Origin of the sequence: Variovorax paradoxus, from assembly GCF_040544635.1 — a bacterium.
GTDB lineage: Bacteria > Pseudomonadota > Gammaproteobacteria > Burkholderiales > Burkholderiaceae_C > Variovorax > Variovorax paradoxus_R.
Window position 1 is genome coordinate 1 of sequence record NZ_JBEPKJ010000014.1, and the last position, 57,671, is coordinate 57,671.

The 57,671-nt window shown below is 65.5% G+C and carries 45 protein-coding genes, 1 tRNA gene and 3 pseudogenes (1 of these 49 running past the window's edge); 40 read left to right on the forward strand and 9 right to left on the reverse strand.

All coding sequences use genetic code 11. The features are described from left to right. Nucleotides 1-317 precede the first annotated feature (317 nt). From ABIC94_RS21865 to ABIC94_RS21915, 11 genes are all read left to right on the forward strand, one after another. On the forward strand, nt 318-1,463 hold the full coding sequence (locus ABIC94_RS21865; protein ID WP_354375079.1) for an ABC transporter substrate-binding protein: 1,146 nt from the start codon (nt 318-320) through the stop codon (nt 1,461-1,463). A 36-nt stretch (nt 1,464-1,499) separates the two neighbouring features. Continuing rightward, the gene (locus ABIC94_RS21870; RefSeq protein WP_354375081.1) at nt 1,500-2,825 is read left to right on the forward strand and encodes an aromatic ring-hydroxylating dioxygenase subunit alpha; all 1,326 of its coding nucleotides are present in this window, start codon (nt 1,500-1,502) and stop codon (nt 2,823-2,825) included. Then, complete coding sequence (locus ABIC94_RS21875; RefSeq protein ID WP_354375082.1) at nt 2,822-3,289, forward strand: aromatic-ring-hydroxylating dioxygenase subunit beta; 468 nt, start codon at nt 2,822-2,824, stop codon at nt 3,287-3,289. The genes ABIC94_RS21870 and ABIC94_RS21875 overlap by 4 nt, the downstream gene beginning before the upstream one ends. Nucleotides 3,290-3,329: 40 nt before the next feature. Next, nucleotides 3,330-4,493: an ABC transporter substrate-binding protein gene (locus ABIC94_RS21880; RefSeq protein ID WP_354375083.1), complete on the forward strand. Its 1,164-nt coding sequence runs from the start codon at nt 3,330-3,332 to the stop codon at nt 4,491-4,493. A gap of 67 nt (nt 4,494-4,560) precedes the next feature. After that, a complete protein-coding gene (locus ABIC94_RS21885) occupies nt 4,561-5,616 on the forward strand; it encodes a branched-chain amino acid ABC transporter permease (RefSeq protein ID WP_354375084.1) in 1,056 nt (351 codons plus the stop codon). Then, on the forward strand, nt 5,613-7,400 hold the full coding sequence (locus ABIC94_RS21890; RefSeq protein ID WP_354375085.1) for a branched-chain amino acid ABC transporter ATP-binding protein/permease: 1,788 nt from the start codon (nt 5,613-5,615) through the stop codon (nt 7,398-7,400). The genes ABIC94_RS21885 and ABIC94_RS21890 overlap by 4 nt, the downstream gene beginning before the upstream one ends. Beyond that, nucleotides 7,397-8,128 (forward strand): ABC transporter ATP-binding protein, encoded by a 732-nt coding sequence (locus tag ABIC94_RS21895; RefSeq protein WP_354375086.1) that lies wholly within the window; start codon nt 7,397-7,399, stop codon nt 8,126-8,128. The genes ABIC94_RS21890 and ABIC94_RS21895 overlap by 4 nt, the downstream gene beginning before the upstream one ends. Next, nucleotides 8,118-9,734 (forward strand): ATP-dependent acyl-CoA ligase, encoded by a 1,617-nt coding sequence (locus ABIC94_RS21900; protein WP_354375087.1) that lies wholly within the window; start codon nt 8,118-8,120, stop codon nt 9,732-9,734. Before ABIC94_RS21895 ends, ABIC94_RS21900 begins: the two co-directional genes overlap by 11 nt. A 96-nt stretch (nt 9,735-9,830) precedes the next feature. Next, complete coding sequence (locus ABIC94_RS21905; RefSeq protein WP_354375088.1) at nt 9,831-10,607, forward strand: SDR family NAD(P)-dependent oxidoreductase; 777 nt, start codon at nt 9,831-9,833, stop codon at nt 10,605-10,607. Further along, nucleotides 10,607-11,134, forward strand: a complete 528-nt coding sequence (locus ABIC94_RS21910; RefSeq protein ID WP_354375090.1) for a MarR family winged helix-turn-helix transcriptional regulator — start codon at nt 10,607-10,609, stop codon at nt 11,132-11,134. Before ABIC94_RS21905 ends, ABIC94_RS21910 begins: the two co-directional genes overlap by 1 nt. After that, nucleotides 11,134-11,592, forward strand: a complete 459-nt coding sequence (locus ABIC94_RS21915; RefSeq protein ID WP_354375091.1) for an acyl-CoA thioesterase — start codon at nt 11,134-11,136, stop codon at nt 11,590-11,592. Before ABIC94_RS21910 ends, ABIC94_RS21915 begins: the two co-directional genes overlap by 1 nt. Before the next feature lie 10 nt (nt 11,593-11,602). On the opposite strand, the gene ABIC94_RS21920 is transcribed toward ABIC94_RS21915, so the two are convergent. Beyond that, entirely contained in the window at nt 11,603-11,992 is a 390-nt protein-coding gene (locus ABIC94_RS21920) for a hypothetical protein (RefSeq protein ID WP_354375092.1), read from the reverse strand. 661 nt (nt 11,993-12,653) lie between these two features. On the opposite strand from ABIC94_RS21920, the gene ABIC94_RS21925 reads away from it, so the two are divergent. Next, the gene (locus ABIC94_RS21925; RefSeq protein WP_354375093.1) at nt 12,654-12,872 is read left to right on the forward strand and encodes a short-chain dehydrogenase; all 219 of its coding nucleotides are present in this window, start codon (nt 12,654-12,656) and stop codon (nt 12,870-12,872) included. Nucleotides 12,873-12,908: 36 nt separating this feature from the next. Here ABIC94_RS21925 and ABIC94_RS21930 read toward each other — a convergent pair whose 3' ends face one another. Then, nucleotides 12,909-13,088 (reverse strand): hypothetical protein, encoded by a 180-nt coding sequence (locus ABIC94_RS21930; protein WP_354375094.1) that lies wholly within the window; start codon nt 13,086-13,088, stop codon nt 12,909-12,911. 270 nt (nt 13,089-13,358) lie between these two features. Between ABIC94_RS21930 and ABIC94_RS21935 the strand changes: the two genes are divergently transcribed. Both ABIC94_RS21935 and ABIC94_RS21940 read left to right on the forward strand, forming a co-directional pair. Beyond that, nucleotides 13,359-13,757, forward strand: a complete 399-nt coding sequence (locus ABIC94_RS21935) for a hypothetical protein (protein WP_354375095.1) — start codon at nt 13,359-13,361, stop codon at nt 13,755-13,757. A 40-nt stretch (nt 13,758-13,797) separates the two neighbouring features. Further along, entirely contained in the window at nt 13,798-13,935 is a 138-nt protein-coding gene (locus ABIC94_RS21940) for a hypothetical protein (protein ID WP_354375096.1), read from the forward strand. Between the two features lie 17 nt (nt 13,936-13,952). On the opposite strand, the gene ABIC94_RS21945 is transcribed toward ABIC94_RS21940, so the two are convergent. Together ABIC94_RS21945 and ABIC94_RS21950 are read right to left on the reverse strand one after the other, a co-directional pair. Continuing rightward, nucleotides 13,953-14,246 carry a hypothetical protein gene (locus tag ABIC94_RS21945; protein WP_354375097.1) on the reverse strand — a complete coding sequence of 98 codons (294 nt, stop codon included), beginning with the start codon at nt 14,244-14,246 and terminating at the stop codon, nt 13,953-13,955. Nucleotides 14,247-14,347: 101 nt separating this feature from the next. Beyond that, entirely contained in the window at nt 14,348-14,623 is a 276-nt protein-coding gene (locus ABIC94_RS21950; protein ID WP_354375098.1) for a hypothetical protein, read from the reverse strand. Nucleotides 14,624-14,930: 307 nt separating this feature from the next. On the opposite strand from ABIC94_RS21950, the gene ABIC94_RS21955 reads away from it, so the two are divergent. Next, nucleotides 14,931-15,368 (forward strand): hypothetical protein, encoded by a 438-nt coding sequence (locus tag ABIC94_RS21955; protein WP_354375099.1) that lies wholly within the window; start codon nt 14,931-14,933, stop codon nt 15,366-15,368. 157 nt (nt 15,369-15,525) lie between these two features. Here ABIC94_RS21955 and ABIC94_RS21960 read toward each other — a convergent pair. After that, nucleotides 15,526-15,601 (reverse strand) — tRNA-Lys (locus ABIC94_RS21960). A gap of 141 nt (nt 15,602-15,742) precedes the next feature. Here ABIC94_RS21960 and ABIC94_RS21965 point away from each other — a divergent pair. From ABIC94_RS21965 to ABIC94_RS22035, 15 genes are all read left to right on the forward strand, one after another. Further along, nucleotides 15,743-16,453 (forward strand): SDR family NAD(P)-dependent oxidoreductase, encoded by a 711-nt coding sequence (locus tag ABIC94_RS21965; protein ID WP_354375100.1) that lies wholly within the window; start codon nt 15,743-15,745, stop codon nt 16,451-16,453. 271 nt (nt 16,454-16,724) lie between these two features. Next, on the forward strand, nt 16,725-16,871 hold the full coding sequence (locus ABIC94_RS21970; protein WP_354375101.1) for a hypothetical protein: 147 nt from the start codon (nt 16,725-16,727) through the stop codon (nt 16,869-16,871). Nucleotides 16,872-16,908: 37 nt separating this feature from the next. Continuing rightward, nucleotides 16,909-17,493 (forward strand): A24 family peptidase, encoded by a 585-nt coding sequence (locus tag ABIC94_RS21975; protein WP_354375102.1) that lies wholly within the window; start codon nt 16,909-16,911, stop codon nt 17,491-17,493. Between the two features lie 36 nt (nt 17,494-17,529). Then, a complete protein-coding gene (gene cpaB / locus ABIC94_RS21980; protein WP_354375103.1) occupies nt 17,530-18,372 on the forward strand; it encodes a Flp pilus assembly protein CpaB in 843 nt (280 codons plus the stop codon). 26 nt (nt 18,373-18,398) lie between these two features. Continuing rightward, complete coding sequence (locus ABIC94_RS21985; protein WP_354375104.1) at nt 18,399-19,898, forward strand: type II and III secretion system protein family protein; 1,500 nt, start codon at nt 18,399-18,401, stop codon at nt 19,896-19,898. A gap of 11 nt (nt 19,899-19,909) precedes the next feature. After that, nucleotides 19,910-20,185 carry a hypothetical protein gene (locus tag ABIC94_RS21990; RefSeq protein WP_354375105.1) on the forward strand — a complete coding sequence of 92 codons (276 nt, stop codon included), beginning with the start codon at nt 19,910-19,912 and terminating at the stop codon, nt 20,183-20,185. Between the two features lie 163 nt (nt 20,186-20,348). Beyond that, nucleotides 20,349-20,558 carry a Flp family type IVb pilin gene (locus tag ABIC94_RS21995; protein ID WP_354375106.1) on the forward strand — a complete coding sequence of 70 codons (210 nt, stop codon included), beginning with the start codon at nt 20,349-20,351 and terminating at the stop codon, nt 20,556-20,558. A gap of 94 nt (nt 20,559-20,652) precedes the next feature. Continuing rightward, nucleotides 20,653-20,829, forward strand: coding sequence for a Flp family type IVb pilin (locus ABIC94_RS22000; protein ID WP_354375107.1), 177 nt, complete (start codon nt 20,653-20,655; stop codon nt 20,827-20,829). Between the two features lie 41 nt (nt 20,830-20,870). Continuing rightward, on the forward strand, nt 20,871-22,130 hold the full coding sequence (locus tag ABIC94_RS22005) for a pilus assembly protein TadG-related protein (protein ID WP_354375108.1): 1,260 nt from the start codon (nt 20,871-20,873) through the stop codon (nt 22,128-22,130). 5 nt (nt 22,131-22,135) lie between these two features. After that, nucleotides 22,136-22,597, forward strand: a complete 462-nt coding sequence (locus tag ABIC94_RS22010) for a TadE/TadG family type IV pilus assembly protein (RefSeq protein WP_354375109.1) — start codon at nt 22,136-22,138, stop codon at nt 22,595-22,597. Then, complete coding sequence (locus ABIC94_RS22015; protein WP_354375110.1) at nt 22,594-23,022, forward strand: TadE family protein; 429 nt, start codon at nt 22,594-22,596, stop codon at nt 23,020-23,022. Before ABIC94_RS22010 ends, ABIC94_RS22015 begins: the two co-directional genes overlap by 4 nt. 19 nt (nt 23,023-23,041) lie before the next feature. Next, entirely contained in the window at nt 23,042-24,193 is a 1,152-nt protein-coding gene (locus ABIC94_RS22020) for an AAA family ATPase (RefSeq protein WP_354375111.1), read from the forward strand. Nucleotides 24,194-24,263: 70 nt separating this feature from the next. Beyond that, nucleotides 24,264-25,637 (forward strand): CpaF family protein, encoded by a 1,374-nt coding sequence (locus ABIC94_RS22025; RefSeq protein ID WP_354375112.1) that lies wholly within the window; start codon nt 24,264-24,266, stop codon nt 25,635-25,637. Between the two features lie 9 nt (nt 25,638-25,646). Next, nucleotides 25,647-26,639 (forward strand): type II secretion system F family protein, encoded by a 993-nt coding sequence (locus ABIC94_RS22030; RefSeq protein WP_354375113.1) that lies wholly within the window; start codon nt 25,647-25,649, stop codon nt 26,637-26,639. Nucleotides 26,640-26,651: 12 nt separating this feature from the next. Further along, the gene (locus ABIC94_RS22035) at nt 26,652-27,557 is read left to right on the forward strand and encodes a type II secretion system F family protein (protein WP_354375114.1); all 906 of its coding nucleotides are present in this window, start codon (nt 26,652-26,654) and stop codon (nt 27,555-27,557) included. Between the two features lie 39 nt (nt 27,558-27,596). Here the strand turns inward: ABIC94_RS22035 and ABIC94_RS22040 are convergent, their stop codons facing one another. The 3 genes and pseudogenes from ABIC94_RS22040 to ABIC94_RS22050 form a co-directional block, all read right to left on the reverse strand. Continuing rightward, a complete protein-coding gene (locus ABIC94_RS22040) occupies nt 27,597-28,289 on the reverse strand; it encodes a response regulator transcription factor (RefSeq protein WP_354375115.1) in 693 nt (230 codons plus the stop codon). A 20-nt stretch (nt 28,290-28,309) separates the two neighbouring features. Next, nucleotides 28,310-29,998 (reverse strand): sensor histidine kinase, encoded by a 1,689-nt coding sequence (locus tag ABIC94_RS22045; protein WP_354375116.1) that lies wholly within the window; start codon nt 29,996-29,998, stop codon nt 28,310-28,312. A gap of 815 nt (nt 29,999-30,813) precedes the next feature. Then, nucleotides 30,814-31,489 (reverse strand): annotated as a pseudogene (locus tag ABIC94_RS22050) (transposase); the annotation flags it as partial. A 61-nt stretch (nt 31,490-31,550) separates the two neighbouring features. On the opposite strand from ABIC94_RS22050, the pseudogene ABIC94_RS22055 reads away from it, so the two are divergent. Next, nucleotides 31,551-31,962 (forward strand): annotated as a pseudogene (locus ABIC94_RS22055) (Bug family tripartite tricarboxylate transporter substrate binding protein); the annotation flags it as partial. A 110-nt stretch (nt 31,963-32,072) separates the two neighbouring features. Here the strand turns inward: ABIC94_RS22055 and ABIC94_RS22060 are convergent. Next, a complete protein-coding gene (locus tag ABIC94_RS22060; protein WP_354375117.1) occupies nt 32,073-32,972 on the reverse strand; it encodes a LysR family transcriptional regulator in 900 nt (299 codons plus the stop codon). A gap of 71 nt (nt 32,973-33,043) precedes the next feature. Here ABIC94_RS22060 and ABIC94_RS22065 point away from each other — a divergent pair, with 71 nt between their 5' ends. From ABIC94_RS22065 to ABIC94_RS22105, 9 genes and pseudogenes are all read left to right on the forward strand, one after another. Continuing rightward, on the forward strand, nt 33,044-33,418 hold the full coding sequence (locus ABIC94_RS22065) for a hypothetical protein (RefSeq protein ID WP_354375118.1): 375 nt from the start codon (nt 33,044-33,046) through the stop codon (nt 33,416-33,418). Between the two features lie 707 nt (nt 33,419-34,125). Next, the gene (locus ABIC94_RS22070; protein ID WP_354375119.1) at nt 34,126-35,016 is read left to right on the forward strand and encodes a LysR family transcriptional regulator; all 891 of its coding nucleotides are present in this window, start codon (nt 34,126-34,128) and stop codon (nt 35,014-35,016) included. A gap of 484 nt (nt 35,017-35,500) precedes the next feature. Then, nucleotides 35,501-36,061 carry a hypothetical protein gene (locus tag ABIC94_RS22075; protein WP_436318078.1) on the forward strand — a complete coding sequence of 187 codons (561 nt, stop codon included), beginning with the start codon at nt 35,501-35,503 and terminating at the stop codon, nt 36,059-36,061. A gap of 141 nt (nt 36,062-36,202) precedes the next feature. Further along, nucleotides 36,203-39,109, forward strand: coding sequence for a beta strand repeat-containing protein (locus tag ABIC94_RS22080; protein ID WP_354375122.1), 2,907 nt, complete (start codon nt 36,203-36,205; stop codon nt 39,107-39,109). A 203-nt stretch (nt 39,110-39,312) separates the two neighbouring features. Continuing rightward, nucleotides 39,313-46,587 carry a hypothetical protein gene (locus ABIC94_RS22085; RefSeq protein ID WP_354375123.1) on the forward strand — a complete coding sequence of 2,425 codons (7,275 nt, stop codon included), beginning with the start codon at nt 39,313-39,315 and terminating at the stop codon, nt 46,585-46,587. Nucleotides 46,588-46,589: 2 nt separating this feature from the next. After that, on the forward strand, nt 46,590-53,828 hold the full coding sequence (locus tag ABIC94_RS22090) for a prealbumin-like fold domain-containing protein (protein ID WP_354375124.1): 7,239 nt from the start codon (nt 46,590-46,592) through the stop codon (nt 53,826-53,828). A 2-nt stretch (nt 53,829-53,830) separates the two neighbouring features. Beyond that, nucleotides 53,831-54,652 carry a winged helix-turn-helix transcriptional regulator gene (locus tag ABIC94_RS22095; protein WP_354375125.1) on the forward strand — a complete coding sequence of 274 codons (822 nt, stop codon included), beginning with the start codon at nt 53,831-53,833 and terminating at the stop codon, nt 54,650-54,652. Nucleotides 54,653-54,962: 310 nt separating this feature from the next. After that, nucleotides 54,963-55,091 (forward strand): annotated as a pseudogene (locus tag ABIC94_RS22100) (ESPR domain-containing protein); the annotation flags it as partial. Nucleotides 55,092-55,184: 93 nt separating this feature from the next. Then, on the forward strand, nt 55,185-57,671 hold the 5' portion of the coding sequence (locus ABIC94_RS22105; RefSeq protein WP_354375249.1) for an autotransporter outer membrane beta-barrel domain-containing protein. 1,623 nt of this gene lie beyond the right edge of the window; the window shows 2,487 of its 4,110 coding nt (coding positions 1-2,487); its start codon is at nt 55,185-55,187; its stop codon lies beyond the right edge, outside the window.

Genomic DNA, 57,671 nt, shown 5'->3' on the forward strand with positions numbered 1-57,671 from the left:
GTACCTTGCTCCGCGAATGTCCCCCGGCCTGCGGCCTCCTCCTTTATTTCGCTGCGCAAGGCACCCCATCAGCGGGAGCGTTATTCAGAGCGGTCATTGATTAGCCGTACACCAGCAGCGTGCCCTGGTGCACAGGGCATCGGGTGCTCCCCGCAGCGAAATAAAGGAGGAGGCGAAGCCGGGGGACATTCGCGGAGGGGAGTACCCGGTGGCCTGTGCACGCGCCCTGAACAAAAGCGCCCTGAACAAAAGCGCCCTGAACAACAGCATCCCAAACGCGAGCAACCCGCAACACAGCACAAGCTGGAGAAACTTCGATGAAACAGAATCTGATTCGAGTCCTGGGTCTCACGGCAGTGGCACTCGCATCCGCACAAGCCATAGCGGCCGATCTCAAGATCGGCTTCATCAGCTCCCTCTCGGGTCCGGTGGCCGCGCTCGGCGTGCCCTACGAAAAGGGCATTCGCGCAGCCATCGCCGAGCATCCGGAAATCGGCGGGCGCAAGGTCCAGCTGATCGTGCTCGACGACGCCTCAGACCCCACAACCGCCGGCCGAAACGCCCGCAAGCTGGTGACGGAAGACAAAGTCGATGTGCTCATCGGCACCTCGGGCGTGCCCGGCGCGATGGCCATTGCCTCGGTGGCGCGCGAACTCAACACGCCGCTGATCTCGCCCACGCCGGTGACCATCGCCGGCCCCGAGGGCGCGTGGACCGTGACCGTGTCGCAGCCATTCCCGCTCATGGTCGCGGGCGTGGTGGACCGCATGCAGAAGTCCGGCGTGAAGACGGTGGCCTTCATCGGATTTTCCGACGCGCTGGGCGACCTGGCCTATGACTCGCTGATGAAGAGCGCCGACAAGGCCGGCATCAAGGTGGTGGCGAACGAGCGCTATGCGCGCAGCGATTCGTCGGTGGCGGGGCAGATCTTGAAGATCGTCGCTGCCCGGCCCGACGCGGTATTTGCAGGCAACTCCGGAACGCCCGGCGCGCTGCCCTACATCGCACTCGCCGAGCGCGGCTACAAGGGCAGGATCTACGGCACGCACGGGCTCATAAACGCAGACTTCGTGCGCGTCGGCGGTGCGTCCATCGAGGGCCTTCAAGTGCCCAGCGGCCCCGTGCTGGTGGCGGACCAGCTGCCCGACAGCAACCCCATCAAGAAGGTGTCGATGGGCTTTCGCAACGCCTACCAGAAGGTGAACGGCGCGGTACCGACCGATGCCTTCTCCTCCTACACCTACGACGCCTACCTGCTGCTCGCCGACGCCGCCTCGCGCACCAAGGGCGAGCCGGGCACGCCGCAGTACCGCACGGCGCTGCGCGACGCCATCGTGAGCACGAAGGAGTTGGTGGGCACGCACGGCATTTACACCTTCAAGCCCGACGACCGCTACGGCTCCGACCAGCGCGGCGTGGTGATCGTGCGCATGGAAAAAGGGCAATGGAAGCTCGTGCCCTGAGCGCGCTGTGAACCAAGGCCGACCGAGCCCAACCCGATGACCAGCTACCGCCATCATCCCGACCGCATCGCCGCCCTGGTGCAGGACGATCGCGTGCACCGCGACCTGTACCTGAGCGAGGAGATCTTTACGCTCGAGCAGGAACGCCTGTTCGCGAACACCTGGGTCTTCCTCGGGCATGCGAGCCAGGTGCCGGAGGCGGGCGATTTCGTGACACAGGAAGTCGCGGGCCGGCCGCTCCTGATGGTGCGGCAGCCCGACGGCGCGGTGCACGCGCTCTACAACCGCTGCGCCCACAAGGGCACGCAACTGGTGACGGACGAAAGCGGCAACACCGGCCGCTTCTTCCGCTGCCCGTACCACGCGTGGACCTACAAGCTCGATGGCGCGCCGCTCGGCGTGCCGCTGAAGGCCGGCTATGAGGGCACGCAGCTCAGGGCGTGCGAGTCGGGGAAGGGGCTCTCGGTGGTGAAGAACGTGAAGGTCTACCGCGACTTCGTTTTCGTGCGCCTTTCCGAATCCGGTCCTTCGTTCGAAGCGTATTTCGGCGAGGTGCTCGGCGCCATCGACAACATGGTCGACCGCTCGCCCGAAGGCAAGCTCACCGTGGGCGGCGGCGTGCTGCGTAACATCGTCCACTGCAACTGGAAGATGTACCTCGAGAACATCAATGACACGGTGCATCCGATGTCGACGCACGAGTCGGCCACCAAGGCGGCCGAGGCGCTGTGGGAAGGCCACGCACCCACCGACCCCAAGCCGATGGCAATGGAGCAGATCCTGCCCTTCGGGTCGGGCTACGAATTCTTCGACAAGATGGGCGGCCGGGTGTTCGCGAACGGGCACAGCGTGCTGGGCGTGAACTTCAGCATCCACTCCAACTACGCGCAGCTGCCCGAGTACGAGGCTGCGATGCAGGCCGCGCACGGAGTTGAACGCGCGGCCGACATCCTGCAGCGCTCGCCGCAGAACTCGGTTTTCTATCCGAGCCTTTCCGTGAAGGGCTCGCCGCAGGCCATTCGCGTGATCCGGCCGCTGGCCGCCGACCGCACGCTGATCGAGGCCTGGAGCTTTCGCGCGACCGGTGCGCCCGCGCTGCTGTTCGAGCGTGCGATGAGCTACAACCGGCTTGTGTTCTCGCCGATGTCTGTGGTGGCGCACGACGATGTGCACCTGTTCGAGAGCATCCAGCAGGGCCTGCGCGCCGGCGGCAACGAGTGGGTGAGCCTGCACCGCAACTACGACGCGACCGAGCGCACACAAGAGACGATCACCACCAACGGCACGAACGAATTGCTCATGCGCAATCAGTTCCGAGCCTGGGCGAAGTCGATGGCAGCGGGCTTGGAGACCGCGGCATGAACGGCGACCCGCGCGATTTCGTCGCCCGCGAAGCGGCCTTGCTCGACGAGCGGCGCTTCGACGACTGGCTGGCACTCTTCGCCGAAGACGGCCACTACTGGGTGCCGCTGCTCGGTGCGGCTCAAGCCGATCCGTTCTCGCACAACTCGCTGGCCTACGAAGACAGGCTGCTGCTGCAGCTGCGAGTCGACCGCCTCAAGAACCCGCGTGCGCATTCGCAGCACCCCGCAAGCCACAGCCAGCATGTGCTGCAGCCGTCGCGCATCGAGGAGGAAGTCGGCGGCGAAGTGCGTCTGCGCACGCCGTTCCTCTACATCGAGGCGCGGGGTGAATCGCAAATCCTGCTGAGCGGTACCGTGCGCCACCACCTCGTGCGCACACCTTCGGGCTGGGCCATCCGCCAGAAGCGCGTCGACCTGCTCAATGCCGCACGTGCATTACCGGCGATCCAGTTGTTCATCTGAGTTACCTGTTCATTCCAACCATCCTCACTGGAGCTACGACATGAAGAGCCTGATGCTGACCCTGACGCGCGGTGCCATCGCCGCGGCGCTGACCGCCTGTGGTGTTGCGAGCGCGCTGGCGGCCGATCTCAAGGTCGGCCTGAGCGTGTCGCTGTCGGGGCCGAACTCCTCGCTGGGCGTGCCGTACGCCAAGGGCATGCAGGCCGCGCTGGCCTACAAGCCCGAGATCAACGGCCGCAAGGTGCAGCTCATCGTGCTGGACGACGGTTCCGACCCGACCACAGCCGGGCGCAATGCACGCAAGCTCATCGAGGAAGACAAGGTCGACCTGCTCATGGGCACCTCCGGCGTGCCGGCCGCCATTGCCATGGCACAGGTCGGCAAGGAGGCCAAGGTGCCGATGATCGGCCTCACGCCCATCCTGCTCGATCCCAACGAGAACCCCTGGGTCGTCACCGTGGCGCAGCCCACGCAGCTGATGATCGATGCGGTGGTCGAGCGCATGAAGCGCAACAACGTGAAGACGGTCGGCTACATCGGTTTCACCGATGCGTGGGGCGACCTGGTCTACAACGCACTCATGAAGGCCGCGCCCGAGGCCGGCATCAAGGTGGTGAGCAACGAGCGCTACGCACGCGCCGATGCGTCGGTAACCGGGCAGGTGCTGAAGATCGTCGCGCTGCGGCCTGATGCGGTAATGACCGGCGGCGCCGGCACGCCGGGGGCGTTGCCGTTCCTCGCACTGCAGGAGCGCGGCTACAAGGGCGGCGTGTATGGCCAGCACGGGCTCATCAACCCCGACTTCGTGCGCGTGGTCGCTGCCTCCGGGCAGAACGCGTTGATGCCCACCGGCCCGGTGATCGTGGCCGAGCAGTTGCCTGACAACTATCCGACCAAGAAGATTGCGATCGATTTCCGTGCCGCATTCCAGAAGGTCAACAACGCGCCCACCAGCGACGCCTTCTCGGCCTATTCCTTCGACGGCTGGCTGGTGTTCGCCGATGCCGCCTCGCGCGCCATGAAGAAGGCCGAGCCGGGCACGGCGGAGTTTCGCGTTGCGCTGCGCGACGCCATCTTCAGCACCAAGGAAGTGGTGGGCACGCACGGTGTCTACAGCTTCACGCCCGGCAGCCTCTACGGCGTGGACGAACGGGCCCGCGTGATCGTCAAGCTCGACAACGGCCAATGGAAGCTCGCACCTTGAACCGCCGCATGCCAACGACTACGACAACGACAACGACAACGACAACGATACTGCCAAGGGCTTTTCTATGACATGGGACGTGGCGCTGATCCTCGTCACCGATGGCCTGGCCAACGGTGCCGTCTATCTGCTGGCCGGGCTCGGGCTGGTATTGATCTTTTCCGTGACGCGGGTGGTGTTCGTTCCGTTCGGCGACATCGCCGCCTTTGCGGCCTTGTCGCTCGCGGCTTTCGAGACCGGCCGCGTCCCGCCGACCATCGGCATGGTCGCCGTGCTCGCTGCGCTGGCGCTGGCGACGGAAATCGGCAGCCTGTTGCGGCGCGGCGAGGCCGTGCGCATTCCGAAGGCGGTGCTGATGTGGGGTGTGCTGCCCGCCATTCCGTGCGTGCTGGCGTGGCTTGCTGCGAGGCCCGGCGTGCCGGTCGCGGTGCATATCGCGGTGGCGGTATTGCTGGTGGTGCCCATTGCGCCGCTGCTCGCGCGGGTGGTGTTCCAGCCGATTGCCGATGCATCGGTGCTCGTGCTGCTGATCGTGTCGCTGGCGCTGCACTTCTTGCTCTCCGGTCTCGGCCTGTTGTTCTTCGGACCCGAAGGTTCGCGCACCACGCCGCTCACCAGCGCCGTGTTCACGCTGGGCGACGGGTTCACGGTCAGCGGCCAGGTCGCGCTGATGGTGGGAGCGGCCATCGTGCTGAGCGGGCTCTTCTTCCTGGTGTTCGAGCGCACGGTGGCCGGCAAGGCGCTGCGCGCCACGGCCGTGAACCGGGTCGGCGCGCGGCTGGTGGGTATTCGCCCCGTGCGCACCGCGCTGCTGGCGTACGGCTGCGCCTCGCTGCTGGCGGGGCTCATCGGCGTACTCATCGCGCCGGTGACGACCATGTACTACGACTCGGGTTTCATCATCGGGCTGAAGGCCTTCGTCGCCGCGATCATCGGCGGGCTCGTGAGCTACCCGATGACAGCCGTGGGCGCGCTCGCGGTCGGCGTGGTGGAAAGCTTCGCCTCGTTCTGGAGCGGGGCGCTGAAGGACGTGATCGTGTTCAGCCTGCTCATACCGGTGCTCATGCTGCGGTCCTTCATGGCGGCGCATTCCGAAGAGGAAGAAGACGAGGTGGAGCAATGAACGCCAACCGTAAACGCATGACCTGGATCGCCGCCGTGGTGGCCGCGCTGGCCCTGGTGCCGGTGGTCGCGGGCAGCTTCACCGTCTCGCTGCTCAACGACATCGGCATTGGCGCGCTGGTGGCGCTCGGGCTGGTGCTGCTCACCGGCGTGGGTGGTGCCACGTCGTTCGGCCAGGCGGCCTTCGTCGGCATTGCGGCCTATGCGACGGCATGGCTCACGACCGCGCAGGGCATGTCGCCGTGGATCGGGCTGTTGTTCGCGCTGCTGCTCACGGGCTTGTCGGCACTCGCCATCGGCATGCTCACGCTGCGGCTCGGGGGGCACTTCCTGCCGCTGAGCACCATCGCCTGGGGCCTGTCGATCGCGATGCTGTTCGGCAACGTCGATGCGCTCGGGCGCCACACGGGCCTGTCGAACATTCCGGCGCTGCGCATCGCGGGCTGGTCGCTGGCCGACCCGCGTGCGATGTATTACCTGATCTGGGTGGTGGTCGGGCTGGCCTGCCTGTTCAGCCATAACCTGCTGCAGTCGCGGCCGGGGCGGGCGATTCGCGGGCTGCGCGGTGGCGCTACGCTGCTCGCGAGCGTGGGCGCGGATGCCTATCGCGTGCGGCTCACGCTGTTCGTCACAGCCGCGCTGTTCGCCGGGCTGGCGGGCTGGCTCTATGCGCACATGAATCGCTTCGTGAGCCCTTCGCCGTTCGACGTGCGCGCCAGTATCGAGTATCTGCTGATGGCGGTGGCCGGCGGGCTCGGGCAGCTGGCGGGTGCGCTGGTGGGTGCCGCACTGGTGCTGGTGCTCAAGAACGGCCTGCAAGACGTGCTGCCGCTGCTCACGCAGCGCGCGGGGCAGCTGGAGGCCGTGGCCTTCGCGACGCTCTTCATTCTCTTGCTGCACTTCGCGCGAGGCGGGCTCATGGGCCTGCTGCGGCGCTGGACGCGTCGCCGCGCCGGCACCCAAGGTGCTTCACGCTACGAAGCGCCCGCGGTCGAGCCGTTGCCGCACCGCGAGCTGCCGCAGCGCGGCACGCAGGTGCTTTCGGTGAAAGGGGCGGTCAAGCGATTCGGCGGGCTGGTGGCCGTCAACGACGTGAGCTTTGAAGTGAATGCGGGCGAGATCGTGGGGCTCATCGGACCCAACGGCGCGGGCAAGTCGACCATGTTCAACCTGCTGACCTGCACGCTGCCGATGACCTCGGGGCAGGTGCGCTTTCTCGACCACGACATCGCGGGCATGCCGCAGCGACAGGTGGCGCGGCTCGGGTTGGCGCGCACCTTCCAGCACGTGAAGCTCCGGCCGCACATGAGCCTGCTCGACAACGTGGCGCTGGGCGCGCATTCGCGCACGCGCTCGGGCATCGTGAAGGCGGGCCTGCGGCTCGACCGCACGGAAGAAAGGCAGATCCTGCAGGAAGCGCAGCGCCAGCTCGACCGCATCGGCCTGGGCGACCGCGCGCATGAGCTCGCGGGCAGCCTGCCGCTGGGCACGCAGCGCATCCTTGAAATTGCGCGCGCATTGGCTGCCGACCCGGTGCTGCTGGTACTCGACGAGCCCGCAGCGGGCCTGCGCCGCAAGGAAAAGATGGCGCTCGGCGACCTGCTGCGCAAGCTGCGCGAGGAGGGCGTGACCATCCTCATCGTCGAACACGACATGGACTTTGTGATGAAACTGGTGGACCGGCTGGTGGTGATGAACTTCGGCTCCAAGCTCGTGGAGGGCGCCCCGTCCGCGGTGCGTGCCGACGAACGCGTGCAGGCGGCTTACCTGGGGAGCGTTGTATGACGGCAATGCTGGAGATTGGCGACCTGCACGTTTCGTACGGGCAGGTCGAAGCGGTGCGCGGTGTGTCGCTTGCCCTGCAGCCGGGTCAGATCATCTCGGTGATCGGCCCGAACGGCGCGGGCAAGACCACGCTGCTCGCGGCCGCCATGGGCCTGCTGCCTTGCAAGGGCCAGCTCCGCTTCGAGGGTGAAGACCTGCAGGGGCTGGACGTGGAGGCGCGCGTGGAGCGCGGCCTGTGCCTCGTGCCCGAGAAGCGTGAACTGTTCGGTGAACTCACCGTGCTCGACAACCTGCAGCTCGGCGCTTATGCCAAGCGGCTGCGCAGCGATGCGATGAAGCGCCAGCTGCAATCGGTGTACGACCGTTTTCCGCGCCTGGCCGAACGCCGCTCTCAGCGCGCCGACACGCTCTCGGGCGGTGAACGGCAGATGCTCGCTGTAGGCCGCGCGCTCATGTCCGCTCCGCGCCTGCTGATGCTCGACGAACCGAGCCTGGGCCTTGCGCCGCTCATCGTGCGCGACATTCTTTCCATCGTGCGCAAGCTGCGCGAAGACGGGGTTTCGATCCTGCTGGTGGAGCAGAACGCACGCGCCGCGCTCGAGACTTCAGACCACGGCTACGTGCTGGAAACCGGCGAAATCGCGCTCTCGGGCGCTTCGTCCGAACTGGCCAGCGATCCGCGAGTGCAGGCCACCTACCTTGGCGGAGGGACGCACGATGACGAGTGAGCCGCGCTCGGTGCCACCGGCCCAACGCACGCTGCCCGCGATGCTGCGGCGCCAGTCGGCCTTGTTCGGCGCGCGCCCGCTGCTGCGCATGGCGGGTTGCCGCTGGTCGCATGCCGACGCGGCCGAAGCGGCGGGCATTCGCGCCGGAGCGCTGGCGCAAGCCGGTGTCGGGCGCGGAGACCGCATCGCCGTGATGTGCGGCAATCGCATCGAGTTTCTCGAAACCTTTCTCGGTGCCGGCTGGCTCGGGGCTTCGACGGTGCCCGTCAACACCGCATCCATGGGGCCCCAGATCGGGTACTTCCTGGCGCACAGCGAAGCGAAGCTGTTGGTCATCGAAGCCGGTTTCCTGGACCGCCTGCAGACCGCGGACCTGGCGCAGACGAAGCTCAAGGAAATCTGGATCGTCGGTGAAGCGCCTGCGGGCAATCCTGCCGAGTGGCAGGCGCCCGCCAGCGTTCGCGTGCTGGCGTATCCGCACGGCGGTGCCGCTGTTCCACCGGCCGATGTGCAGCCCGGAGATCCGCTGGCCATTCTGTATACCTCGGGCACCACGGGGCCGGCCAAGGGCGTGGTCTGCCCGCACGCGCAGTATTTCTGGTGGGGCGTGAACAGCGCCGAGGTGCTTGGCGTGGGAGCGGACGACGTGCTGTGCACGACCCTGCCGCTCTTTCACATCAATGCGCTCAACACCTTTGCGCAGGCTGCGCTCACGGGTGCCGAGGTCGTCTTCGAAACGCGCTTCTCGGCGTCGGGCTTCTGGCCTTCGATGCACGCGAACGGCGCCACCGTGGTCTACCTGCTGGGCGCCATGGTGCCGATATTGCTCGCCCAACCCGCGGGCGAGGGCGAGCGCCATCACCGCGTGCGCACCGGGCTCGGCCCCGGCGTGCCAGACGCCGCGGGCAAGGCTTTTTTCGAGCGCACCGGCGTGCGCCTGCTCGAAGGCTACGGCTCCACCGAAACCAACTTTGCCATTGCCACGGCGCCGGATTCGCCGCGCGGCGGCGTCATGGGATGGCTGCGGCCCGGCTTCCAGGCGCGCGTTGCCGATGAAGATGATGTGGAGCTGCCCGCCGGAGCAGCCGGCGAACTGCTGCTGCGCGCCGACGAACCCCATGCCTTCGCGAGCGGCTACTTCAACATGCCAGAGAAAACGGTCGAAGCCTGGCGCAATCTCTGGTTTCACACCGGTGACCGCGTGGTGCGCGATGCCGACGGCGCCTTTAGGTTTGTCGACCGCATCAAGGACGCGATTCGCAGGCGCGGCGAAAACATTTCGTCGTTCGAGGTCGAGCAGGTGCTGCTGAGCCACCGCTGCGTAGCCTCCTGCGCGGTGTACCCGGTGCGTTCCGAATTGGCCGAGGACGAGGTCATGGCCGCGCTGGTGCCGCGCGAGGGCGAGCGCATCGATCCGCTGGAGCTGGTGAGTTTCTGCGAGAGCCGCTTGCCTTACTTCGCGGTGCCTCGCTACATCGATGTGCTGCCAGACCTGCCGCGCACCGAAAACGGCAAGGTGCAGAAGTTCAAGCTGCGCGAGCGAGGTGTCGGCCCGCAGACCTGGGACCGCGGGCCGGCCGCGCGTCCGACGGCCAAGGCGGCATGACTTGTGCCCGGTCAGCCCTCGTGTCGAGCGGGTGCGTGTGCTGAACAGGCGATGGGTCACAATCGCTAAAATCGTTCAGAACTAAACAATTCAGGTATGCAAGCAAATTCATTGACCGGCCGCCATGCCCTGGTGACCGGCGCCGCGCGCGGCATCGGCGCCGAAATCGCCCGAACCCTGGCCGCCGAAGGCGCGACGCTGACGCTGCTCGGGCGCGACATCGCCGCACTCCAGCGCGTGGCCGTTTCACTCGCGGGCCAGGACCACGGTGTTGCCGCTGCCGATGTGGCCGACGCGCAAGCGGTGCAGGCCGCCTTTGCGCAGGCTCGCGCTGAGCGTGGCTCTATCGCGATTCTTGTGAACAACGCTGGCGCAGCCGAGAGCGCGCCTTTTCTCAAGACTTCGGTCGAACTCTGGCAGCGCATGCTGTCCGTCAATCTGACGGGCAGCTTTCTCTGCGCACAGGCAGCGCTGCCCGACATGCTCGACGCGGGCTGGGGCCGTATCGTGAACATCGCAAGCACCGCGGGCCAGAAAGGCTATGCCTACGTGGCGGCCTATGCGGCAGCCAAGCACGGTGTGATCGGGCTCACGCGCTCGCTCGCGCTCGAAGTGGCGCGCAAGGGCGTGACGGTGAACGCGGTGTGCCCGGGCTACACCGATACCGACATCTTGCGTGCGAGCGTCGCCAACGTGGTGGGCAAGACCGGGCGCAGCGAAGCCGATGCGCTGGCCGAGTTCTCCAGCGTCAATCCGCAGCGGCGCATCGTCCAGCCCGCCGAGGTGGCCGACACGGTTCGCTGGCTCTGCGGCGAGGGTGCCGCGTCCGTCACCGGGCAATCGGTGTCGGTTTCGGGCGGGGAGGTGATGTGATGCGCAACGATGCCTCGCACGCCGCGCTCAGCGATGCAGAGGAACTCGGCCACGAGGCGCGAGCGGGCCGCGAAGACCACGCCATGCTCAAGCTGTGGCTGCGCATGCTGGCAAGCACCACGCAGATCGAAGCCGAAATACGGCGCCGGCTGCGCGAGCGCTTCGGCATTTCGCTGGCGCGCTTCGACTACATGGCGCAGCTCTACCGCTATGAAGAAGGCCTGAAGATGCGCGTGCTGTCGCGCTACCTGATGGTGACCGGCGGCAACGTCACCGGCCTGACGGACGAGCTCGAGCGCGACGGCGTAGTGGCCCGCGCGCACAGCCCCGACGACCGCCGTTCGTGGATCGTGAGCCTCACCCCCAAGGGCCGCGCCAGCTTCGAGACCATGGCCAAGGAGCACGAGCAATGGATTCTCGAGATGTTCTCGGGGCTCGACATGAAAACCGTCAAGCAGATGCACGCGCAACTCGGCCAGCTGCGGGTGCACGTGATGCGCAGCGAGCCCGCGGGCGAGGAGGGCTGATGAGCGGCGCCAGCGAAACAGAAGCGTCCCCGGCCGAGTTCCGCCGTCCGCGGATGATCCGTTTTTCCGACTGCGATCCGGCCGGCATCGTCTTCTATCCGCAGTACTTCGTGATGCTCAACGGGCTGGTGGAAGACTGGGTGAGCGAAGGGCTCGGCATCGACTACCACGCGCTCATTTCCGAGCGGCGCATCGGCTTGCCCACGGTGCGGCTCGAAGCCGACTTTCGTGCGGTGAGCCGCATGGGCGACCAGGTCGCGCTCGGCCTTTCGGTGGAGCGGCTGGGCTCACGCTCGATGTCGCTCGTCTTGCGCTGCTTCGAGCCGAACAGCGGCGAACTGCGCATGCAGGTGAAGCAGGTTCTCGTGACGACTTCGCTCGAGAGCCATCGCGCCGTGGAAATTCCGCAAGACTTGCGCGCAGCCATCCTGCGCGAATCACCTTCCTCGCCCGTCTGAAGAAAAAAGATCAGGGCTGCGGTTCTTCGCCCGGCGTGCGCGCACGCTGCTTGAGCCAGCCGCTGAGTTCCTTCTTCCCCTTGGCGTTGGCTTGGCGCCAGGCTTCGCGGGCGGCCGCAACGAAGCGCTCTTCGGCCGCGTCGGGCACTTCGGAGACACGGTCTTCCTTGTCCAGCCAGCCGGCTTCCACCTCGCAGTGCCGCTCGATCTGCCGCGCCAGGTTGTCGCCGATGGGCCGGGAGCTCTTGATCTGGCTCCACATGCTCGGGGAGATTTCTATCTTCTTGGCAAAGGCTTGGTCCAGTCCCTTGGCGGGCAGGCCGGCCGCAATGGCCCCTTCGAGAAAACGGCGGTGCAGCGCAAGAACATTGCGGCGACGCGCGACGGTGGTATTGGGCACTGTTTGAAAACAACAACAAGAAGACGAGAAAAGATTGTCCCGGTTGTTGACGCTGCCGTAAACACTATTTACAGTTCGGCTCATTCGCGGTTTCGGCCGCAGCGTTTTCAACCCCGGCACTCAAGCCGCACAAGCAAAAAAAGCTTCGACCAGGAACCATCGTGAACACCGCCACCGCACCGCGCATCACCAGCATTCGACCCGCTTCGGGCCGATCGCTCATGCGCGCTGTCGTCGCGTTCAAAGGTCACATGCCGCCGGGCGGAGGTTGCGCGTAGAGCGCACCTCCCAAGCTCTCTTCACCAGAGGCCCGGACACCGCAAGGTTCCGGGCCTTTTTGTTTTTCGTCTTCTTCGGCTTTTGCCATTTCGGGTGTGCCTTCGCCACACCGCCAGTTTTCAGCCGCGTAGACGGTCTGGCGGGATGTGCAGGAAAGTGGACCGTTCCTGTGCGGCGACGTCGTACGGGGCAGCACTTGCGTGCTGTCCGTCGCGCGAGGACACAACCGAAATGAACAAAGCCATACCCGAGCGGGACCGGGCCATGCAGATGGCCCTCCCGTGGAAACCGGCCGCAAAGATTGGGCGGCGCCGGAACCCGTAACCGGACATTCGACGACGACAACGGCCGAGTCACGCACGCAACCAGCGAAGGAGCCTCCATGCGCAAGCGCAACACCCCGATCCGGATGATCACCGTTCGCCCGGTACAGGCTCGCCAGCGCATGGTGCTGGCCATTGCGGAGCGCTTCGGCTTTGGCCCGAGGGCTCATCAGGCGAGGCAGGCTGCGCCCGAGCCTTCGCTCGCGCGGCTGGATTGCAGTCTTGAGTGCCTCGATCTCGACCTCGATCAGCGCGTGCGCAAGATCGGCGAGTGGTAGTGTGTTTTCTTGTGCGTGCCGCGTCGCGGCACTCGCTCAGCGGCTGAAGCCGCCAAAAACGCCGTAGACGATGATCCCGGCAGTTGCAAGGCCCCCGACGATCAGGCAGATCACCTTGGTGGCGCGACCGCCGCGGCGTCTCGAGCGGGTCCAGTGTTCCGGACCTATCAGGTCGATGGGAACAGTGGGTTTGCCAAAGTCGGAAGCCTTTTCCATGAGGAGGAAATATAGCTCAGCCCGCAAAGTCGGTGGCCTTTCCGGTTCATTCGGAGAATCCCGGTTGGGGGAGGCGGGACAAAAAAATACCCGCCATGGCGGGTGCAACGAGCTTGAGCTTCGACCTTATGTGCCCCTATCGTCGGAGTTCTTGTTCTTTTTTTGCGATGCATGACAGCAAACCGCAAGATGCCACGCCGAACAACTCATCTGAGCGAGTCGGGGCGAAGGGCGGGGAAATCACTTGAGAAAAGTGTGAAATAGTGCCGTATGAGCAAAGAAATCATCTGTGAAAGCCTGAAGCGGGCGTTGGAAAGCTGGGTCCGCCATGCTTCCGCCGAACAACTGTGGCAGGTGCACCGGGCGGGTGGCCTGGGCGCGTCCATCGCGGTGGAAGGCGATGTTGTTCATGTCCGCATCGAGCTCGGTGGTCCGCGCAACCCGCTGTCGGACCTGGGCCGAACCGACGGGCGCCTGCCCGTTACCGAGGCCTTTCTGGGCGAGAGCGCCGTGTGGGGCACGCCGCCCCCGCAGGGCGACCAGGCACGCAAGCAATGGTTCTTGTCCAGCCAATTGGCCCAGGAACATGCGCGGCAGTATCTGCTTGCGGAGGTGAGCGAGAGGCGCGAGTTGCTGGCGCGCTTTGTCGAGGAGTGGTTGGCGGGTTGATCAAAATGGGCGTAGCCGGCGTAGTATCTCGCCTCCTACGATGCCGGCATTCCACGGCTTGTTCTGCGACTTCGCAGACACCGCGGTGGCCGCGCGTGCGATGTTCTTGCTCAAGCACGACCCCGACTACGCGGGCTGCCTCGTCAACTCACGCCGGTGCGAACGCAACAACGATTGACAGAGGTCCAGTACCCATCAATCACACCACGCCGGGGCAACGGCCCTGCTCGGCGCAGCAGGCACCTGCATCGCAGTGCTCGCACTCGCACTGACAGGCGTCCTGCCGATGCTGGTGGCAAACCATCGAAAGATGTTTGTCTGGTGGTCGCCGCGTCCCGTGGTCCGCACGAACAGATAGCCGGATGTCGCGTTGCCCAGCTCGTCGATGGGAATACCCGCGGATCGAAGCGCTTCGATTTCAGCGCTGGCGCTCATGTGGAGCGGCAACTGCAATGTGACGGTCGCGTTGTGGATGGCTTGATTGAGCATCGCTTGACTCCCGGGTGAAAGCTTGCAGCTTCCACCTTGCGAGGCTCATCAGTACAGCGGTCGCCGGTAATAAATGTGACTTTCTCCCATTTAAGGGGCTGTCACATCAATCGCAAGCCTCGGGCGAGTTGCATGGAGGTCTTCACGAACGTGGGCAGGTCACCCATTTTCGCGATCTCGGCGAGGCCCTCACTGGTAATGCCGGTCACCGTCGCCATCCGCGATGCAGCGTAGGGGCCGGTGGGCTTGAGCGCCGCGATTTCAGCCCGGATCAAACCTGTGGCCAACAGCACCGAGACATTCCGGATTTCTTCTGGCAGGACGACCCGCACAGGAAGCGGCGTGTGCAGAAGCCTCATCAAGAACAAGAGTGGCATTCGAACCTCCGATGCCGGCCCTTGCTGTGCCAAAAATGCCGGCTATTTTTGGTTCGCGGAATGTATCTGAAGGTGACTTGTTGCACCCAATTGCTTATTGTTTAAAACCAGTTTCGCCAAATACATCACATTTTGCCGCCTGTGCGCCGCCGAGCAGGTACCGAAACGCTATGCCGTGACGCGGGCGAATCCCACAATGGCGGCCTGTTGGCTCTATCGAGCGGCTTCATCGGCGGAGTTGTCCCATGCGGGCCCCCAGAGCCGACGGATAGGGCGTCGACCCGCCGCGCCACCAGGAGCAAAAAGCATGGATCACGGAACGTACAAGAGCCGCACGCACAACATGGATGCGCCGCCAGAGGCGACCTTTGCCGCCATCATCAAAGAGCAGATGACCAAGCGGGATACGGAACTGGCGGAGGCAATGCAATCCTTGGAGGCCGTCGCACAAAAAGTCGCGGCGAGCGTCGCCAGGTTTGTCGACCTGACAAGTCCGGATGCGCGCATGGCGCCGTTGGACCGGACTGCTGCTTTGACGCAAGACAGCCATTCTCCCAAGGCGTTCGGTCTTGCCGGAGAGATCAACCGTGTGACCGAGCGCCTGAGATCGCTGCAGGCCGCGGTGGATCGCGCAACACGCCAGCGGCGCCGAAGCGCCGCCTCAAAGAATTGGAGTTCGCCTTTATCTCCCGATGCTGCTGCCGGATCGGCGGGGCTAACGGATGGCGGACCGATTCCACACTGAACGCCCTGAACTTTGTCTCGTTCGGGCTGGGAGATGCGCTCCCGCCAGGAACGCCTTTTGCCGTCTCTTCGTTGTGGTGCTTCCATTTCCGAAGCCCAATGAAAAAAGCCCACTATCAGGTCGATAGCGGGCTTTCCAGCATTACTGCGCTTGTTGGTGGTGGGCCCTGAGTGACTCGAACACTCGACCTACGGATTAAGAGTCCGCTGCTCTACCAACTGAGCTAAGAGCCCTTGCGCTCAAAACGTTGTGCGTTTTTAGGCAAGACCGCAAGTATAGCGTAAAAATTCCTGGGCTCAACGATTTTGTACGGGGCGGCGGTAGGATTCGTCATCATCGACGGGCCCTGGCGGCCCTCAACCAGGAGAGCTTCCATGACCGACACAATCATCGACATGCCTCATGTCGTGATCACCGGAGCCGCAGGCGCGCTGGGCCGCGCGGTGGCCCAGCACTTTCTCGACCAGGGTGCGCGTCTCGCGCTGATCGATCACCATGCAGACCGCCTGACCGAGGTCTTTCCGGGCCTGGACAATTCGCGGCACCTGCTGCTTGCGGGCGACGTGACCTCGCCATCAGAGATGACCGATCTGGCCGGCCAGGCGCTCAAGGCTTTCGGCCGCATCGATGCGCTGGTTCACATTGCCGGCGGCTTCGAGATGGGCGAGGCAACGCACGCACTCACGCGCGCAAGCTGGGACCGGATGATGAATCTCAATGCCTGGTCTTTCGTCGCGGTCACGCAGGCGGTGCTGCCTTCGATGATCGAGCGCGGCGCCGGGCGCATCGTCGCGGTAACCGCCAAGGTGGCGGCGCGCGGCCTGCCTGCCATGGCTGCGTACATCGCATCGAAGAGCGCGCTGCAGCGGTTGGTGGAAGCCATGGCGGCGGAAGCGGCGCCGCATGGCGTGGCGGTCAACAGCGTGGCGCCCAGCGTGCTCGACACGCCGGCCAACCGGCAAGCCATGCCTGACGCGAATCCTGCGGAATGGGTGTCGACTGCGGTCGCTGCGCAGACCATCGGCTTTCTTGCGTCTTCGGCGGCTGCGGCGCTGCACGGCCAGCACCTCACGCTCGACACCTGATGTTCGGCATTTGAGCTAGAAAACAGACCAACGCCCTGGCGCAACGCCAGGGCGTTTTGCTTTCCGCCGAAGCAACGGCACGCGCCCCGTTTCAGGCAGGCGCTTTGTCATGGTTGCAGCCGGCGGGGGCGGGGCGCTTGTCTCCCTTCAGAAGGGGCGCATCGCTCATGTGTGCATGCGGCGCAATTTCTACAGTGACTCCACGGCAAAACGCTTTGGTCCGGCTCGGGCGACAAGCGGCGCCGGTTGGCTACCTCACTGGGGAATACGCATGGAACCGATCGAACTGCTGCCAAGAAGCTTCACGAACCTGCTGCGGGAAGACGCGGGCATGTCGTTCATGGAGTTTGCGCTCATTGGTGCGCTCGTGCTGGTGGTGTGTCTGCTCCTGCTGCTTGCAGTGCGGCGCAGCGCCTGAAGACGCAACAAATCCACCCCTACGGAGCACACGCACCATGAAGGATTTCGGCGCTTTCCTCGATCTGCTGACGATGCTGGCATCGGACTTCCGCATGGGCGGGCTCTTCGTTCTGCTGTTGATGGCCGCCGTCAGCGACTGGCGCTTCTATCGCATTCCCAACTGGCTGACGTTCGGCGGCATGGCTTTCGCGCTGATCTACGGAACGTTAGCCGCGCGCACACCGCTGTCAGGTGCGGCGCTTGCGCTGGGCGGGTGGGGCACGGGCCTGGTGATCATGCTGCCGTTCTACGCCCTCGGAATCATGGGTGCGGGCGACGTCAAGCTGATGGCGATGGTCGGCGCCTTTCTCGGGCCTTATCAAACGCTGCAGGCCATCCTCTTCACGTGCATTGCCGGCGGTGTGGCGGCCATCGTCTTTGCCATTCATCGCCGCCGCCTCGGCCACATGCTGGCCAACGTCAGGGCCGCCGCGCAAGGCATCGCGGTGTCGGGCATCGCCGGCGTGCGGCCGTCCGGAACGATCGACGCGAGGCAATCCATAGGAAAGCTGCCTTACGGCGTTTGCATCTGCGCGGGGACGGTTGCACAAGTCCTGGCGCACCAGTTGGGCTACGTCTAGCCCTTTCTTCACTCTTCATCCACGGCGGAGATTCGCATGAAAAACATCAAGGCGCTCGGGCTGCTTCTACTCGCCCTCCTGACCGGCCTGGCAGCCGCAATCTACGCGACGGGGTGGGTTTCGCGACAGGCCGGAATCTCTTCCAACAAAGTGGTGGTGGCGGCCGTGGACATCGAGCTGGGCAGCCGGGTAAATCCCCAGATGCTGTCGCTGGTCGATTGGCCCAGCGGCTCCACGCCGGCGGGCGCTTTCAAGGACACCAAGGCGCTGGCAGACCGTGTGGTCAAGGTCGGGGTGCTGCGCGGCGAAGCCATTCTGGAGGGGAAGCTCGCGCCCGTCGGCACCCAGGGCGGGCTCTCCGCGGTCATTGCAAGCGGCAAGCGCGCAATGACGGTGCGGGTCAACGACGTGGTCGGCGTGGCGGGCTTCGCGTTGCCGGGCAACTACGTCGATGTGATGGTCAACGCCCAGCAGGACAAGAGCGGCGGCGAAGAGAACCGCCAGATCAGCAAGACAGTGCTGGAAAAGGTACTGGTGCTGGCGGTGGCGCAGGAGGCCGGCCGCGACGAGACAAAACCGAAGGTGGTGAGCGCCGTCACGCTGGAACTGTCTCTGGAAGATTCCGAAAAGCTCGACCTGGCGCGCAGCGTGGGAACGCTGTCGCTGGTGCTGCGCAACCAGATGGACAAGACCACAGTGGCAACCACCGGCATCACCAAGGGCCAGCTGTTCGGCGAGAAGGAAATCCTGCCGATCTCCACCACCGTGGCTGCGCGGCCGGCCCCGGCGCGCATGCCGCGTGTCGGCCCCGTCGCGTTGCGGCAGTCCGAGTGCGTGGAAGTGATCCAGCACGCGGCGCGCTCGCTCACCTGTTTCTGATCAGTCCCCGTCAGGAGGAACAACAAGTGCAATATCTCTCTTCTTCACCCGCCGTGCTGTTGGCGGTACTCACGACATTGGCGCTACCCGCCGTTGCCGCAGACGTCGCAGTTCCGGCATCGGCCGCAACCCCGGTTGTGGCTCCGGCGCCGGCCACAGCGGCGGCGCCAGCCACGCGGCGCTGCACCGCCATCATTCCGGACGATCAACCGACGCAGGCCGTGCTCGGCAAGTCGGTGGTCATTCCGCTCAAGGCACGCGTCGCGCGCATCGTGGTCAGCGGACAGCCGCCGAGCAGCGCGCCCGCAGCCGCTGCGCAACCGGCACAGGCGCCTGCCGCGGCACGGAACGCGGGCGACGGCATCGCGGATGTCGACGTCATGCTGCTGAGCCCCACCGACCTGTTCTTCCGCGGCCGCCAGGCGGGCTCGATGAACGTCGTGCTGCAAAGCGCCGATGGCACCTGCTACATCAAGGATGTCGTCGTCACCATCGATCCGGGAGCTCTGCAGTCCAAGCTCGCCGAGTTGATGCCGGAGGAAAGCCGCATCCGGGTGCGCAGCGCGGAAAAATCCATTGTGCTGACCGGCGAGGTGAGCGATGCGCTCAAGCTCGACGACGTGCTGCACCTGGCATCGGCCTACGGCGCCGAGGGCAAGAAGGTGGTGAACCTGCTGCGCATTTCGACGCCGCAGCAAGTGATGCTGGAGGTGAAGATTGCCGAGGTCAGCAAGACGCTGCTGGACCGCTTGGGCGCGCGCGTCGGGCTGGCCCGTTCGGGCAACGGCGGTCTCAACAGTTATTCGCTGATCTCCGACTTTCTGAGCGGCGGCGCGGGCCTTGTCGAGGCGATGAGGATCGGCCGCACTGCCATAGGCATCGACGGCCAGAAGGACGACGGCCTGGTGCGCATCCTGGCCGAGCCCAACATCATGTCCATCAGCGGACAGCAGGCCAGTTTCCTTTCGGGCGGGAAAATCTTCATCCCCGTTTCGCAGAACTCCAACGGCCGCGCCGGATCGACCATCACGCTGGAGGAAAAAGAGTTCGGTATCGGCGTGAAGTTCACCCCCACCGTGCTCAATGGCGGTCGGATCAATCTCAAGATGATCTCGGAGGTGTCGGACTTGTCGCAGACGGGTTCTCCCTTCACCACGGTCGGCGGGGTGACTGCGGTGCTGCCTTCGCTCACGGTGCGCCGCGCGGACACCACCGTGCAGCTCAACGACGGGCAGAGCTTCGTCATTGCGGGGCTCATCAAGAGCAACGTCAATGAAACCGTGAAGCGCTACCCGGGGCTTGGGGAGGTTCCGGTGATGGGCGCGCTGTTCCGCAGCACGGAGTTCCAGAACGACCAGACCGAGCTGATGTTCGTGATCACGCCGCGTCTCGTTCGGCCGCTGGGCGAATCGCCTCGCGTTCCGACCGACAACCACGTCGTTCCAAGTCGCCTCGAGGTCTACCTGAACGGAAGCCTCGAAAGCGCTACCCCGGCACCCGCCGCCCCGGCCAGCGATATCCAGTGAGGAGCACTGCCATGTTCAAGTCGACCACCCTCGTGCTGACGGTCCTTCTGGGCGCCGGATGCTCCCATGTCACGCCCCACTACGACGCTCGCTTTGGCGACGCCGTGCGCGACGCCAGAAAGAAGATGACGCTCAATCCCAACGCCGGCAAGGACGGGAATCCGGTGGTGGGCATGGACGGCCGCGCGGCGCGCGAGTCGATGCTGCAGTACGAGAAATCCTACAAGTCGCCGCCGCCGGCGGTGAACGTCATCAACATCGGCGGCTCGATCGGCGGCGAAAAGTAAACGCATCGTCCATTGGTCGATTGCCCTTCTTTTTATCGCTCGTTTCTCATCAACCAGCCTTGCACGAAAGGAGAGTCAAGACCCGCAACAACTACTCATTTGCCATGTCATTCACTCATCCACGAATTCTTTTTTTTTATTTGAACCTTGAGAGGAAAAACTCATGACCAATCTTTTCCAGGCCATTGGCCAATCTGCCCGCAGTTTCCTGCACGACGAAGACGGCGCCCAGGTCGTCGAGTACGCACTGATCATCGCTGTCGTCTCGATCGCGCTGGTCGTCGCGCTGAAAGCCCTCACCGAGGACGGTGGCGGTTTCGCGGACTTCATCGATCGCGTGAACGTTTGCCTCACTACAGCGGCTTGCGTTTAAGCCGTTGGTGGCGGGAACGGGCCGGCGCATGGCTGGTCCGCTCCCCCGCCTTCGCATTCTGAGACCTTCGCAACACGGAAACGGGGAAATCATCATGTTCAAGTCATTCCTGCAGGACGAGAGCGGCGCTCAGGTTGTGGAGTACGCACTGATCATCGCCGTCATCTCCATCGCGCTGGTGCTCGCGCTGCAACCGCTCTCGATTGCCACCAGCTTCGGTAGCTTCATTGATCGCGTTGCCGTCTGCCTTGGTGGCGCGAACTGCGTCTGAGCCACTCCGCTCGAATTACCGCCCCGCACCGAAAGCCGATCATGAAAATCCATCGCTTTCACCAACGCCAGCGTGGCGCGATGATCATCACAGCCGCTCTGTTCCTGCTGTTCCTGATGGGATTCATGGGCATTGCGTTGGACTTCGGCCATCTGTTCGTCGTCAAGTCCGAACTGCAGACCGCCGTGGACAGTTGTGCACTGGCCGCCGCACGGGAGCTCGACAAACAGGGCACGGCGATTGCGCGGGCCCAGAGCGCCGGCCAGACGGCCGGCAACGCGAACCGGGTGAACATGCAGTCGGCCACCTGGAGCGGACAGGGCCAGATCGCCCTCGCAGAAGTTACCTTCCGCGACGCTGCCTATGCACCCACGGTCAATCCGCTCGTGGCCACTTACGCGCAGTGCGTGCACACGCAGCCCAATATCAACATCTGGCTCATGAAGGCCATGGGTGCCTTCTCCGGCGACACCGCGGGCAATCCCGCGGTGCGCAGCGTCGCGGCCAGCGCGGTGGCCACCCGTGCCAGCGCCCAGACCACCTGTCCGATCCCGGTCGCGCTCAAGCCGAAGGCCGGAGGCGTTGCTCCGAACTACGGTTTCAACGTCGGCGACTGGGTGAAGCTGATACATGCGCAGAACGCCTCTGCCGGTGGCGAGATCGGCTGGGCCAACCTCGACGGCAGCAACAGCGCCTCGGAAACCGAAGCCGAGTTGAACAATCACTGCGGCACCAAGGTGGGCGACAAGCTCGGCACCCCCGGGGTGCAGACGTCGGTGGTCGACGTCTGGAACCAGCGCTTCGGCATCTACAAGAACAGCGGCGATCCAAGCGTGCAGCGGCCCGACTACACCGGCTATGCCTATACCAAGGACAACTGGCCTGCGCAGTTCAACGCCTACGACGGCCCGGCCCCTGGAACACCCGCGAGCGCCAAGAACTTCGTGACCAAGCGCGCGGCTTTCGCGTCCTGTGGCGATACCACCAAAAAAGTGAAGGACTGCGAAGACATCACCGGGCTGAAGCTCAACAGCTTCAAAGAGTTGGCCGCACCCGGCAACGTTGCCGGAGGCCACAAGCAATATGGTTTCGACCGCCGCATTGTCACGGTGCCGGTCATCAACGGCAGCTCGAATGTCATCGACTACGCCTGCATGCTGATGCTGCAGCCGCTGACCATTCCAATGGGCGACACGTGGCTGGAGTTCCGCGGCAATGCCGGCGCCGTCGGAAGCCCCTGCACCACAGCCGGACTCGCCGGCGGCGCGGCGGGCCCACTGGTTCCGGTCCTGGTGAGGTGATGCACATGAAAAAGACGTCGGCCCACAGGCAACGCGGCGCGGCGCTGATCGAGCTGGCGCTCATCACGCCGCTGCTGCTGCTGCTCACATTCATCACGACAGAGTTCGGCCGCGCAATGTATGAATACAACCTGGTCGTCAAATCTACCCGCGACGCGGTTCGCTATCTGTCCGTTCAGACGCCGGGCACGCACATCACCGAGGCGCGCAACCTCATGGTGTACGGCAACGCCGCAGGCACGGGCACGCCGCTGGCGCGCGGGCTGAGCCTGGCGAACGTGCCCGCGGGAACTTGCTGCACCTGGCAGTCGGCGGGGGCGAACCCGCTCATCACGACGGTGACCGTGCGCATCAGCAGCTACACCTTCCACTCGCTGTTCCCCTCGGTGATGGGCCTTGCCTTCGCCGATGCGAACGGTGACCTTGTCTTCAGCGACATCACCGCCACCATGAGGGCGCCATCATGAAAACCCGAATGGCTGGCGCCACCACCATCGAGTTTTCGTTGGGCCTGCTTGTTTTTCTCATGCTGGTCCTGGGCATCGTCGACTTCGCGCGAATGCTGTTCACATGGAACGCGGCCAGCGAGGCAACGCGTGCCGGTGCGCGCTACGCCGTGGTGTGCGACGACACCGGCCAGCAAGCCCTGGTGCTCGCCCGTATGCAGGCATTGCTGCCGCAGATCACAACGGTGAGCGTGGCGTGGACGCCGGCGGGCTGCACAGCCGCCACTTGCCAGGGCGTGACGGTGGGCATCACCGGGCTCAATTACCAATGGATCTCGCCCATCGTGGGGGCGGCGGCACCGCTGATCCCCATGCCGAGTTTCTCCACCTTCCTGCCGCGCGAAGTCATGCGGAAGGACCTCCACAGCCCAACCATCTGCTCGTAGCGAAGAAACGGAACCCACCATGAAGATTTCCATCATCTCGCCCAACGCCGGCCACCTGAACGACATGCGCAAGGTGCTTGAAGCGCGCTCTCATGTCGTCTCTGCGTTCGAAGGAGGAAAGAGCCGGATGCAATGGGTTGTCGAGCGCTCGTCGCCCGAACTGCTGCTGGTGGACGGCATGTGCTGCGACCCTCACGAGCTGTCGATGGTGGAGCAGCTCACGATGCGGTACCCCGCGATTGCGGTGGTGCTGATGTGCGCCATGCAAACGCCCGAGTTCCTGATTCTGGCGATGCGTTCGGGCGTGCGCGAAGTGCTTCCTTCGCCGCCGGAGCCGGCGGCACTCGAGGCTGCCGTGGAACGCATTGCGATCAAGATGGCCGGGGCGCAGACACGCGATCCGGGGCAGGTCGTCGCGTTCATGCCGTGCAAGGGGGGCAGCGGCGCGACCTTTCTGGCCACCAACATCGGGCATCAGCTCTCCTTGCGCCGCTCGGTGCTGCTCATCGACCTGAACCTGCAGTTCGGCGATGCGCTTTCCTATGTGAGCGACTTGCGGCCCAGCGCCACGGTGGCTGACGTCGCCCGCGACATCGGCCGGCTCGATGCCTCGCTGCTTGCCGCAAGCACGGTGAAGGTGGCGCCGGGGTTCAGCATTCTTCCCGCACCCGAAGACCTTTCGCGCGCGCTGGAGGTCAAGGCCGAGCATGTCGACATGATCCTTCAGGTGGCCGCGGCCCAGTACGACTTCGTGCTGTTCGATCTCGGGCTGCGAATCGACCCCCTCACCATTCGCGTGCTGGACCGCGCGGACCGCATTTTTCCCGTGCTCCAGCCCAGCCTGCCGCACATCCGCAACGTGACGCGCCTCATGCAGGTGTTCAAGTCGCTGGGCTATGCGGCCGGCAAGGTCGAGATGCTGGTCAACCGCAGCGCCAACGGGGCGGAGATCGGGTTGTCCGACATGCGCCGCTCGCTCGGCGGGGCCACGCTGGTCAGCGTGCCCGACGGCGGCAAGGACGTGGACGCCTCCATCAACCGCGGCGTGCCCCTGGCCGACATGTCGCGCGGCAGCCCGCTCTGCAAGCGGCTCGAGGAGATCTCTCACACGCTCAGCCCGCGCCCGAAGGAAGCACAAGGCTTCATCGGCCGGCTTTTTCGCCGGGCCTGAACGCCGCGTTGCCCTTGCGAATCTTCGTTCTTCCTTCTCCCTTCTTCTCCAATAGCAAGGCAGGTTCCCCATGTCATTTCGAGAAAAGCTCAATGCGATCGAATCCGAGCCGGTCGCGCGGCAAGCGGGGCGGCCTTCGGCCGAGGCGACGCTATCGTCTTTCGCCTCGGACGCTTACAAGCTCCTGAAAGAGCGAATGCACCTGAAGTTGCTGGACCGCTTCGACCTGGCCGCGCTCGAAACCCTGAAGCCCGAGCTGCTGCGCCAGGAAATCTCCACCATGGTCGGACGGCTGCTGCAGGAAGAGCCCGAAGCGCTGAACGACATCGAGAGGCGTACGCTGATACGCGACATCCAGCACGAAATGCTCGGCTTCGGGCCGATCGAACTGCTGATGGCGGACCCGACGGTCTCGGACATCCTGATCAACTCGCACGATCAGATCTATGTCGAGCGCAAGGGCCGGCTGGAGCTGACGGACGTGAGCTTCACCGACGAGAAGCACCTGCTGCGCATCATCGACAAGATCGTTTCCCTGGTCGGGCGGCGCATCGACGAGTCCAGCCCCATGGTGGATGCCCGGCTGCCCGACGGATCGCGCGTCAATGCGGTCATCGCGCCGGTGGCGCTGGACGGCCCGATGATGTCGATCCGCCGTTTCGCGAAGATTCCCCTGAAGATGGACAACCTGGTGAACGAGCTGAAGACGCTCACGCCGCACATGGCGCAGATGCTCGAAGGGCTGGCCCAGGCGAAGATCAACATGCTGATCTCGGGCGGCACCGGCGCGGGGAAGACGACGCTGCTGAACATTCTTTCCGGCTTCATTCCGGCGACCGAACGCATCATCACCATCGAGGATGCGGCCGAGCTGCAACTCCAGCAGCCGCACGTCGCGCGGATGGAAACGCGGCCGATGAACATCGAAGGCAAGGGCGAGATCACGCAGCGCGCGCTGGTGCGCAACGCGCTGCGCATGCGGCCCGATCGCATTGTCATCGGCGAGGTGCGCGGCGCCGAAGCGGTCGACATGCTGCAGGCCATGAATACCGGCCACGAAGGGTCGCTCACGACCATTCACGCCAACACCCCCAGGGACGCGCTGGCGCGGTTGGAGAACATGATCGGCATGGCCAACCTGAATCTTCCGCATCGCACCGTGCGTCAGCAGATCGCGTCGGCGATCACGGTGGTGATCCAGGTCTTGCGGATGGTCGACGGCCGGCGCAAGGTCACCAGCATCCAGGAGATCAGCGGCATGGAAGGGGAGGTCGTCACGATGCAGGAGATCTTTGCCTTCCGGCAGACCGGCATGGGTCCCGATGGCCAGGTGCGCGGGTATTTCCATGCGACGGGCGTGCGGCCGAAATTCGTCGACCGGCTGCAGTCCTTCGGCGTGGTGCTGCCCGACAGCATGTTCGATCCCGACAAGCGCTACGAGTAGGAGGCCATCATGTTCGACAACCTGGTTGGCGACACCCTCATCACCTTGGCGGTGCTGATCTTCGTGACCGTGCTGATGATCATCGAAGGCCTTTACATGCTGTGGCGCTCGTACAAGGGCCCCGAGGCACGAAAGATCGAGAAGCGGCTGCAGGCGCTCTCGGCGGGCGCTGACCATACCGCGCAGGCGCGGCTCGTGAAGGACCGCATGCTCAGCGATGCGCCATGGATGCAGCGGTTTCTGCTGAAGCTCCCGCGAGCCCAGCGCCTGGATCGGTTCATCCTCCAGGCCGGGCTGGAGTGGACTGTGTCCCACGTGTTGCTCGCCTGTGCGCTGTGCGGCGTCCTGGCTTTCGGTGCGGCGGCATCGCTGGCGAATCAGCCTGTGCTGCTTGCACTGCTGGCCGGCGCGGCCGGCGCGGCGGTGCCGTTGTTCTACCTGCATTACCGCCGGCAGCGCCGTCTGGCGCACCTCGAACGGCAGCTGCCCGACGCACTGGACCTGGTGACACGCGCATTGCGTGCGGGCCATTCGTTTGCGAGCAGCGTCCAGATGATCGGCGAGGAAATGTCGGAGCCCATTGCCGGCGAGTTCCGCATGGTGGCCGACGAGGTCAACTTCGGTGTCTCGCTGCAGCAGGCGCTCACGAACCTGAGCGAACGCGTACCGCTCACCGACCTGCGCTACTTCGTGGTTTCGGTGCTCATCCAGCGCGATTCCGGCGGCAACCTGACGGAAGTGCTGGGCAACCTGAGCCGGCTCATCCGCGACAGGCTCAAGCTGCTCGCCCGGGTGCGGGTGCTGTCGTCGGAGGGGCGCCTGTCGGCCTGGATCCTGGGCCTGATGCCCTTTGCGCTGGCGGCGCTCATGAACATCTTCAACCCGGAGTTCATGTCGCCACTTTGGACCGATCCGATCGGATTGACGGTCGTCAAGTACATGCTGGCAATGATGCTGGTCGGCGTGGTGCTCCTGCGCAAGATCGTGAAGATTCGTGTCTGAAGGAGAAGAATCATGCTGTTTCCCATACTCGTGTTCACTGCCGTCTTCCTCGCCGTCGGGGGATTCGCGGTCTGGGTGCTGCCCTCGCGTACCGAGCGGCGTCTTCAGGCGGTAGCTCCTTCGACGGTCAAATCGGCCTGGGCCGAGACGGCTGTCAAGATCGTCGGCCCCTTCGCCCAACTGTCTTCGCCCACCGGAGACGGAGAGACGTCGCCGTTGCGCGTGCGTTTCCTGAATGCAGGCATCCGGCATCCGGATGCGAGCCTCTTCTATTTCGGATTGAAGACGCTGCTGCCACTGGGTTTCGCAGGCCTGGCTTTTTTCGCGATACGTGCGGCAGGGGGCGACGACGGGTTGAAGTCCATGCTGTGGCTGGCGGTCGCGGCGCTTGCCGGCTGCTACCTGCCGAACGCCGTGCTCTACGTGATGGTGAGGGACCGCAAGCGCGAAATATTCGAGAACTTTCCCGATGCCGCGGACCTGATGCTGGTGTGCGTCGAGGCGGGGCTCGGGCTGGATGCCGGCCTGGTCAAGGTCACCGAGGAGATCCGAGTCAAGAGCGAGGCCCTGGCGCAGGAACTGCACTGGACCAATCTCGAAATGCGCGCGGGCGGGACGCGGGAGAAGTCGCTGCGCAACCTGGCGCTTCGCACAGGGGTGGAGGAAATCGGCACCTTCGCGACCATGCTGACGCAGGCGGACCGGTTCGGCACCAGCATCGGCGAGTCTCTGCGGGTGTTCTCCGACGACCTTCGCCACAAGCGCCAGATGCGCGCGGAAGAGTTGGCGGCCAAGGTGCCTACCAAGATGCTGCTGCCGCTGGTGCTGTGCATTTTTCCTTGCATCTCGCTGGTCATTCTGGCGCCGGCCGCGATCCGCGTGGTGCGCACCATCATGCCGATGCTCGGGGGGCACTGAACCGGGCACCCGCCGCCGCTGGACGGCGGCGACCCGCGGTCAATCGTCCGTCGACGAATCGAGTTGGTGCTTGATGGCGTAGATATACAGCTCGAGCCGGTTCGATACTTCCAGCTTCTGGTAGATCGACGTGAGGTGGTTGCGGAACGTGTGCTCGGTCACGAACAGCTGCGAAGCCAGCGTCTTGTTGGCGGCGCCGCTGCCCTGGACGACCGCCTGGATGACCTGCCGTTCCTTCTGCGTCAGGCTGGCCAGCTTGGCCGCTTCAGGGTCGGCCTTCGCGGGCTTCTTCGGCGCGGTCAGTTCGGAGAAAACGCGGCTCATGGCCTGCGGGTCGACGCACAGCTCGCCCTTGTGCACGCGCTCGATCGCGTCGAGCACCTGCTCCGCGGAAGCGTCCTTGTGCAGCACGCCCCTTGCGCCGCGCAGCACCGCGAGATCCAGGGTCTGGTGACTGCGCTCGCCGGTGAGGATGAGCGCACGCGACACCTCGTTCGACAGCAGCATCGGAAGAATGTCCAGGGCAGACCGGCCACCCAGATCCAGGTCGAGCACGATCACGTCGGGCGCGAATTGCCCGGTTCGCTCCAGCGCGTCTTCGCAGCAGTTGGCCGTAGCAACGACCTTCATGCGCGGCTGCTCGCCGTCGATCAGTCTCGACAGGCCCCACAGCATGGTCTGGTGGTCGTCGACGAGCATGACGCCGATCGGGTGCGTGGTGGGGGGTTGCATGATTGAACCTTCTTTCTTCTTCAGATGGGTATCTCGACCAGAACCGCCGTGGCGCCGCCTGCGCCCTGGCTGACTTGCGCCCGCCCGCCCAGCGCCGCCGCGCGCTCGCTGATCGAGCGGGGACGGAAGTTGGCGAACTCGGTGCCGCAGGCTTCGTTTTCGATCCGGATGTGCAGCTTGCCGTCCGTGCAGCCGATGCGGATGCAGCCGCGATGGGCATGGGTGTGCTTGCAGATGTTGTTCAGCCCCTCGCGCACCAGCTGAAGCACTTCGGCCGTCATCCGGTCATCGAGGTGAACGTCGCTTTCGAGCAGGATTGCAATGTCGATTCCGTACAGCGTCTTGATGCGCGCCGCCTGCCGGTGCAGGTGCGGAAGAATGAACTCGCAGCGGTCGTCGGCGCCGTGCTTGACGGCACCGGCATAGCGGCGCAGGTCGGCAACCACGCTCTCGGCCATGCTGGCCAGCTTGTCCAGGTCATTGATCAGCGGGTTGTCGGCGGCCGCCTTCTTGCGCAATGCGCTCAGGCCCAGCTTGAGGCCGATGTAGGGCTGGATCGCCGTGTCGTGCAGGTCCAGCGAAATCTTCAGGCGCTCTTTCGACGCCGCCTCCGAAGCCATCCGGTCCAGCACCTCGATGGTTTCGATGACGGGAAAGACATGGCCCATGATGTGCGCCAGGAACAGCGCATCGGACCTGCGGAACTGTCCGTCGCGGGACGACACGTACACCCGCCCTTCGCCCAGGCGCATCGGCAGCGGCGCGCTCATGAAGGAGCGGGCCTCCAGCATCGCGGCGACGGCTGCGCTGCGCCGCAAGCCGTTCTCGTCCTGCGCATGCCAGCGGTGCGTGCGGGGGTCGCAGGCATGGCTTTGCGCGCGCAACCAGCTCAGGGGCCAGGGGCGGTGGTTGTTCAGCACGACGGGCTCGCCGGCCAGCGCCATGAGCGGCGAGACCGAGACGCGGTTGATCGTCTCGACGCTGACGGACTCGCCCGAATCGCCTTGCTTGAGCGTGCGCATGACCCAGGTGCCGGTTTCCGTGTCCCGCATCAGCAGGATGCAGTGGCTGGCCTTGAAGAAGTCCAGCGTTCTTTCCATCGTGCTGGCGATCGTGCGGTTGACGCCGAACCGCGGGTTCGACAGCCGGCTCACCTGGCTCAGCAACGAGAGGCGCCGCCGCAGCTCGACTTTCGAGCCGCCCCAATGGCCGATCATGTGTCCCAGCGCCAGCAGGAACGTGGTGCGCATGAGCAGCTGCGGCGTGAAGGTGTCGGTGCCCGTGGCCAGGCTGCAGGCGGCGAATGACGCGACGGACGCCATGGTTATCCGGGCGCCTTCTTCGTAGCCCCAACGGAACGACGATGTAAGGATGACGAAGAAGTAAAAGAGGAAATAAACGCTGGGAACCCCGCCTGACACGAAGATCAGCAGCGTGAACCACAGCACGTCGAACCAGTGGATGGCCTTGCCCCGGAAATACGGCTGGCCCGTGCGTGTGCAGATGTACACGCCCACGCTATAAAGCAGGTAGCCGACGAAAGCCAGCCAAAGGGGGTTGCCGATGTGTTGCTGTGCCTCGCCGGCGTCAACCGCGACTGCCAGTAAGGCGGAGATCGACAGCACCAGGCGCATCCGCGCCACCATGAGCGCGTCGGCAGTCAGGTTGAAGTCGGTCCCGCAATCCGGGTCGAAGGAGGTGGTTTGCACGGCGAATGTTCCTGTGCATCGAGCAACTCATGCCCTGCCGGCCTGCTGGGCGCCCAGATCGCTCTGGAGCCACAGAAAATTAAACACTTGATTCATTCGGTTCACGTTTGATACCAAAAGGCGTACTCGAAGACTTAACCTTACTACTTTGGTAGTCAGATGCAATACTTTGTTTCATATCTCTCTTTGTTAAATTTGTTACCAAATGAGCACTTTCAGGCTACTTTTTTACGCGCTTGCAGGGGGCTGCAAGGCGGTAAATGGCGCAAGGTGGAGGCGAAAAAGGGGAGAGGTGGGGTAGGGAAAATCCCTAGGCAAGAAAAAAGGGGCCCGGAAGAAATCCGAGCCCCTTTTGTATGGGTGGTTGGTGCGAGGTTTTTGTGGCTCGTCGGGCCGTAGAGTTGGGCGCCTTGGCTGTCGGGCGCCTGCGCCAGCCAGGCATGCACGCCGTTGGCGGAGTGGCGGGGTTGTACCTGCAGGTCGCTCCAGGCGGCAGTCGCGGGTCCTTCCTGGAAGTGCGTTGCACGGGTAATTCGAACCGCAACCTCGGACTGTTCACTGGTGCTCCTAAGGGGGTTAAGTGAAGGTCGGTATTCGCAGTGTGGATGAAGCTTGCGTGGCGATGTGGAACCTCGAAAAAGGTACGGTGTTAGAGGACGCCACATCCTGCGTGACACGGCTGGCAGCCGTCCCACCTTGACAGAGCAACGGCTTCCCCCGGCTAGCCTTGCACTGCCGGATCTATGAAAATTTTCTGGGCTCGGCCCTAACTGTGGGCGAACGTTTCGAGCGCCTGCGCCTGATCCAGCAGGCGTGATGCGCCGTCCCGTGCTCAGGCTGTCGCTGACGAAGTCCATGCTCCACACCTCATTGACCGTCGTGGCCAGTTGCAGCGGCACGCGTTCGTTGGCGGGGCGTCTGACCTTCTTGCGCTTGCGCACCGCCAGGTTGGCGGCGCTGTACAGGCGGCAGATGCGCTTGTGGTTCACGCCCGGGAAGTGCGGGCGCAGCATGTCGTGGATGCGCCGATAGCCGAAGCGCCGACGCGCATGCGCGATCTCGACGATCTTGCTGCTGAGCGCTTGCGTCATGGCATCGGCCTCGGGTGGATTGCATAGCTGTCGCGGAAGGGCCCCACAAGCCTGCAGGCGCGCCGTTCGCTCAGATCGCATTTCCCGATCATGATGGCGACAGCCGCGCGCTTGGCTTGCGGGGCTAGCGCTTTGCCCCGAAGGCCGTGTTCAGCGCGTGGATGTCCAGGTGCGCTTCGGCCAGCAGCTTCTTGAGTTTGTTGTTCTCGGCCTCGAGCTCACGCAGGCACTTGGCATCGGGCACGGCCATCCCGCCGTATTTGGCGCGCCATTTGTAGAAGGTCGCATCGCTGAAGCCGCCCTTGCGGCACAGATCTTTGATCGGCAAGCCGGACTCGGCTTGCTTGATGAAACCGATGATCTGCTCCTCGGTGTATCTGCTCTTTCTCGTGTCCGTCATTCTCCAAGTTGACGGACTTCACTGCCATTACGCTGGTACGGCTGGGAGGGGGCAGGTCATTTCTGCCGCGTACCCCGATCTGCTGGCCGGACGCACCGCGCTCTTCATCGACTCCATCAGCGCCATCCTGCCGCAGGTGAAAGCCGGCAATGCGCGGGCTGTGGCGGTGTCGACGCGCAAGCGGACAAAGTCCCTGCCCGACATGCCGACCGCGGACGAACAGGGGTTCAAGGACTACGACGCCAATACGAACGGCGGGTTCCTGGCGCCGGCCGGCACGCCCAAGCCGATCATCAGCCAAGCTCAACGCCGAGATCAACGCGGCACTGAAGCTGCCCGATGTGCGGACCAAGCTGGAAGCGGCCGGCATCGAGATACAGGGCGGAACGCCGCAGGAGTACGCCGCGGTGATCAAGTCGGACCTCGCCAAGTGGGGCAAGGTGGTCAAGGAGGCGGGGATCCAGGCAGAGTGAGTCCGGAAGTGGGGGTGCTCAGCTTGCCGAAAGAATCCCGGGCCTGCAACACGCGCCGGCAGCGCTGCCAACCGGGCCCAGCCTTTGGCGTGGGGTAATTCAGCAGCCTGCTAAGCCACCTGTCGCAGTGACGCGCGCGCGCACGCCAGGAACGGCTCGATCAGCGGGCTCTCCCAATCGCTGCGCCAACAGGCGCCGATGTCCATCTTTGCGTCGGCGTTGCGGAGCGACCTGAACACCACGCCCGGCGGCCGGCCGATCCGGGCGCATGCGGGCAAGATGGCCACGCCCTTGCCTGCGAGGACGAGCGCCAGCGCCGACACCATGGTCTCGACGCGTTGCGCAACCGGCATGCTGACATCGTGCCGCCGAAGCATCGAAGCGATGACGGATTTGTCGACGTCCCCCCCGGGGGCAGGGAGCCCGATGAGGGGCACGGCAGAAAGCCGCTCCAGCGGAATGCCGGACATGCGGGCCAAGGGCGAATCCGCACGCACGGCCAGCATCAACGGCTGGGTGCCGATGCGCTCGACCGCAATGCCTGCGTGGGCGATGGGCGGAATGCAGATGGCCACGGACACTTGCGAATCGGTGATGGCCGAGACGTTGTTGACGGCATTCAGCTCCACATACTGGATCTCCACATCCGGCAGCTTCGCGCGAAGCGCGTTCTCCAGGCGCGGCAGCACCAGGTAGGAAAGCACGACCATGGTGCCGACCGTGAGCCGGCCCCTGCTGCCCGACCCGATGGCACGCGCGGCGTCGAACCCTTCGTTGGCAAGGAGCAGCGCTTCTTTCGCGCGCTGGAAAAGCGCATTGCCGGCATCGGTAATTTCCATGCCGCGCGCCGCCCTGCGAAAGAGGGGCGTGCCCACCGCAGCCTCCAGATTCTTGATGTGCACCGACAGCGGCGGCTGGGCCATGTTGAGCCGGCGCGCCGCCTTTCCAACGCTGCGTTCCTCGGCGACAGCCACGAAGTAGCGGAGCGTCCTGAAGTCAGGTGCTGCCATACGTTGTGCATATGCCTTTTTAAGAAAACAGTATTGGACCCCGATGTGGTCGCGCATCAATCATTTGCACCATGAAGAAGTTTCCCCGTCTTCCGATGTTCGAGATCCGCGAAATGTCCGCCGCGAGGATGCGCGCACTCGTCGCGCAGCGCAAGCTGAAGGCTCACCCGGAGGAGGCGAAGGTCGTCACCTCCGGCCGGGGCAGTGCGCAGGGCATGGAGGAAAACCGGTTGATTCCAGGGTTCCGTGCTGCTGCGGTGGCGTCCACCAGTTCGATCCGAACGTTGCGTGCTTGCGTCATTCCGGGCACCGAAAAGGAATGTGCGATGGCCCACCGAACGCGTTCGTGGCCTGGATGCGGCCCTGCCGCGTTGGCGCCCCTGGCCGGGAAAAAGTACCACACGGGTTCGCAATCGTCCTACCGCCTCAGGGGAGTGGCTGCTTAGAGTTCATCTCTCTCCTCAACTCCACCGCCGCGATGCCGGCTCGATGCCGGCGATGAACAACTCCCCCAACTCCGTACGCGGGCATCGGCATGAATCAGGAAACCGGCCGGCCAGCCAGACTCGCAATTCACTCATGCAGTGTCTGAATTGGATCGTTCTTCCCGGAGAGCTTTTCTCTTTGCAGATGGTTTCGGAAAACGTCGGGAACCCGACATTCGTATCACCGGAGCCGTGTGACTGCTAGTGACAGTGCTGCGACTCACACGCTTTATGTCGCCAGATTGCCAAAAATTTCTCAAAATTCGCACGATGCCGCGTTTTTACAGTTGTTAAGATTTGAATATGTTTCAATTTGGTAGTTAACGCCATTTTGGTGCGAGATGAAGATATGGAGGATCGCATTTGGCGGCTCACTGTGTTTGCCGGTAGATGAATTCGCCGAGATATCTCATTGCAGATAAAGTGCATGAACTGTTTGCGCAGCTGCGTTTTGATGAAGGGTGAGTCAAATAATAAATGGATTCCATGAATTGGATTGAGTGCTGAACGGATATTGAGGCGCTTTGGTGTTGGAGGCATCAAGCTGAATGGATGCAGGCCGGGAATGGTGCGCCGTTCGTATAGGCGGTTTTTTGTTGAGCTGAACAATGCCCCTCCCGGATGAAAGGTTCGGAAGGGGCACGCGTTGCACTCAAGTTCGAGGAAACATGGATTTATTGATGTCGGATGTGCGGCTTTTCGTGAAAGCCGTCGAGGTGGGAGGGTTGACTCAAGCGGCTGACGCGTTGAGCGTGCCCAAGGCATCCGCGTCCCGGCAGCTCAAGAGGCTGGAGGCCTTGGTCGGCCACACGCTCCTGCACCGGGGGGCAGGTCGTTTCGGTCTTACCGGGGAAGGGCGCGAGTTCCTTTCCACGGCGAAGGAAGTTCTGGAGGCAGTGAACCAAGCGCTCTCGCGGCTCTCCGACACCAACGAAGCCCTGACAGGCCAACTGCGGATCTCGGTTCCCGGCTATCTCGGCCGCGAACTGCTCTCCTCGCACCTGTCGGGCTTCATGGCCGCGCATCCCCTGCTCAAGCTCACCGTCGACGTGAACTTCGATCGCGTGGATCTGTTTCGCGAAGACGCCGACGTGGCCATCCGGGTGGGGCTCGAGGGCTGCGAAGACCTCGTCGCGAGACGCATCAAGAGGCAGATCCTTGTCCTGTGCGCCGCACCCTGGTATCTGGAGCGCCATCCGGTGATCGAGAAGGTCGACGATCTCGCGGGACACTATTTTTTGACCTGTGGTCCGGAGCGGCAGGCCATGGAAATGGTCGTTCCGGGTCTTGACCGGGAGTACATCGTCAGGGCCGCGGGCGTATTCCGGGCCAACGATCCGGAATTGCTGCTGAGACTCGCCTGCTCGGCCGGCGGGATCGCCTTGGTCCCTCTTCTTTGTGCCAAAGCCGCGATCCAGGGCGGCTCTTTGGTCACTGTCCTTCCGTTGTTCGAGCTGATGCCGGAAGAATTGAATCTGACGTATTTGCCCGCGCGGCGTAATACTCGAAAAATCAGAGCCTTCGTCGACTTCATATCCAAGGCGCTAGAGCAAGCCTGATTTGCGCCTTCGCCGCATCGGAGACCTTCGTGGCTCCGGCGGTTTCTTCCACGTTCCATTTTTTTACGGCGATGCAGCCGGGCTTCCGCACGCCCCTGCGTTGCCGCAGGCAGTTCCACGCATTGGCAGGATGGTGCGCGGTCTTAGCGGGCAAATTGAAAAGAGGTTCCAAAACTGGAACCTCCACTTTCAAAATTGGAACTCTGTTTTCTGTAGCCGCGCAGGCAAAATCGGTGTTGGTTACAAGTGAAAGCGAACGTACATTTCTGCGAATTGAGAGGCTCGCGTCTGTTGCGAGTTGTCCGCGGAAAAAAGTTTCGCTGCATTGTGACTTATTTCCAGGTACTTGTGACCCTGCTGGCGATTCGTACCGAATTGCCGTGATCTTTGAACTGGAGCAATCATGCTTATACAAAAACTGACTCAATCTTTTTTCCGCACCGCAGGCAGGCTGCCTGCTTTGGCTGCAAGCTTTGGCGCCGGAATGATCGCCGTGGCGAGCCTGGCTGCGCCGGCCTCGGCGCAGCCAGTCGCAACCCCGTCCGCGCTCGCTCCCGAGAAAACCGTTGCGGTCGCCCTGACGCAATTCAAGGTGGTTAAGGCTGCGGACGGCAAGGAGCAGCTGCTGGATGCTTCCTCCGTCAAGCCGGGCGACATCCTGGAATACCGGGCAACCTACATCAACAAAACCGGCAAGGCGGTTTCCGGCTTGGTCGCCGATCTGCCGATCCCCGAGGGGCTTGAGTACCTGCCGCGCAGCGCCAAGCCCGGTGCAGCATTGGTCAAGGCGGCCACCAAGGACGGCGTTTACGGCGCCGAGCCGCTGACGCGGAAGGCCGCGAACAACAAGACGGAGCCCGTGCCCTACGGCGACTACCGCGCATTGCGCTGGACGCTTGGCCAGCTGCCCGCCGGCGGCGAAGCCGCCGTGACTGCACGCGCCAAGGTCGAGATCGTCGTTCCGCCAGAGCCGAAGACCTCCGCCGCCGCGCCGCAGGCGCCACCTGTGATGGTGCAGTCCGCTGCAGGCGCTGCCTCGCGCTGAGGTCGTGGTGGTTTCGCCTCCTGGCTTCCGTTCCCTTGCTTTCCTTTGCTATTGCGCGCAACCCGGCCAATGTCTTCCGTCCGCGGAATCCATGAGCCGGGCTTTTTTTGTTCCTTTTTTTGACAACCGAGGAGAAACCACGTGAGTCCCACCTTGCCAACCCGGCGCATCGGCTTCAGGCCGAGCGCCACATGGGCTGGCGCCGCAGTTCTGTCGCTGGGCTTCCTGTTTGGAAGCTCGAGCGCACTTGCCGCGCCGCCACCCGCCAATACCGTGATCGGTAACCAGGCTTCGGCCACCTATTCGGATTCGTCCGGCACCACGCAGCTGGCCACCTCCAACCTGGTGCAGACCACGGTGCAGCAGGTCGGCTCGTTCACGCTGGACACGTTCAACCAGGTCACGACGACGGTCGTCAACACCAAGCTCGGCGCCGCAGGCTCGGTGGTGTACGCACCGCACATCTTGACCAACACCGGCAACGGCTCGGACACCTTCACCATCACGGTGGATGCCGACAACGATGCCTTCTCGAAGGTCGAGGTCTATCCCGACGCGAACGGCGACGGCATGCCCGACAGCACCACGCCGCTGTGTACCGCCGCCCCCGCCGCAGTCTGCAGCGTGCCCGCCCAGACCGTGCCCGGCAACAACGGCACGTTCCAGTTTGTCGTGGCCTACACGATCCCCGGCACGGCCACCACGCCGACCACCCCGTTCGACACCGCCACCATCACGGCCACCCCGGGTACGCCGGCGCTGTACACGGCGCCGAACACCTCGGCAGCGGACAAGGACCAGGTCAACCTGACGACGGTCGCCGCCTTCGGTGCCACCAAGTCGATCGGCGTTCCGGCAGTGGCCGGTCCCGGCGGCGCGGCTTGGCCGCTCGCGAGCACCGGTGGTCCGCGTTCGTCGGCAGCCTCCTGCTCGACGACCTGGGCTGCAGGCCTGGCTTCCAGCGCGACCTGCCAGTACACGGTCTACACGCTCACCTTCAACAACACCGGCGGAGCGCCCGGCAAGTTCGCCCTGTCGGACACGCTGCCATCCGGCTTCACCTATGTCGCGGGTTCCTCCGTCTGGAGCAGCGCTCCGGGCGTGGCGCTCGGCGACGGTGCGGGCGGCGATCCGGCGGGTATCGACTTCCAGGTGGCAGGCAACACGCTGAATGCCGTCGTGAACTCGCTCGGCCAGAACGTCACGCAGACGATCAGCTTCGTGGTGCTGGTGAATAACACGGCCGTGGTCGGCACCTCGACCACGACCAACGTCGGCCAGTACAACCCGACGGATTCTCCGACCGCCACCGCAACGGCGATCGGTACCCTGGGTTCGACCACCAACCCGGCGGCCTACACCGTTGTCGCCAGCTACGGCCTCGTCGTGGGTACCAACCCCTCGACCGCGGCAACGGCAGTCGACACGGTGGCGGGCACGCCCAACGGCACGGCGGCCGACACGACCACGCAGCCCTCGGTGGTTGCCGGCGGCAGCGTCAAGTTCCCGCAGACCGTGTTCAACACCGGCAGCGGCGTCGACAGCATCAACCTGAGCATCGCCAACGGGAGCTTCCCGGCCGGCACGACCTTCCTGCTGTTCGCAGCGGACGGCGTGACGCCGCTGCTCGACACCACCGGCGACGGCGTTCCCGACACCGGCCCGATTCCGGTCGGCGGCAGCGCCAACATCGTGGTGCAGGCCAACGTTCCGGCCAGCGCCACGGTGGGCTCGGGTCCGTTCAATGCGGTCCTGACCGGCCGTTCGGCGAACGACCCGACCAAGCTCGACGCCACGCTCGACCAGGTCACCATCGTCGTCGGTTCGCTCGTCGACCTGACCAACAGCGCAGCCGGTACCGGCTCGGGTTCGGTGGCAGGCGGTGACTTGGGCCCAGGCCCCAGCCCACAGCCGACCACGACCAACAGCACGCCTGCGGGCACCGGCACGATCTTCACGCTGTTCGTCAAGAACAACGATGCGGGCGGCCCGGCAACGCAGACCTATGTGCTGGCGGCCAGCCAGTCCACCGGCTTCCCGGGCACGCTGCCGGCGGGCTGGACGGTGAAGTTCGTGGCAGCGGGCGGTACCTGTGCCGCCGCGGCCATCACCAACGTGACCGTGGCTGCCGGTGCGCAGCAGCAGGTCGACGCCTGCGTGACGCCTCCCGCCACGCAAACGCCGGTGACGGCCCAGCCGATCTACTTCCGCGTGCAGTCGACCGCGGTGGCATCGACCGGCGTGCTCGTGTCCGACGCGAAGCAGGACGCGGTGACCGTCACCACGGCAGCAACGCTGGGCGCCACCCTGACGCCCAACAACGTCGGCCAGGTCGCTCCGGGCGGCACCGTCGTCTATGCGCACACGCTGACCAACATCGGCAACCAGAGCTGCGGCGCGTACACGCTCACGGCCACCGTGCCGGCCGCCGACGCGGCGCTGGGTTGGACCACCGCCATCTACCTAGACGTGAACGGCGACGGCCAGATCGATGCGGGCGACACCCTGGTTACCGGCCCCCTCGCCGGACCGCTGGCGGCAGGCGCAACGCAGAAGCTGCTGGTGCGCGTGTTCGCACCGGGCGGCGCCAGCGCAGGCGCGACTGACACGACGACCGTGACGGCCACGTTCACCGATCCGGCGCCGAACTGCGGCACGCCCTCGGCCACCGACATCAGCACCGTGATCACCGGCCAGATCCGCGTCCTCAAGACGCAGGCTGCCGATATCGCCTGCGACGGCACGGCTGACGCAGCCTTCGCTGCAACGCCGCTGTCGCTGAAGCCTGGCCAGTGCATCGTGTACCAGGTCGTTGCGACCAATGAAGGCACCGCGCCGATCACCAACATCGCCATCAACGATGCAGTGCCTGCGTACACGGCAATGAGCGCCACGCAGCCGGCCAACCAGTGCGTCTCGACCGGCGTGACCGGCACCGCGCTGGCCTATGCCCAGACCCCCACGGCGGTGAGCTGCGGCAGCGCGGCCAACACCGTGGCCCCGGGTGGCACGGCCACGCTGACCTTCGCAGTACGGATCAACCAGTAACGCGCGATTGAGTCGCCGGCAGGCCTCTCCAGGCCTGCCGGCTTTACGCGAGGCGCCGCCTTCACGGCTGCGCTTCGCCTTTTTCCCCTGCTGCTTTTCGGCGCGTGTGTCCTTGCACGCGCGCATGGCAGCGGCAGAGGAAAAAGACCCAGGTATTCACGGCCCCAGCAGGCGCCGACGGAAGGTGACGCGGAGTGCAATTCTTGTTTGACTCATTGATGAGCTGCCGCTCGCAGCGATGGCGCCAAGCCGGCGCCACGCTGGCGATCGGCCTGGCGCTGCTCCTGGCGCTCTTCCTGACGCTGTTCCTGGCGTCCGCCGCGGTGCATGCGGCACCCGCGCCCGGTGGCAGCGTCATCCGCAACGTGGCAAAGGCCAGCTACGTGCCGGCCGGCTTTGCGCAGACCGAAACGTCCAACTCCAACAGCGTGGTGGCGAACGTCCTCGCGGTCGAGGCGCTGGTGCTGACGCAAGACCAGGCCGTCAACCGGCCGCCCGCGACGGTGGTCACGCTGAACCACCTGCTCACCAACACCGGCAACGTGCCTTCGAGCTATGCGCTGGGCTTTGCCAACAACGTGGGCGGCTGCGCGGCCGACACGCTCGACCTTTCGACCCTGCGCGTCGTGCGCGACATCAACAACAACGGCGTGGCGGACCCCGGCGATCCGGTGCTGCCGCTCGGCGCGCCCGGTGCGCTGGCACTGCGGCCCGGCGAAACGGCCTCGCTGCTGGTGCAGGGCACGGTTCCGGCCACCGGCGCCGGCGTGGCCTGCGCGGCGCTGACGGCGACCACCGCGCTGCAGAACCTGAGCGCCACCAACCGCGACACCGTGACGGTGGGCGACATGGCGGTGATCGCCATCACCAAGAGCGCGAGCTACCCGGGCGTCATCGTGCCGGGGCAGACCCGCATCGACTTTGCGGTCTCTGGCACCAACATCGGCGCGCGCGATGCGCAGCCCGCCAACGTTGCCGCGCCGACAGGCACGCCGGTGCTGGTGAACGGCGCGCCCACCAGCCTGGTGCTGGTGCGCGACCTCATTCCCGCCGGCACGCAGTACATCGCCGGCACGCTGCAGAGCACGGCCGCGGGCGCGGTGCGCTTGTTCCGCATGCCGGGCGACCCGGCCTTCAGCTACCGCACCGCGGACGACGCCGCGGCCGTCGAAGTGGCGATTGGCGTGCCCGCGGCCGTGTCGCGCAACGCCTCCATCGCCATGCAATTCGCGGTGATCGTGCGCGCGGACCAGACCGGCGACATCCGCAACACCGCGCAGAGCTATTACAACGATGGCACCGCACCGGTGGTGTCGCCATCGAACACCGTCCTCATCACCACCAGCCAGAGCCGCATCGGCGTGGCCAAGACAGCTTCGACGCCCCGCGCCAACCGCGGCGCCGACGGGCTGCTCGACGGAACCGCGACCGTGCGCTTCAGCGTCGACGTGCGCAACTACGGGGCCGTGTGGCTCTACGGCGTGCAAGCGACCGATCTGCTCGAAGGCAGCGGCGCCAGCCAGTTCGGCAGCTACACCAGCGCGGCCGTGCCCGGCCCCAATCAATACACCGTCGCGCCCGGCTCGATCGCCATCGCGGGCAACCAGGGCAACGGCACGAGCGGCACCGTGGCCGCCGCGAACAACGCCTTCACCGGCACCGCCGCTGCGCAGAACCTGCTGGCGCCGGGCGCCGTGCTGCCGGTCGGCGCGCAAGTCACCGTGCAGTTCGACGTTCGCATCAACGTCAACGGCCGCACCGGCATGCTTCTCAACAGCGTGCGTGCGCAGGGCGCGCTCGCACCCGGCGGCGCGCCGGTGGCTTTCGACGATTCGGTCGACGGCGCCAGCCCCGACCCGGACGGCGACGGCAACCCGAACAACAACACCGCGCCCACGCCGGTGTCGATGGAGCTTCCATCGCTGTCGCTCGCCAAGAGCGCCTCGCTGCCGCGGCGCATGGCGCAAGGCGTCTACGAAATCGATTATCGGCTGCTCGTCACGAACACCGGTGTGGCCCCTGCACCCCACGTGCGCGTGATCGACAACCTGAACTGCACCTTCGACATGGACAAGCCCGAGGGGGCCGTTGCCTCTTGGGAGCTGGTGGGCGCGCCCAAGGTCCGCAGCGGGCTGCTCAATCCCGCGGGGAGCTTTACCGGCCGCGCCGCCTGCGACCGCGAGGCGCTCGCGAGCGCCGACGCCTTCAGGCTGCCGACCGAGGCGGTGCTCAGCCTCACCGACGGCAACCGCGGCCTGGAGCCCGGGCAGAGCGAGGAAATCGTCTTCACCGTTCGCCTGACCCAGAAGCCCGGCGCAGGCGACCGCCGCGTGGCCATCAACAACAAGGCGTGGGCGGCGGCGTTCGACCAGAACACCATCAACGTCACGCCTGCGATGCTGGTTGCCGCCACTGCCAACTCGGTGCAGTCGCTGCTCGCCGACCCGGCCGGCACGGTCTACAACGCCGTCACGCGGGCGCCTGTTCCCGGCGCGGTGGTCACGTTCACCCGGCAGTCGTGCAGCAGCGGTTCGGTCACGCCGATGACCGCGGCTGAAATCTACGGTGGCTCGTCGGACACCTATACCTTCAATGCCGATGGCAGCGTGTCGATGACGACCGGCGCCGACGGCAGCTATCAGTTCTATCTGCAATCGCCGCCGGCCACCGGTCTGTGCACGTATTCGCTCCACGTGGTTCCGCCGGCCGGCAGCGGCTATGTCTATCCGTCGCAGCTGATCCCCGTGACGGCCGGCACCTTCGGCAGTTGCGGTCCGGTGGTGCCCAGTGCGCTGCCGCCCAAGGGCGCGGAGCCGACCACGCACTATTTCTCGGTCACATCCGGCTTCAACGCTTCGAATGCGGCGTGCGACGTGGTGCACAACCACATCCCGCTCGACCCCGGCAATGTGCTCGGCCTGGTGCTGCGCAAGGAAGGCAGCAAGCGGCAGGTCGAGTTCGGCGACTTCATGGACTACGCGCTGACGGTTACCAACAAGACGGGTACGCCGGTGACCGGCATCTCGATCAGCGACAGCCTGCCGCCGGGCTTTGCCTACGTGAGCAACAGCGCGCGCCTGAACGGCGCGGCCACCGCCAACCCGGTCGGCGGCGCGGGCCCCAAGCTGGTGTTCAGCTACCCGACGCTGACGCTCGGCGTCGACCAGATGGCCATGGTGCGCTACCGCGTGCGCGTCGGCGTGGGCGCGCCCACCAACGGAGACGCCATCAACCGCGCGCGTGCCTATTCCGGCCCGATGCAGTCCAACCTGGCGAACTGGACCGTGCGCGTCACGGGCGGCGTGTTCTCGGACGAAGCCTTCATGTTCGGCAAGGTCTACATGGACTGCAAGGCCGACGGCAAGCAAGAGGGCAGTGATGAAATCGGCGTGCCCGGCGTGCGCCTTTTCATGGAAGACGGCACCAACGTGGTCACCGACGTGGAGGGCAAGTGGAGCCTCTACGGACTCAAGCCGCTCACCCACGTGCTGCGCGTGGACCAGACCACGCTGCCGCCCGGCGCCCGGCTTGAAATACTCGACAACCGCAATGCCGGAAGCCCCGAGAGCCGCTTCGTCGACTTGAAGAAGGGCGAGTTCCACAAGGCCAACTTCGTCATCGGCAGCTGCGACAGCCCGGCAACGCTGGCCGACGTGGTCGCACGCCGCGCGGCCATCGCCGCAATTCCGGACACCGAGGCCGAAGCCCAGGTGCGCATGCGACTGAACCCCGAAGGGCAGATCGTTGCCGTGGGCGACTTGCGCTCGCTGCCCGCCAGCGGCCAGGCGCTCGCGAGCGGCAGCACCGGCTCGACCATGACCACGTCCGCACCGCTGATCGCGATGCCCGACGCGCCGGCCAACTCCAGCAGCTTCGTCGGTGCCGCGTCGGGCAGCATGAGCGGCACGCTGGGTACCGCCGCATCGGCCGGATCGGCCTCATCGACGCCCGCCGGCAGCCTGTTCGCAGCGCTCAACGGGCTACCGGCCGCCGCGCAGGGTGCATCGGCCGCGGGCGGCGCGGCGAGCGGCGTCGGCGCGTTCGCGAGCCGGCCGGTCAACACCTCCGCCGCCATGCTGGAGCCGCGCAGTGCGCCGCTGCTGGCCGAGGCAGTGCCCAGTCCCATAGAGCTGGAGGTGCTGCTGCCGCAGATCGAAAGCAATGCGCTCGGCTTTCTCGGCCTGAAGGACGGCGACACAGTTCCCGGCCAGTCGATCAACGTGCGCGTCAAAGGCGAGGCCGGCTTGGCGCTGCGCCTCACGGTCAACGGCCAGGCCATCGACGGGCGGCGCGTCGGCAAGAAAACCCAGTTGCCCTCGAAGAGCATCGGCGCCTGGGAATACATCGGCGTGGTGCTGCAGCCCGGAACCAATCGCCTGCAGCTCGATGCGGTGGACGATTTCGGCAACGTGCGCGGCACCGAGCAGATCGGCATCGTCGCGCCGGACAAGCTGGGCGGCATCCAGGTCGACCTGCCCGAAACCGCTTACGCCGATCTGCGCACGCCCGTGGCTGTGAAGGTTCGGCTGGTCGACGCCGCAGGCGTGCCGGTGACCGCACGCACCCAGCTCACGCTGGAGGCCGACCGTGGCCGCTGGTTCGACGAAGACCTGAACCCGGCCGAGCCGGGCACCCAGGTGTTCATGGAAGGCGGGGCCGCCGAGTTCCGGCTGCTGCCGCCAGGCGAGGCGGGCGATGCGCGGATTCGCGTGACCGCCGGCAGCTTCGTCAAGGAAGTGCGGCTCGCGTTGCTGCCCGAGATGCGCCCGATGATCGGCGTCGGCATCGTCGAAGGCGTGCTCGACTTCACCAGGCGCGGCAGCGTGCCGCTCGGCGCCATGCCGGCGGGCGCGGCCTTCGAGGCCGAGCTGACGGGGCTGACCGACGAGCGCGAGAACCGGCGCGCGGGCGCCCGCGCCGCCTTCTTCTTCAAGGGCACCGTCAAGGGCGAATACCTGCTCACGGCAGCCTTCGACTCCGACAAGGCGCGCAAGGACCGCCTGTTCCGCGACATCCGCCCCGACGAGTTCTACCCCGTGTACGGCGACTCGTCCGTCAAGGGCTTCGATGCGCAGAGCACGCAGAAGCTCTACGTGCGCATCGACAAGAACCGTTCGTTCCTGCTGTACGGCGACTTCACCACCAGCAGCAGCACCGAGGTGCGCAACCTGAGCCAGAGCAATCGCGCGCTCACCGGCCTGAAGCACGTGTACGAGACCGCCAACGTGCGCGCCACCAGCTATGCGTCCCGCACCGCGCAGACGCAGCAAGTGGAAGAGTTTCGCGCCGTCGGCACCTCCGGCCCCTATTACCTGAGCGCGACCGGCGGCGAGTTCGTCGACAACAGCGAGCAGATCGAGGTGGTGGTGCGCGACCGCAACCAGCCCGACATCGTGCTGCAGCGCACGGCAGTCACGCGCTTCGTGGACTACACGGTCGAGCCGCTCACGCGCCGCGTGCTGTTCACGCGTGCCATCGCATCGGTCGACGCCAATCTCAACCCGCAATCGATCCGCGTCACCTACGAGGTCGACAGCGGCGGCCCCAAGTTCACCGTGGCCGGCACCGACGTGCAGGTCAAGGTGGGCGAGCGCCTGCAGGTGGGCGTGGTCGCAAGCACCGACCAGAACCCTGAAAACCACCGCAAGCTGCGCGCGCTGACGGCCGTGGCCCGCCTGGGCGACAACACCACGGCCGCGGCCGAACTGGTGCGCACCGAGTCCGACGAGAAGGGCAAGGGCGAGGGCGGCCGCATCGAAGTGCGCCACCAGGACGAGAAGCTTGCGGTGGTGGCGCTGGCCAGCAAGACCAGCACCGGCTTCGACAATCCGGGCGCGAGTTTCTCGGCGGGACGCACCGAGGTTTCGGGCCGTGCCGAATACAAGATCGACGACAACACCGCGGCGCGCGCCGAAGTGCTCTACAGCAAGGACGCGCTGCTCGAAGGCGACCGCAAGGGCGCCAGCGCGAGCCTGCGCAAGAAGCTGGACGACAACGTCGTTGCGGAAGTCGGCGTGCGCCACGGCCAGAGCAAGAGCGGCCTGGCCTCGGGTTCCGGCTTCGACTACGGCGAGATCTCCACCTACAACGGCAATCTCGGCAGCCGCGTCGGTGCCGGCAACGTCACGGCGCTGGGCGCCGCCGCCACGGCCAACAGCAGCGCCGAAAGCGAGAGCCTGACCACCGTGCGCGCGCGCCTCTCGGCGCAGGTGCCCGGCGTGCCGCTGGCCCAGGTTTTCGTCGAGGGCGAGCAGGACCTGAAGGATTCCGATCGCCGTACGCTAGCCATTGGCGGCAACTACGCGATCACCGACAAGACGCGCGCCTACGCGCGCTACGAGCTCATCTCCAGCCTGTATGGCGATGCCCAGCTGGACGCCACGCAGTCCAACAACGTCGGCATCCTCGGCATCGAGAGCAACTACATGGACGGCGGGCGCATCTACAACGAGTACCGGCTTGCCGACAGCGTTGATGGCCGCAGCGCGCAGGCAGCCATGGGCGTGCGCAACACCTTCAAGCTCACCGACCGTTTCAGCCTGACCGGTGGCCTGGAGCACACCCGCCAGATGGGCGGCTACACCAACAGCGCCAACAGCGGCACCGGCTATGCGGGTGGGCTGGGCGAATCGACTGCAGTCACCGCGGGCGTCGAATACCTGACGGACAACTACAAGCTCAGCGGCATTCTCGAAGGCCGCAAGGGCGACGACGCGAACACCCGCCTCTTCAGCGCCGGCTTCGGCTACAAGATCAGCCCCGCATGGAGCCTGCTGGCGCGCAGCGTGGTGAGCGACAGCGAAGGGCAGGGCACTAACGGCGGCAACGAGCGCCATCTTCAGCGCCACCAGATCGGCTTGGCCTACCGCCCGGTGGACAGCGACACCTGGAATGCGCTGATGCGCTACGAGCGCCGCTCGGAACGCATCGTGGGCAACGGCAACGCCGCCGGCGCGCTGACCGGCGGCAGCGCCTTCGGCAGCGGGTTCGGCAACGCCACCCTGCCGGGCAGCACCAGCGCGGACATTCTCTCGGCGCACCTGAACTACAACCCGCAGCGCGGCAGCGTGCTGAGCGCGCGTTACGCGGGAAAGATCTCGCGCACCGACGACGGCTTCCTGGCCAGCACCTACTGGGCGCATCTGCTGCATGCGCGCTACACCCGCGACCTCGACAAGGACTGGGACTTCGGCATCCAGGCCGGCCTGCTCTACGGCAAGGGCGGCTCGCTGCAGAAGACCGCGGGCGTGGAACTCGGCTACCAGATGGCGAAGGACCTGTGGATTTCCGCCGGCTACAACTTCCTCGGCCTGCAGGACCGCGACCTGACGGCCAACGAATACACCAGCAAGGGTGCATACATCCGGCTGCGCTTCAAGTTCGATGAAACGAGGCTGGGCTTTCCATCGGCCGGTGCCGCTGCTCCGCCAGCATCGGCGCCCGCGTCCCCAGAAGAAAAAACCGGTTCAGAAAAATGAACATGCAAAGACTCAAGAACACGCTGCGCTCGATTGCGGGCACGGCATGGTGGTGGCTCCTGTACACGCTATGGCTGCTGGCCGTGCCGCTTTCCGGGCATGCGCAGCAGGTGCTCAGGCCGCAGACCGGTACGTTGATCAACGGCACGATGGTGGGCTCCAGTAACGGTTTGTCCATGAGAACCTACTGCGCCAGCGGGTTCCCGACCGGCCTGACGATGTGGGAGCGCTATCACAGCGCGGCGGTCAACGGCACCTTTGCCAACCTGACCGGCGGCTTGCGTGCGTACGAACTGCGCTGCTCTCCGTTCACCGTCACCGAGGGCGCGACCGCCGCGACCATCACCTGGGGCGCGCCGACCCAGCGCGGGGCCGCGGGCCGTCCCATCAACGGCATGACGCGGCGCGGTCCGCAGGCCTGCCCGGCCGGCACGGTGATTGCGGTGATGGGCGGCGTCGACCGCATGTTCAACGGATCGTCGGGCAACATCTATCCGACGCAGATCACCTTCACTTGCCGGCCGGTCTCGGTGGTGGCGGGCGACTGGTTCCGCGTCGCGGCCAGCGGCGGCGCGAGCTACACGCTGGGCATCACCACGAACGACGGCGGCACCGGTCCCGGCTCGGCGGTGCCAGGCCCCCTGCGCGCCCCGCGCACCGTTTGCCCCTATTCGGCCACCAACACCTGCAACGGCCTGGAAGACCACGGCGGCGGGGAGCTGATCGACGGCTTCTCCGGCGTGCGAAGCGAGTTTCCCGACGCACGCGTTTCGCAGCGCATCAGCTTCGTCAACTACGCCTGGAGCCAGGCGCTCGGCCCCAGCACGAACACCGCCACCTGGCGCCCGACCGCGGGCCGTTTGCCGTTCTACCCGCCGACCGTTGCCAACAACATCGCCCGCTACCAGGACACCTACGAAAGCTACGCATCGGCAGGCACCAGCTACAGCGGCGGTGCCCTGGCACCCAGCGGCGTCAGCGTCCAAAACGTCGTCAGGACCGGTACCTGCAACACCTCGCACACGCTCGCAACGCAGGAGGACTACACCTGCACGAACATCATCACCGGCCGGCCCGACCTGCAGGTGCGGGTCGCCGTGCCGTCGGACGCCTGGACCAGCCACGGGCAGGAACGCATCGTCCGGCTCACGGCCAAGAACTTCGGCCCGGGCCGCACCACGGCCACCGACAACTCGACCGCGGTGCTGGCCCTTCCTGTCGGATGGAACACCGGCACCTTGCCCGCCAACTGCGCAAAGGCCGGCTCGCCTGTGGTGGTGACGTGCCAGCTCAATCCCACGCTGCTCGCGGGCTCGAGCGGGCCCGGCATGACGGACGGCGGCGAAGCCAACTTCGACATCCCGGTGTTCCCGCAGCCCACCGTGGCGGCCGGCAGCTACCCGGTCGTCAATGGCGCCAGGGTTTGCGTTCAGGCGGCATCGTCCGGCAACCCGCACTACTGCACGGTGCCCAACGATACGACTCCCAACAACGACGACGGCATTGCGGTGGATGAAACCGACACCATCGTCCTCGCGTACCTCACGCCGCCGCTGATGCCGCCGCGCGTCACGACCACGGTGGTCTCGAACGGCGGCGTGGGTTCCTTCGCGTTCACCGGCACCAACGATGCGGCGCCTGTCAGCCCCATCGTCACGACGGTGGCCGGCCAAGGCGAATCGGGGCCCACCAGGGAATTGGCGGTCACGCGGAGCGCGACGTTCCTGCAGCAGGCCGTACCGCCCGCTGGCTTTGCGCTGCGCGCCATGTCGTGTACCGGCATGGCCCCGGGCGGCACCGCAACCTACGACCTCGCGCTGCGACGCGTGACCCTGGATGCGGCCGCCACAGACTACGGCGCCAACATTGCCTGTACCTTCACCAACACCCGCGTGGTCGTGACCGTCAGCAAGGTGACCGAGGGCGGAACGGGCAGCTTCTCGTTCACCGGCTCCAACGGCTTCGCCGCGCAGAGCATCACCACCTCCGCGGCCAACACGCCGGAGGAGGGCGATCCATCGGGCCTGACGACGGTAGGCGCCGCAACCACCATCACCGAAGGCGTGCCGCCTGTCGGCTGGCGGCTTAAGGCCATTGCCTGCACGGGCATGGGCGCGGGCGGCACTGCCACGGTGAACCTTGCAGCGCGTGCCGTCACGCTGAATGCGGCGGCCACGGCAGCGGGCAGCAACATCGCCTGTACCTTCACCAACACCAAGCTGCCGACGATGACGGTCAGCAAGATTTCGATCGGCGGCACGGACAGCTTTGCCTTCACCGGCACCAACGGCTTCACCGCCACCAACGTGACGACGGAAGACGACGGCGTTGCCATCGCCGCAACGGAACAGGTGCTCACGGCCGCGAACACCGCCACCAGCATCACCGAAAGCGTGCCGCCCCCCCCCTATGCCTTGACCGGCATCAGCTGCACGGGCATGGGCCCGGGAGGCACAGCCACGCCGAACCTGGCCACGCGCACCATCGCGCTCAACGCCGCGGCCACCGCACCGGGCAGCGACATCAACTGCACATTCACCAACACGGTCCAGCCGCAGCTCAAGCTGGTGAAGACCGCCGGCGCCGCGAGCTTTGCGGTCGGCGTGCCGTCGAGCTACACGCTCACGTTGAACAACATCGGCCCGGTCCCAACCACCGCTACCGCGACGATCAGCGACACCGTGCCCGCCACGCTGACGCTCGGCACCATGCCCGCCGGCTGCACCGCAAGCGGGCAGGTCGTGAGCTGCAGCGTGCCTGCGGGGCTCGCCGCCACCACCGGCACTGCGGCCTTCGTCATTCCGGTCACGCCCTTGCCGGGTGCCTCGCCGAGCGTTGCCAACACCGCGACGGCCACGGGTGGCGGCGACCCGTTGTGCAACGCCACGGGCAACTGCACGAGCAGCGTGACCACGCCGGTGCTGGGCGAACCCCGCATCACCCTGCGCAAGACCAAGACCAACGTCACCGGCACCCACACCTTCGGTTTCACGCTGACTGGCGTCACCAACCCGACGGACAGCATCGCGGTGACCGCGCTGGCCACTCCGCAGCCCTCCGCCACGGTGCATGTGGGCGCCCCGGGCGTCGAAGCCACCGTGCAGGAGTCGAGCGTGCCCGCGGGCTGGCCGGCCAACCCGGTGTCGGTGTCCTGCCTGGACTCCGCAGCCGCGACGAGCGGCAATCCGACCACGCAGCTGGCCATACTCAACGGCAACACCGCAACCCTGCCTGCGAGCGTGATGCGGCCCGCGGCGGCCATTGCCTGTACCTTCACCAACACGGCCACTGCGCGCATCGCTGTGGACAAGACCGCATCCGCGACCGCCGGAGCCGGCGGCAGCATCGTCTACGGCCTGAGCTTCGCCAATACCGGCCCGGTGGCCACCGGCACTTCGCTGGTGGTGAGCGAGCAATTGCCGCCTGGCGTGGTGGCCAACTCGGTGGTGCCCGGCACCGGCGTCACGTCGGTGAGCTGCGGCTCGCTGCCGAGCGCTCCCGGCGCGCTGCTCAACTGCACCATGACGCTGCCCGCCGGCGGCATTCCGGCCACCACGGGCGTGCGCGGCTTCACCCTGAACGCGACTGCGCCCATCGTTGCCACGGGTACGGTGCTGACCAACTACGCCAGCACCAACGTGAACGGCGCGGGCTTGCCGGTTATGGCAGCCGGCGCCGGCTGCGTCTCCAGCGGCACGGTGAGCTGCGACAACGCACAGACCACCATCGTGGTGGGCCCCGCCGCCGGCAGCCAGTCGGGCGTGCGCGTCGTCACCGACAACCAGCTGGCCAACGGCACCGCGCAGGACGTGCTCGAAGCGTTCATCCGCGACGAGTCCGGCACCCCGGTCCAGGCCGGCACGGTGGTGACCTTCGGCGCCACGCCGAACGTCGCCTTCAACGGCGGCGCTGTCGGCGCGGCCGGAAGCTGCACCACCACGGCGGCAGGCCTCTGCCAGGTGAGGGCAACCAGCACCGTGGCCGCGGTCTACGGCACCACGCAGGTCACGGTGGGCGGCGCTGTGCTGAGCGGCAACTTCAGCGTCGGCGAAGACAGCTACCTGCCGAGTCCGCAGCCCTACCGGTTCGGCAGCCGTCCGACCGTGACCATCCGCAAGACCTCGCTCGGAGGGGTCGGCACGTTCAGCTTCACCGGAAGCAACGGCCTGGTGGCACGCAACATCACCACCACCGTGGCCGGTACGCCGGTTGCGACGGCGGTGCAGACGCTCACGGCCGCGAACACGGCCACGACCATCACCGAAGGCGCACCGCCGGCCGGCTACGCGCTGATCGATGCCTCGTGCACCGGCCTGGGTGCCGGCGGATCGGCTTCGCGCAACGGACGCGTGCTCACGCTCGATGCGGCGGCCACCGCGCCGGGCAGCAACATCGTCTGTACCTTCACCAACGCCTTCGACGCGAACCCTCCGCCGCCGCCCGTTGTGCCCACGGTGATGTGCTCGACGAATGCAGCGGTGTTCAACACCGGCTTCGACGGGCCCGCCGGCCCGCCGGTGGCCACCGGGCGCGATCCGGTGTGGGAGTCGGGCATCGGCACGGCGGCCGGCGGCCCGGGCAGCGTGGCGGCATGGGCGCGCTCGTACGTCGGCAACAAGGCGCCCGCCAGCTGGATTGCGTCCCCGTTCGGCAACGCCAACTGGGTGTCGCAGTACCCCGGCTCGCATGCCGGCAATGTCGACATCTACCATCGCTTTACCTTCAACATGGCGCCATCGGTCAATCCGGCGACCTTTGCGTTGAAGCTGGACTTCTATTCCGACAACTCCGTCGCGGGGGTCTACATCAACGGGGTGTTGCAGAGCCTTCCGGGCGTGCCGCAGGGCGGGACCAATCCGTACTTCCACGCCGGCTTCGTCGCGGGTGCCGCAGCCAGCACCAACCTGACCAGCAACTGGCAGACCGGTTCCAACACGGTGGTCGTCCACATCAAGAGCGGCGCGGGAGCGCAGGGCTTCCTGGCCCAGGCCACCACCAGCGCGCTGTGTGCGCCTGCGACAGTCAACCTGCAGAAGACCACCCTGAACGGCGCCGGCGGACCCTTCACCTTCAACCTGACCAACACCACGCAGGCAAGCGGTACGGTCAGCACCGTTGCCGCCGGTACGCCGGCGCAGGTGGACGGCGACACGGCTGCGGCGGGCGTGCAGACCTTCAGCGCCAGCGCGAGCAACAAGGTCATCAGCATCACCGAGCCCGCGGTTCCCGGCTGGCATCTGACCGGCGCAAGCTGCACCGACGCCGGAGCGCCGGTCGGCAGTCTCGGCACCGGCGCGAGCGGGCGCACCTACACCATTCCCGCGACCAGCGTGCAGCTGGGCAAGTCGCTGCAATGCGTGTTCACGAATTCCGCCTCGGCCACGGTGACCATCCGCAAGGTGTCCCTGGGCGCGACCGGAACCTTCGGCTTCAGCGGTAACAACGGCCTCGCGGCGCAGAGCCTTACCACCACCGCGCTCGGAACGCCGGTTGCGGGCGCCATCCAGACCGTGGCGGTACCGAGCACGGCGACGACCATTACCGAAGACCCACTGCCCACCGACTACGCGTTGACCGGCGTCAGCTGTACGGGCCTGGGCGCGGGTGGCACCGCCACGCCCGATCTGCCGAACCGCAGGGTGACGCTGGATGCGGCCGCCACGGCGCCAGGCAGCAACATTGCGTGTACCTTCACCAACACCTACACGCCGCCGTACCCACGGGTGCAGATCGTCAAGACCACCATCGGCGGCAGCGGCAGCAACCTGTTCCGCTTTGCGCTCAGCGGCCTTTCGGTGGCAAGCGACAGCATCACCGTGGTGGGTGACGACAGCGTGGAGGGCGCAGCCAATATCACCGGCACGGCCGGTGTCGGTGTCACGATCAGCGAAACCTCGCCCGAGGGCTGGCCGGTCAACCCGGTGAGCGCCAGCTGCGTGGACTTGAACAGCGCCACCCCGGCTGCCGCGTTCGGTACGCTGACGGGCAATCAGCTGGCCATTCCCGCGGCCAACATGGTCGCTGGGGCGGCCATCACCTGTACGTTCGTGAACGGTTATCCGAAAAACGTGACAGGCCGCGTGTTTCTCGACAGCGGCATGACGGGCGGAACCGCGAACGACGGCCTTGTCAACGGTGGCGAGATCGGGCTCAGCGGCATCAGCATGCGGCTGACCGACTGCGCGGCAACCACCTTGTCGACCGCCGTCACCGACGGCACCGGCAAGTACGCGCTGGCCGTACCTTTCACCATCGGCACGGGCGATGCGCTGTGCGTGGAAGAAACCAACACGGTTTCGCGTATCTCCACCGGCGCTTCGGTGGGTGCCGTCCAGCTGCCTTCCGGCCAGACCGTGGCGAACGCAGGCATCGGCTACACCTATACCCGCGAAGGCACGCCGGACCGCATCGCCTTCACATGGAACAGCAGCGGCCACGCAGGCCTGAACTTCGGCGACGTCGAGCGCAACACGCTCGCCAGCGATGGCGCCAAGAACGGCCTGCCGGGCAGCACGGTGAGCTATCCGCACACCTTCACCGCGCGCACTGGCGGTGAAGTGAGCTTCGATATCTCGAACTCCGTGGACACTCCCGCGCTCAGCGGCTGGAACGGCAAGATCTTTGCCGACACCGGCTGCACCGGCGCGCTGCAGGCCGGCGCGGCGCTGCTCTACCCGCCGGCCGTGCCGGTGACGGTGGTTACGGGGCAGAACGTGTGCATCGTGATGCAGGAGTTCATTCCCGCCAACGCGATGAGCGGCAACAGCAACACCAGCACCGTGCAGGCCAGCTTCGTCTTCACCAACGCCAGCCCGGGCCTGAACGCCACCTACACGGTGACCGACATCACCACCGCGTCGACCAGCGCGCTGGAGCTCAGGAAGGAAGTGCGGAACGTGACGCAAGGCGGCAGCTTCGGCATCAACAACCAGGCCAAGCCGGGCGAGACGCTGGAGTACCGCATCACCTACACCAACAACGGGACCACGCCAATCAGCGGCATGACGGTCAACGACACGACGCCGCAATTCACGGCCTTTGTTGCCGCACTGGCGGACACGACCCCGGCCACGCTTGCGAGCTGCCAGAAGAACACGCCCGCCAACCCGTCCCCGGCGCCGGCCGTCGATTGCAGCGCCGCGCAAACGGAAGGTGGAACGGGTGGGCTGAGCTGGAAATTCACAGGACCGCTGGACCCCGGCGCGTCGGGTACGGTCCTCTTCACTGTCAAGGTGAACTGAGCATGAGCAACCTCTTGCCAAGAGCCGTCGACGACAGCGGCGAATCGGGTGCACGGTCCACACCAGTGTGGAATCGAAGGGCGGTGCAATCGATGAGGTTCGTGAGATCCGAAGGCGCGCGCATCGCGGTGCTCGACCTGACGCCGCGTACGCGCGAGTACGGACGCCGAGCCGTTCGAAGGCTCGGGCACCAGCCCAAGGTATTCGCGAGCACTGCCGAGATTGCTCGCTGCGATGCCGCGCTTGCGCCGAAATTCGACATGGTCTTTCTGGCTGTAGAGGGCGATGCCGAGTCGTCCCTCATGCAGCTCAAAGAGGTCAAGGCGCTGGTCGGGCTTTGGACGCCGGTGCTGTGCCTGGCTTCGCGAGATCAAGTGCCGGTGCTGTCGGATCTGCATTGGAATGCGACGAATGAAGTGATCGTGAGCCCGACTTCATTCGTCGAATTCTGCTGTGTTGCGCGCATGTTCATGCGGCGCTTCGGTGTGAGCGTGTCCGAATCCGATCCGGCGTGGGATTGCTATCGCTTTTCTCTGATGAGCGATACCGTGGAGGTTGCGGGTGAGAGGGTTCACCTTCGTGCGATCGACTTCGACGTTGCGTTCGAACTGTTCTCTCATGCGGGCCAGACGCTCACGCGCGAGTGGTTGTACTCGACCCTCTGGGACAAATACGAAGACACGCAGTCACGGACCCTCGACGTCAGCATTTCTCGTTTGCGGCGCGTCTTGGATCTCAAGGCCAATGGCTGGGACCTCCGGGCCGTCCACGGCATGGGATACCGGCTGGACGGTCCGAGCGGGAAAGACCGGGCTATCGCCTGAGGTGAGGCTGGAGGTGATTCGGCAAAGGACGCGTGCATCGCCCCAGCTTCTCCTGCGGCCTTGGACATTTTTCACAATCGCGAACAAATGAATATCGCCAATGTCGGGTAGCCGACACGGACGCTCAATCGGTTTGCACTTCGACGTTTCACAGCGATAGATTCCGCCCACTTCGAGGTCTTGCACGGTCGCTCTGCCTCGGAAAACGCGATCAACCGGAGATTCGAAGTGCCGTGCTTCAGTCCTTGGAGCAACTCACCCAGCACAACGTAGTCGGCGATCTATTTCTATCTAGCATGTGGGAGTAAATGTGAACAGGTCATTTCGAAGCATTTGGAATGAGGCGCTCGGCGCCTGGGTGGCGGCCAGCGAGGTTTGCACCGCGCGTGGCAAGAAGTCTTCGAGCGCCACGCTCGGCGCGGTTGTCTTGGCCACCGCGGCCTTCGGCGGCGCATCGTCCGCTTGGGCGGCCAACGAGTGCGGGGTTGTCGCTTCGGGCGGCACTGTGACTTGCAACGGTGATGGAACGCCAGTGGGGGACGCGAACCCGAACACCACCGGCATTTTCTATGGCACCGACAACATCAAAGTCATCGTGGACGGTACCGCGACACCCTTAACCATCGCGCCAGTCACCACGCCGACAACCGCCAATGGCGTTTTTTCGGGCGGTAGCGGCATAGGCAATCAACAGATTGAAATCAACGGCCCCGTCACGATCAATCTGACCACCCCGGCGGGCAATCCTGACACCGGTGCAGCCTGGGCTGTGCTGGCCAACTCACTCACAAGCGGCGCTACCGGTAATGCAAGCATCGTCATCAATGGCGCGAACATCACCAGCAAAGGCGAATACGCTTCTGGCGTCGCCACCAGCATCGTCGGCAACGGCAATGCAACCTCGATCCTCAACAGCGGCTCCATCTCCACCACTGGCACGCAAGGTTCAGGGGTCGGTCTGATGGCCGAAACGTACGGCACCGGCACGGCGACGGTCACGGTGAACGGCGGTTCGATCAGCACCGGCACTGCGGCAGGCGGGTCGCACGCGGCTTTCGCGCTGGCGCGTGGCAATGGCGATGCTGTGGCCACCATGACGGGCGGTACTGCCACCACACAGGCCTTGAATAACTCGGTCGTCGTTGCCGCGACAGAGGGCTCCGGCGATGCGTACGCCACCATGTCTGGCGGCACTGCGACGACGAACGGCGCCAGCTCGGTCGTTGTCGCAGTCGGCTCAGGGTCTGGCGACGCGATTGCCAGCCAGACGGGAGGGACGGTAATCGCCAACGGATCGGGCGGCGTGGGGCTGGCTGCGTTGGCTGTCGGAACGGGCGCTGCGACCGCATCCATGACGGGCGGCAGTATCGCGACCAAGGGCAGCAACGGCTACGGAATCTGGGCCACTGTCCTGAACCCAGCCAGCACGGCCGCGGCAACGGCAACCATGGATGCCGCGGCTTCGACGATCACCACGCAGCAGACCGGTGCCGCCGGTATATACGCACGCAACGAAGGCAATGGCACGGCCACTGCCACGCTGCTGAACGGCAGCATCAGCACGGCGGGCACCTACGGCTATGGGCTCTATGCCGGCACAGTGGGGGCCGGCAATGCCGTCGCCAGTTCCTCGGCAGGCACTTCCATCCAGACCAGCGGTACCGACGGCGCCAAGGGGATCCTTGCCCATGCCATGGGAACCGGCAATGCGACAGCGGTGAACGGTGGAACCATACTGACGACCGGCGCCTCGGGTATCGATGGCAACTTCGGCGTTTACGCATTGGCTGCGGGCGGCAACGCCACCGCGGGCAACACCGGAACCATCACGACAGGCGGCACGTTCGGCTACGGCGTCTACGCCGCAACGACCGGAAACGGCATTGCAACAGCCAACTCGAGCGGCGCCGTCACGACCAACGGTCCCTATTCCACCGGGATCGGTGCGCATATCGACAATTTCGATTCGACCAAGCATGGCACCGCGATCGCCACGCTCCAGAGCGGCGGAACCGTCGCGACCAATGGGTCTCCCTACGGCATTGGCGTTTTTGCGGACGTCATGGGCTATGGGGATGCGATTGCCACCAACCAGGGGGCCATCGCCACCAAGGGGCAGTTCGCGAATGGCACGGTAGCCCGCGTGCTTTATGGTGCAGGTGACGCCACGGCCGTGAATCAAGGGACGATATCCACCACAGGTATTGCAGCCCAAGGCATGCAGGCAGCAGTTGATCAGGGCGCTGTGGGCAATGCAACGGTATTGAACACAGGGGCGATCACAACGGTTGGCCAAGATTCGGTTGGTATTTCGGCGAACGTCGGAACGGTTGCCAGCAGCTCGACGGCGACGGCGACCATGAACGGCGGCACGGTCAGCACATCGGGCGCCGCTGCCACAGGCATCGTCAGCTCCAACGCCGGCCTTGGCCTGGCTGTGGTCCAGATGAATGCGGGCACCGTGACGGCGACAGGCGCGAATGCCGACGGCCTGCGCGCCACCTCGGCGGGCGGCACCTACCAGGTCGACGCCACGGGCGGCAGCGTGACCAGCGGCAGCGGCACGGGCGCCGCCATCCACACGCTCGCAGCAGCAGGCGGCACCATCAACATCGGCGCAGCCGCTGTGGTCAACGGCGCCGCCTCCGGCATCGCCATCCGCGACGGCGACGCTGCCGGTACCGGCACCGACACGCTCGGCGGCAACGCCGTCGTCACCACCGCGGGCACCGTCACCGGCGACGCCATCCTCGGCCTGGGCAACGACAGCCTGGCGCTCACCGGCGGCAGCTACACCGGCAACATCTACGGCGACGACCGCGTGGCCAGCGCGGCCGACGGCAACGACAGCTTCACCTGGACCGGCGGCACCCTCGCGGGCGGCTTCTACGGCCAGAACGGCTCGGACACCGCCTTCGTGTCCGCCGCCAGCTACAACGGCAGCCAGGTGCTGGACGGCGGCGACGACGTCTCGGCCGCCGACGGCTGGGTCGACAAGCTCACCCTGCAGGGCGTGACC

Excerpts from the sequence above, each read along its gene's own strand:
- ABIC94_RS21895 (WP_354375086.1), top strand. The coding sequence starts at position 7,397 with ATGACGGCAATGCTGGAGATTGGCGACCTGCACGTTTCGTACGGGCAG.
- ABIC94_RS22000 (WP_354375107.1), top strand. The coding sequence starts at position 20,653 with ATGTTCAAGTCATTCCTGCAGGACGAGAGCGGCGCTCAGGTTGTGGAG.
- ABIC94_RS21955 (WP_354375099.1), top strand. The coding sequence starts at position 14,931 with ATGGATCACGGAACGTACAAGAGCCGCACGCACAACATGGATGCGCCG.
- ABIC94_RS21875 (WP_354375082.1), top strand. The coding sequence starts at position 2,822 with ATGAACGGCGACCCGCGCGATTTCGTCGCCCGCGAAGCGGCCTTGCTC.
- ABIC94_RS22095 (WP_354375125.1), top strand. The coding sequence starts at position 53,831 with ATGAGCAACCTCTTGCCAAGAGCCGTCGACGACAGCGGCGAATCGGGT.
- ABIC94_RS22090 (WP_354375124.1), top strand. The coding sequence starts at position 46,590 with ATGCAAAGACTCAAGAACACGCTGCGCTCGATTGCGGGCACGGCATGG.
- ABIC94_RS22005 (WP_354375108.1), top strand. The coding sequence starts at position 20,871 with ATGAAAATCCATCGCTTTCACCAACGCCAGCGTGGCGCGATGATCATC.
- ABIC94_RS22070 (WP_354375119.1), top strand. The coding sequence starts at position 34,126 with ATGGATTTATTGATGTCGGATGTGCGGCTTTTCGTGAAAGCCGTCGAG.
- ABIC94_RS21910 (WP_354375090.1), top strand. The coding sequence starts at position 10,607 with ATGCGCAACGATGCCTCGCACGCCGCGCTCAGCGATGCAGAGGAACTC.
- ABIC94_RS21905 (WP_354375088.1), top strand. The coding sequence starts at position 9,831 with ATGCAAGCAAATTCATTGACCGGCCGCCATGCCCTGGTGACCGGCGCC.
- cpaB (WP_354375103.1), top strand. The coding sequence starts at position 17,530 with ATGAAAAACATCAAGGCGCTCGGGCTGCTTCTACTCGCCCTCCTGACC.
- ABIC94_RS21935 (WP_354375095.1), top strand. The coding sequence starts at position 13,359 with ATGAGCAAAGAAATCATCTGTGAAAGCCTGAAGCGGGCGTTGGAAAGC.
- ABIC94_RS21970 (WP_354375101.1), top strand. The coding sequence starts at position 16,725 with ATGGAACCGATCGAACTGCTGCCAAGAAGCTTCACGAACCTGCTGCGG.
- ABIC94_RS22065 (WP_354375118.1), top strand. The coding sequence starts at position 33,044 with ATGAAGAAGTTTCCCCGTCTTCCGATGTTCGAGATCCGCGAAATGTCC.
- ABIC94_RS22015 (WP_354375110.1), top strand. The coding sequence starts at position 22,594 with ATGAAAACCCGAATGGCTGGCGCCACCACCATCGAGTTTTCGTTGGGC.
- ABIC94_RS22010 (WP_354375109.1), top strand. The coding sequence starts at position 22,136 with ATGAAAAAGACGTCGGCCCACAGGCAACGCGGCGCGGCGCTGATCGAG.
- ABIC94_RS21890 (WP_354375085.1), top strand. The coding sequence starts at position 5,613 with ATGAACGCCAACCGTAAACGCATGACCTGGATCGCCGCCGTGGTGGCC.
- ABIC94_RS21900 (WP_354375087.1), top strand. The coding sequence starts at position 8,118 with ATGACGAGTGAGCCGCGCTCGGTGCCACCGGCCCAACGCACGCTGCCC.
- ABIC94_RS21880 (WP_354375083.1), top strand. The coding sequence starts at position 3,330 with ATGAAGAGCCTGATGCTGACCCTGACGCGCGGTGCCATCGCCGCGGCG.
- ABIC94_RS22020 (WP_354375111.1), top strand. The coding sequence starts at position 23,042 with ATGAAGATTTCCATCATCTCGCCCAACGCCGGCCACCTGAACGACATG.
- ABIC94_RS21995 (WP_354375106.1), top strand. The coding sequence starts at position 20,349 with ATGACCAATCTTTTCCAGGCCATTGGCCAATCTGCCCGCAGTTTCCTG.
- ABIC94_RS21950 (WP_354375098.1), bottom strand. The coding sequence starts at position 14,623 with ATGCCACTCTTGTTCTTGATGAGGCTTCTGCACACGCCGCTTCCTGTG.
- ABIC94_RS21925 (WP_354375093.1), top strand. The coding sequence starts at position 12,654 with ATGCGCAAGCGCAACACCCCGATCCGGATGATCACCGTTCGCCCGGTA.
- ABIC94_RS21870 (WP_354375081.1), top strand. The coding sequence starts at position 1,500 with ATGACCAGCTACCGCCATCATCCCGACCGCATCGCCGCCCTGGTGCAG.
- ABIC94_RS21915 (WP_354375091.1), top strand. The coding sequence starts at position 11,134 with ATGAGCGGCGCCAGCGAAACAGAAGCGTCCCCGGCCGAGTTCCGCCGT.
- ABIC94_RS22035 (WP_354375114.1), top strand. The coding sequence starts at position 26,652 with ATGCTGTTTCCCATACTCGTGTTCACTGCCGTCTTCCTCGCCGTCGGG.
- ABIC94_RS21990 (WP_354375105.1), top strand. The coding sequence starts at position 19,910 with ATGTTCAAGTCGACCACCCTCGTGCTGACGGTCCTTCTGGGCGCCGGA.
- ABIC94_RS22030 (WP_354375113.1), top strand. The coding sequence starts at position 25,647 with ATGTTCGACAACCTGGTTGGCGACACCCTCATCACCTTGGCGGTGCTG.
- ABIC94_RS22075 (WP_436318078.1), top strand. The coding sequence starts at position 35,501 with ATGATCGCCGTGGCGAGCCTGGCTGCGCCGGCCTCGGCGCAGCCAGTC.
- ABIC94_RS21975 (WP_354375102.1), top strand. The coding sequence starts at position 16,909 with ATGAAGGATTTCGGCGCTTTCCTCGATCTGCTGACGATGCTGGCATCG.
- ABIC94_RS21965 (WP_354375100.1), top strand. The coding sequence starts at position 15,743 with ATGACCGACACAATCATCGACATGCCTCATGTCGTGATCACCGGAGCC.
- ABIC94_RS21945 (WP_354375097.1), bottom strand. The coding sequence starts at position 14,246 with ATGCTCAATCAAGCCATCCACAACGCGACCGTCACATTGCAGTTGCCG.
- ABIC94_RS21940 (WP_354375096.1), top strand. The coding sequence starts at position 13,798 with ATGCCGGCATTCCACGGCTTGTTCTGCGACTTCGCAGACACCGCGGTG.
- ABIC94_RS22060 (WP_354375117.1), bottom strand. The coding sequence starts at position 32,972 with ATGGCAGCACCTGACTTCAGGACGCTCCGCTACTTCGTGGCTGTCGCC.
- ABIC94_RS22040 (WP_354375115.1), bottom strand. The coding sequence starts at position 28,289 with ATGCAACCCCCCACCACGCACCCGATCGGCGTCATGCTCGTCGACGAC.
- ABIC94_RS21930 (WP_354375094.1), bottom strand. The coding sequence starts at position 13,088 with ATGGAAAAGGCTTCCGACTTTGGCAAACCCACTGTTCCCATCGACCTG.
- ABIC94_RS21885 (WP_354375084.1), top strand. The coding sequence starts at position 4,561 with ATGACATGGGACGTGGCGCTGATCCTCGTCACCGATGGCCTGGCCAAC.
- ABIC94_RS21865 (WP_354375079.1), top strand. The coding sequence starts at position 318 with ATGAAACAGAATCTGATTCGAGTCCTGGGTCTCACGGCAGTGGCACTC.
- ABIC94_RS22025 (WP_354375112.1), top strand. The coding sequence starts at position 24,264 with ATGTCATTTCGAGAAAAGCTCAATGCGATCGAATCCGAGCCGGTCGCG.